We start from the raw sequence: 49,480 nt of genomic DNA, 5'->3' as shown, positions 1-49,480 counted from the left end.
ACGCCAAGGCCTTGAGGTGTCGCAGATCCCGACGATGGCTATATTGACGCAGCAAGGACAGCACTTGATCATAGAGACAGGTGGTGGCTGGCATGGCAAAGACCCTGAGATATGCAATTCCAGCGTCTCATGTCACCTCACCTTTTCCCCCTCGCAGCACGAGGTTTCAAGCCTTTCACCCACTTCTGTCAGGCAGTCAGGTGCCTATGTTTGAACCCCCAGCGGCCTCTGATGCGGACGTAAACAGCCTGAGTCTACCATCCCATCCCCTTGTCCTACACCAAGGTTCTACCCTCGCCCAGGGGGAACCTGCGCACCTTATCCCCTCAGATATTACGGTAGACTATCGTCCGGTTGACAATCACCGTGCTCTATTAAACCGTTGGCAATGTCTGCATCCTGCCCAGCAACTCATGATCGGCGGGGCGATTGGGTTGGCCCTAGGCGTCGGTGTCATGGATTGGATCACAACCCCTAGGCAGGTAGTTCCCTTCGCACCTTTATGGAGCAACCCTGGGCAAACCCCCAGGTTCGCGCAGTCAAGCCTCAATACGCTCTATCATCGACTGGGAGAGGTTTTTCCTCGATCCGAAGGTCTCAGCTCTGCTACCCCAGTCTCGGAGGTTCGGCCCTTCCTACGTCCCGTCATGGTGGATCGGTTTTACCTGGCCAATGCCGCCACAGTGGGGTCGGCAGAACCCGAAGCCTTCTCCCTGATGGTAGACCGTTTTTACTTTGACCCAGGTGCTTTGGCATCTCAGGATGTCCCTGGTGCTCAGGGAGGCAGCGGTCAAGGAGAGGTGACCCAGGGGATGCCGTTAATGTTGCCTTTACCCCCACCGCCCCCTAGCGCCCAAATCCTTCCCATCGCCCAGAGAGTCGCCGCCTCAACCTTCGTTACTAGCGCTGCGCCAGAGGCCACGTTACCTACTCCTAGGGCGTTGCCACCCCTTGAGCCAGTGCCCAAAGTCAATCGCCTGATTGGGGTGGTGCAAACGGGCCAATTTTCGGCAGCCTTGGTGCAAACCAACCAAAACGCCTATGCCGTGAAACTGGGGGATCGGATTAGCCAAAGTGCGTGGCAGTTAGTCGAAGTGCAGCATGATGCCGTGGTTTTGAGCAACGGTCACGAACGGCTAAATGTTTATGTCGGAGACGCGTTTTGATCCCCTACTCGGTAGCAATGGTGACGACGGGAATTGCGGCTAAAGTAGGGAAGGAAGATCCAGCAGGGAATTGGCTTGACCAGTTCTGGTAAAAGTCTTCTCGACTGTCAAAGACCTCAAAAAAATCGAACATCCCACTGAGATGAAGCAACTGATTGACCTGCACAGGCAAGGTACAAAGAGCCATGCGTATGCCCATGGAATTGGTCAGTTTGTGGAGCCGCACTAAAACCGCTAATCCGGCACTGTCCACAAACCCAAGCTGGCCCAAATCTAACAGCAGATTGCCTGTCTGAGCCTTAATCGATTGCTTGATCTGGCTGAGAGACTGTTCTGTTTTGACTAGGGTTAGGGTTCCTTTTAGTTCTACGATGACAAGATTCTGATACATTATTTCCGACATTCATGTGAGTACAACCATCACTGCTGTTTCCACAGCAAACCCTGAAACCTAATTTTCAGGTTTTTTGACGAGGGATCGGTTGGTAGATGACGATTCAGGGCTAGGCACATATTACCGCTTTGGGGCTAGGTTGGGGCTAGGCCACATCGGCAACTCCGACGGTTTGGGGGCTTATCCAGGAGACGATGCCTAGCTCCCCTTAGCAGCTACTACGTACACAGATCTCGTTACCACTAGCCAAGGGCTGGGAGATCCCCCTAAATCCCCCTTGAAAAGGGGACTTTGACTCCGGTTCCTCCCTTTTCAAGGGGGGCTAGGGGAAATCAATCCCTAGCAAGGTCAGCCTTGATGACTTGGGTGTACTTAGTAGCCCTTTAGCGGGGGTCGTCCCGATCTTCCCCAGCCGCCCGTACCTGGGATAAGCGTATACTCAGAACGAGAAGAGCAAGACTCATGCGTCAAGGGGTAAGTCCTGCGCCTTGCTCAGTTCCTATCGTCGTTAATCGAGCATTGTGATTGGTAGAGACTTATGTATAAGCGGTAGCCCATGTTGTTGGGAGAGGGCTTTAGAGTGAAGACTATAGGAACGCTGTAATGAGCTGAGCTTTACCCCCCAGCTTCCCTATCCCCTCCTGGAGAAACCATCATGGTGAACCGAGATCGCCCCAGCCGCCGAGAACAACGCCGAGAAGAACGGGACGTATTTGGTCGGCGCGGCAGTGCCACTCAGTACCGAATGCGGGAGCGGTTGTTTTCCATTGGCGATGATTTCTGGATTGAAGACAGCCAAGGGCAGCGCGTGTTTAAGGTGGATGGCAAGCTGCTGCGGGTGCGGAACACCCTGTTTTTTGAGGATCTTCAGGGCAACCAGGTCTGCAAGCTTCAGGAGCGGCTGCTCACCATCAAAGACACCATGGTGATTGAAACCCCCGACGATGGCCGCTTGGCGACGGTGAAAAAGGCGCTGATCTCGCCCCTGCGCGACCGCTGGACAGTGCAGGTGGGGGATGGCCCCGATCTGGCCGTGCGCGGCAACGTGCTGGACTACGAATACACGATTGGCGAAGAGGGGCGCAAAATTGCCCAGGTCTCGAAGCGCTGGTTTCGTATTGCCGATACCTACGGTGTCCAGATCGAACCGTCCCAGAACGACCTGCTGATTTTGGCCATCACCGTGGCCCTAGACCGCATGGCCCACCCCTAGCCCCAGGAGATTCCCATGGCCCAGACCGCTCCAGCCCCCCGTGATCCATCAATTCTCGATGCGGTTCTTCCCCTGATCACGCTGATTGCCCTGATTGGCAGCTCCGTCATGCTGTTTGGCCTCGGTGCCATTGATGGCCCGGTGCAGGTGGCGCTGCTGCTGAGTGCCATGGTGGCGGCGCTGATTGCCATCAAAAATGGGCACCCTTGGTCGGCGGTGAGTGGGGCGGGGGGGCAGGCCGTGGCCTCGGTCGCCAGTGCCATTTTTATTCTGCTGGCGGTGGGGGCGCTGATTGGCACCTGGAATATGTCGGGCACCATTCCCACCCTGGTGTACTACGGCATCCAAATTTTGCAGCCGAGCTGGTTCTACGTGGCCTCGGCGATGATCTGTGCGGTGGTGTCGGTGGCCATTGGGAGTTCCTGGACAACGGCGGGCACCCTGGGCGTGGGGTTGGTGGGCATTGCCGTGGCCCTGGGGGTGTCTCCCGCTGTCACCGCTGGGGCGGTCATCTCTGGGGCCTACTTTGGCGACAAAACCTCCCCCCTCTCCGAAACCACGGTGCTCAGCGCCCAAATGGTGGGTACCGACCTCTATACCCACATCAAGGCCCAGCTTTGGACATCGGGGGCCGCCTTCCTCCTGGCGCTGCTGGTGTTTGCCATCATTGGTAGCCAAACCCAGGTCGCCGATAGCCTGACCACCGTCACCGACCTTAACAAACTCGGCGAACTGTTCTGGATTACGCCGCTGACCCTGATTCCCTTGTTTTTGCTGGGGTTTCTGTCCTACCGCAAAACGCCGCCCTCCCTGGCCATTATGCTGGCGGCCCTGGCGGGGGGGCTAACGGCGGTGGTACTCCAGCCCGAAGCGGTGCTGCGCTTTGTGAATGAGCCGGATACCGCCGCCCCCATCGCCTTTATCAAGGGCGTATGGCTAGCCATGGCCAACGGCTACCGCGAAACCTCCGGCGTCGCCGATGTGGATCGCCTGCTCTCTCGCGGCGGCATGGACAGTATGCTGATTACCCTCTGGATCATCATTGGGGCCGTCACCTTTGGCTCCATCATGGAGGAGTTTGGTCTGCTCACCAAGCTGATTCACCCCGTGCTGCGGCGGGCCAACTCCACCGGAAAACTCTTTGCCACCACCGCTGTCACCGCCATCGGCCTTAATATCTTCGCCGGAGACCAATACATCGCCCTGGTGCTGCCCGCCCGCACGTTTCGGCTAGAGTTTCAAAAACGCGGCCTGCAACCCCAAAACCTCTCCCGCCTCGCCGCCGACGCCGGAACCGTCACCTCCGCCCTGGTGCCCTGGAATTCCTGCGGAGCCTTCATGGCCGCTACCCTGGGCGTATCTACATTTTTATATTTTCCCTTTGCCATCTTCAACCTGGCCAGCCCCATCCTCTCCCTCCTCTACGGCATCACGGGCTTCAAAATCGAGAAGCTGCCTGCGGCAGTTCAAGCCTCTGGGGAGACTACGGAAGGGTGAGCCAGATCAGATGAATTGGCGTACCCGTGTAAGCTCGAACGGTCAGTCATTAGGGCACCTCGATATCATTGCCTGATTGCGAATTCGTGGATCTCAAAACCGTTGAAATCTCGTTTGAGAGCAAGCCATGCTGACCAGCTTAATTGTGGTGATCCTGGGTGGATTTTTCGCTGGACAGTTGACCGCTCGCCTGCGGATTCCGGCCTTGGTGGGGATGATTGTCATTGGCACGGCCCTGGGGCCGCAGGGGCAAAACTGGATTCATCCCGACTTTTTGGCCCTTGCCGACCCCTGGCGCACCCTAGCGGTGATGGTGATTTTGATGAAGGCGGGGCTGGGGCTGGATGCTGAGAAACTGGCCCAGCAAGGGACGGTGGCCCTGCGGTTGGGGTTTCTGCCCGCCGCCTGTGAAGCGGTGGTGGTCGCCTTTGCGGCTATGGGCCTGCTGGGGTTCGATTTTGCCCACGGGTTGCTGCTGGGCTGCATCATCGGGGCTGAATCTCCGGCAGTGATTGTGCCTGCCATGCTGCGACTCAAGAGCCTGGGCTGGGGCGTGGCCAAGGGTATCCCGGATGCCATTTTGATGGGGAGTGCCCTATCCGATGTGCTGCTGCTGCTGGTGTTTAGCCTGTTGGTGACATTTCTTTCCCAGGGAGCGGCCACAGGTTTTCGCTGGGGAATCATCACCCTTAGTCCGGTGCAGGCACTGCCCTTTCAAATGCTGACTCAGATTAGTTTGGGCATTCTGATTGGCTGGGCCTGGGCACAGATGTTGGTGCTGCTGCTGGCGCGACAAAACTGGGCGCAAAGTGCCGTTCAAGAAGCCCTGGTAGCGGCTGGCTTGGCCCTGCTGCTGGTGGTGCTGGCGGAAACCCTGCCGATTTTCTCCGGCTATCTGGCGGTGATGGCCACAGGATTTTTTTTGATTGCCCTGGATGCCCCCCTAGCCCGACGGCTGCGCCATAGCTTTGATGGCCTGTGGGCGGTGGCGCAAATTGGGCTATTCGTGTTGCTGGGGGCCAGCCTGCGGTTGGATGTACTGGGCAACATGGCGGCGGTGGGGCTGCTGATTTTGGCGGTGGGAACCCTGGTGGGGCGGGGGCTGGGCTGGTTCCTCTCCACCCTGGGCAGTAATTGGACGTGGAAAGAACGGCTGTTTTTGCTGCCGGGAAATTCTGCCAAGGCCACGGTGCAGGCTGCCATCGGGGCTGTGCCTCTGTCCCTAGGGTTGGCCGGAGGAGAAACCATGCTGGCCCTTGCCGCCCTGTCGATCCTCATCACCGCACCCCTAGGAGCCTGGGCTATCCCGACCTTTGCCCCCCGCCTACTGGATCGGGGCGAGGTGGATCCCACGAAGGTCTCCGTAGCTCAAAAGGTGTTGATTTTGGCGGCGGTAGATACCTCCCCGCTGGCCCCCATTGTGTTAGCCAAGGCCGCAGAACTGGCCCGTCGCAGCGAACGCGAGGTGATTGTCCTCCACGTCCGACAAGTGGAGGATCCTCAGGGAGAGGCCCAAATCTACGCCCAAGCCCAGCAGTATCTTGCAGACATTCGCCACCAAGTGCTGATTCAGCCCGGTGTGGTGGCCGAAACCATCCTGAACATCGCCCAAACCTACAGCGCTACCGAAATTCTGATCGGCAAACGAGGTCACCGTCCCCTAGCGGAGGTGATTTTGGGTTCCGTCTCGCAAACCGTACTAGAAACCAGTCCAATTCCGGTGCTGGTGCTGGAGGCCAAGGACGCCATCGCCGCTAGCCCCCAGGAAATCGGCTGATCCTGTCGAATCGTCGTCATCAGGAATGGTTATGGACGTGAGCGGGTCTTTCTAACCCTCTCCCCTTGCCGATGGGTGACCTCCAAACGCACAATGAAAAGCGTTCTGATCACGCGCACTATGCCTACCATCGTCGATATCGCTGTCAACACTGAGGGGTTCTCTACCCTCGTAGCCGCCGTCCAGGCCGCTGGATTGGTGGAGGCCCTCCAAAGCCCTGGCCCCTTTACCGTCTTTGCCCCCAACGATGCCGCCTTTGCCAAGCTGCCCCCCGGCACCGTGCAAACCCTGGTGCAGAATCCGCCCCAGCTAGGCCGCATCCTCAAGTTCCATGTGGTGGCGGGCAAGTATACCCAGGCTGAGTTGATTCAGCTAGGCCAGGTGGAATCTCTAGAAGGGGCTCCCATCCCCATTGACGGCACCGAAGGCTTTGAGGTGAAGAATGCCACCGTCCTCGCTGCCGACATCGAAGCGGATAACGGCATCATCCACGTCCTAGACACCGTCATCCTGATGGGGTGATCCAGGCCAAGCTATTCCCCCCGTGGGTCTTGTCCCATCTGCCGCTGGAGTTGGGCTAGGGCTGCCCAGCGATGATCTACGAGGGGGCTGTCCTGGATCTCTGGCACGGTGTTGGGCACCTCAATACCGGGGCAGTCGGCCTCGCACAACTGGCGCTGGGGTAAGGCGAGGCAAATCTGTTCGTAAATCCAGTTGGCGGGATGAAAATACCCGTTGGGAGGTAGGGTTTCCATGAGATCCTCAATGCCCACCTCCTGCTCCAGGGGCAGGGTGGCTGGGTCAGGATCATCCTGGAGCCAAATTAATTCCTCTGGGGCGATGGCCACCCGGTGGTTGTAGTTCTTGAGGCAGCGGTGGCAGGTGAGGGTGACAATGGTTTCCGCCCAGCCCTTTACCGTCAGGAAGGTGGCCTGGTGGGTCACCTGGATTTCAGCCCGTACCGGGGTGAGGGTCTCTAGGTCGGCAAGATGCGCGTCAATCTCAAGGGTGAGGGTCTTCTCTGGCTGATGAAGCAGTTGGGGGATATATACCCTGTCGGTGTCCATGGTCTACCTTAGGCGTCGTCCTGAACCTCAGACTCTAGGCACACCACTAACCGCCGATCCGGCTCTTTGCCACGGCTGAAGGTGGATAGCCCTTCCTGGGCCTTGAGGAAGTGGTGTAGTTGTCGGCGTTCGGCGGAGGAGAGGCCCTTGAGTTCATAGGATTGGCCGCTGGCGAGCACCTGTTCCGCCGCTGCCAGGGCCATGGTCTTCAGTTCTTCGAGGCGCTTGGCGCGGTAGCCAGCCAGTTCCAGGGTAAACGCCTGCTGCTGGTCGGCCTCTTTGCCTAGGTTCAGGGTGGTATTCGCGAGGTACTGGATCGAATCCAGCACCGATCCCCTTTCCCCAATCAGGGTTTGCACCTGCTCCGGGGTCAGCCCTTCCTCAGAGATGGTGAGCCAACAGCTATGGCCGGTTTCGTCCTCCACTAGGTTAGCCGTCACGGTGGCCTCTAGTCCCTGCATGGCCAACAGGGCGGTCAACCATTCAATTCCAGCCCGGTATACCGCGTCCTCCATGGTGCCTACGCCTTTTTCTTCTTAGCCCGACCCGGTTCAAAGGGGAGGGTTTTGCGATCATCAACATCCGCCTTGCGGGTTTCGGCATCCACAATCTTTTGCAGGTTCTCCGGCAGCGGTTCGCGGGACAGGATGAAGGTCTGCAAGGTTTGGAAGATGTTGGCAATGACCATGTACATCAACACCCCAGCGGGCAGAGGGAAGAACAGGAACATCCCCGAAAAGATCACAGGCGTGAACTTGTTGACCGCGTTTTGCTGGGGGTTGTCAGACGTTGAACCCTGGCCAGAGAGCACCTGGTTGAGGTAGAGGCTGGCCCCAAAGGCCAGAATCATCGCCAAGATATCCCAGTGAATCGCCCCATCATCTCCGGTTACCCCAACCCGACCTAGAGCCTCGATGAATAGGAAGCCCTTATTGGTCGCCAATCCAGGCACATAGACCTTAATGGAGGCTTCCCCAGGGGCCACAGCGGTAATGTGACCGTCCTGATCCACCTCAATCACACCGTCGCCTTTGGTAATTTCCCAGCGAGGTTGAACCTCGTCGGCATTCTCCTGGTTGTACTCGGTTACCAGGTCACCAATGGGTTGGCCCTCAGGGGTTTGCAGGCGCACGTCGGTTTTTTCGCCCACCACCAGCTTGTTGCCACCGGGAACCACCGCCGCAATGGGGAAGTGAGACCCGTCGGACACATAGATGGCTTTGGGGGAGGTGCTGAAGATTTGGGGCTGAATTTGCTCGATTTTCTCCTCGGGGAAGACCTGAAAATTCACGTCGTAGGCAATGTCGGAGAACGGCGACCCCCGCAGGGTGGCAAATAGAGCAAATAGGACAGGCATCTGTACCAGCACCGGGAAGCAGCCCGCTAGGGGGTTGCCAAACTCCTTGTAGACCTTACCCATTTCCTCTTGGAGCTTGGCGGGATCGTCTTTGTGGCGATCTTGGATTTCTTTCACCCGCTTTTGCATCAGCGGCTGCGCCACCCGCATCCGGCGCATGTTGCGAATAGACCCAGCATTGAGGGGGTAGAGGGCAAAGCGAATGACCAGGGTGAGGGCCACAATCGCGAGGCCGTAGCTAGGCACAATCCCGTAGAAAAAGTCCAGGATCGGCAACATGATGTTGTTCGAGAGAAATCCAATACCAAAATCCATGGGCACCTAATCCCGCTAGGGGAATTACGACGTCAACTTGCTCAGTTACTTAATCTACCCTACTTGATTCTCCCTGACCCCACCCAAACAGTGCGGGGTACCGTAGAACGGGGGCAGAACCCACGACCTATGAGTTGCTGCCCACGGATCCACTGACGGCTTGGGCCTGGGGGGAAATTTTCTCGTTGATATACTCGTAGACTTCGCGGAAGCGGGGCATGGCGCGCAGTTCCAGCCGACTACCATCCTTAAGGGTGATCACCATGTCTCCCCAGAGGCCAATACCACGGGGCACCGTGACGATTTTGCGAATTTCAGAGTAAATAATATCGGTGCGGTCTTGGCCCTTCCAGCCCCCGGTGACCGAAATGCGGCGGTTGGTGATGCGGTAACGCAGCCACAGGGCACGGGTAATGGCTCCCACCGTTAGAGGAATACAGATAATGGTGAAGGCTAGCAGCCCGTTGATGATCAGATCACCGATATGGGGGCCACCCTCGTAGAACACGTCTTCACGAATGCCCATGGAAAACCTCTAACTGGGTAAAGAGCTGTTTTAATTCTTGCAAAAAATCGCCATATTCGCACTGCTCCGCCCCAGGTCGTAGGTTAATCACCACCCAGAGATGGGGCCGCAACTGGGGGAGGATCTGCGCCATGATGGCGCGTACCTGACGTTTGAGGCGATTGCGCACCACCGCCCGCTTGCTCACCTTTTGGCTGACCACAATACCCACCCGACCAAGGCCAGCACTGGGGGAAGGCAGTAAGGCATCGGCTGGGGCGATGGTCTGATCTGCGATGCCCGTCGTCTCTAGCACCTTCACCACCAGATGGGCAGACACTGCCTTACTCCCCAGGCGATAGACCTTGGAAAAATCACGGGAACGTCTCAGTCGCTGGGATTTGGGCAGCACGATAATCAATACAACAATAGAGAACGGATAGCTACACCAAAGCCTACCCCTATCCTGAGGACAGAGGTAGGCCGACGACCATAACCATGGGAACTGGCCTAAACCGCCAGCTTAGCCCGACCCTTGCGACGCCGAGCCTTGATCACGTTTTGGCCAGTGTGGGAGCGCATCCGAGCCCGGAAGCCGGAGGTTCTCTTCTGTTTGCGATTCGTCCCTTCTAGGGTGCGCTTGCTCATCGGGCTACCTCAGTAAGCTGATCTCAATGCTTTAAAAGTCACAGGTTTTTCATCATAGCATCCTTTGCCCAGCCATCCGCCTAGTTTTCCTAGGAGCAGTGGGCCAATCCTAAGAACGCTAGACCTAGATTTGGTAAGATCAGTGATCCAATAATTCTTGCCTGAATTCATCGGAATTTCCTTGCCTTGGCTGTTAAGTCTCCACCATCCCTCCTAAAGACCCTGCTACCGGGGCTCGTGCGTCTACGCCACTACCCCTCCCCCTGGTTTCGATCTGATCTCCTAGCCGGAATCACCGTTGCGGCCTACCTGATCCCCCAATGTATGGCCTATGGCGAGCTAGCGGGGGTGAACCCGGTACAGGGATTATGGGCCATGCTGCCCGCGATTGTGCTCTATGCGCTGACCGGATCCTCGCCCCAGCTCTCGGTGGGGCCAGAGTCACCCACGGCGATGATGACGGCGGCGGCGGTGGCTCCCCTGGTATTGGCCTACGGTACTAGCCACGCTACCCTGGCGGCGGTGCTGGGCATTTTGGTGGGCGTCGTCTGTTTGGTGGGCTATGTGGCCCGGTTGGGGTTTTTGGCCAATCTGCTATCCAAGCCCATTTTGATCGGCTACATGGCTGGGGTGGCGGTGATTATGATCATGGGCCAGCTCAGTAAGGTGAGCGGCGTTCCCATCGAGGCCCACAGTATTGCCGGACAGGTGGCCGACTTTTTGGGGCATCTAGACCAAATCCACTGGCCCACCTTTGCCCTGGCGGGGTTTGTGCTGGTGCTGCTGTTTGGGGTGCAGGCCCGCTTCCCTAGGGCACCGGGGCCGCTGCTGGCGGTGCTGGTAGCCACAGCCTTGGTCAGCCTCTTTCACCTCGACCAGTATGGGGTGGCGGTGGTGGGGACAATTCCCGCTGGTCTGCCCAGTTTCCAGGTGCCCATGGTGTCTCAGCAGGAGGCCGTTACCTTGCTTTCCGCAGCGGTGGGGATTGCCATTGTCGGCTATTCCGATAACGTGCTCACCGCCCGTGCCTTCGCCGCCCGCAACCACTATCCCCAGCTCATTGACGCCAACCAAGAGCTGCTGGCCCTGGGCATTGTGAACCTGGGAACCGGGTTATTTCAAGGTTTCCCGGTGAGCAGCAGCGGCAGTCGGGCCGCCATTGGCAACGCCATGGGGAGCAAAAGCCAGGTCTTTTCCCTGGTGGCCTTTGGGGTGGTGGTGCTAGTCTTGCTGTTTTTGCGGCCTCTGCTGGTGATGTTTCCCACAGCAGCCCTGGGGGCATTGGTGATCTATGCCGCCACTCGCCTGGTGGATCTTCCAGAATTTAGCCGATTACAGCGCTTCCGCCGGGGAGACTATGCCCTAGCGGTGTTTACCACTCTGGGGGTATTGGCGACGGATTTGCTGGTGGGGGTGGCCATTGCCGTGGGGCTCTCGGTGATTGAGCTGTTTGCTCGCATTGCCCGCCCCTACGATGCCGTGATGGGTAAAGTCCCCGGCATGGCAGGGCTCCACGATATTTCCGATTGGCCTGGGGCGACCACCATTCCCGGCTTGGTGATCTACCGCTACGATGCCCCGATTTTCTTCGCCAATGTGAATAACTTCAAGCGTCGCGCCCTCGCCGCCATTGAAGCCGAAACAGAACCCGTAGAATGGTTTGTGCTAAATGCCGAAGCCATCGCCGAAATCGACATCACCGCTGCCGATATGCTGAACGAACTCTACGACGAACTGGAGTCCAGGGGAATTACCTTTGCCATGGCTAGGGTCAAGCAGGATCTCTATGCCCAACTGAAGTTGTCCGGCTTATTAGATCGCATCGGCGTCAATCACATTTACTTCACGCTGCCCACCGCCATCGATGGCTTCCATCAACGGCTTCAGGAAACAGGAGACCACGAGAATCGCTGAATCGTCCCTGCGGTGACTTCCTGAGAGGGATCGCCCTCCGGTAAAATCTGGGGATGACTGAATCACGCCCTGTTTCCCAACCTCCCCAAATCCCCGTCCAGTCCTGGCAATGGCCCCTTGGCCAAGGCTGGGATCAGCATTACATCGTGCGCTACGCCAGCAATTTAGACGATGGCCCCTGGCATGGGGCACCGCTGGGGGGCTTTGGGGCTGGGTGTATTGGCCGCTCGCCCAGGGGAGACTTTAACCTCTGGCACATCGACGGTGGTGAACACGTTTTCCAGAATTTCCCCGGCTGTCAGTTCAGCGTGTTTGAATCGGGCGGTGGACAAACCCAAGCCTACGCCTTGAGTACGGAAGCGCCCCAAGACGGGACGCTTTCGACCTGGAATTGGTATCCCGCTTCGACGGCGGAACGTTCCACCGGGACGTACCACGCCCTCTACCCCCGCAGTTGGTACCGCTACGAGAACGTCTTTAAGGCGGAAATCACCTGCGAACAGTTTTCGCCCATCTGGGCCAACAACTACCAAGAAACCAGCTACCCCGTGGCGGTGTTTGAGTGGACGGCCCACAACCCCACGGAACAGCCCCTTACCCTCTGCGTGATGGTGAGCTGGCAGAACATGGTGGGCTGGTTTACGAATACGCAAAAATCCCCCGAAGTGCAGCAGCGGGACGACGGCAGCCCCTACTACGACTACGTCCCGGCCATTGGCCAGAGCCAGGGCAACTACACCCAACTGATTTCCACCGATGGCCTGAAGGGCTGCCTGATGAGCGGCGACTGGCAGCGCCTGCGAGAACCCCAGGAAGGCGATGGACAATGGTGCATCGCTACGCTGGATAACCCGGATATCGAGATTTCCTACGACCTACGCTGGAACCCGGCTGGCGACGGCGGCGACCTGTGGAACGCCTGGGCTAAGCTGGGCCGCTTGATGAACCTGCTGGATACGACGGCGGCGGGCGAAGGGGAGCAAGTCGGCTGTGCTCTGGCCCTGCGGTTTACTCTGCAACCGGGGGAAACGCGGCAGTTTCCCATCGTCCTGGCCTGGGATTTACCCGTGACGGAGTTTGCCGAGGGCATCAATGCCTACCGTCGCTATACCGATTTCTTTGGGCGAGACGGGCGCAATGCGCGGACGATCGCTCACCAAGCATTGACGAATTATCAGGACTGGCAGCGGCAGATCACCACCTGGCAGCAGCCGATTTTAGACAGGCCCGACCTGCCAGACTGGTTCAAAATGGCGCTGTTTAATGAACTCTACGACCTGACCAGCGGCGGTACCCTGTGGAGTGCGGCGACGGAGGCCGACCCCGTGGGCCAGTTTGCGGTGCTAGAGTGCATCGACTATCGCTGGTACGAAAGCCTAGATGTGCGGCTCTACGGCGGCTTTGCCACCCTGCTGCTGTGGCCAGAGTTAGAAAAATCTATCCTCCGCGCCTTTGCCCAGGCCATCCCCACCCAGGATGACCGACGGCGGATCATCGGCTACTACCTGACCATGGGCGTAGAAAGTCCCCTAGCCCAGCGCAAAACCAAGGGAGCCACCCCCCACGACCTCGGTGCCCCCAACGAGCAGCCCTGGGTGCAAACCAACTACACCAGCTACCAAGACTGCAACCTCTGGAAAGACCTCGGCAGCGACTTTGTGCTTCAGGTCTATCGCGCCTTTGTGTTCACGGGCGGGACGGATTTGGATTTTCTGCAAACCTGTTGGCCTGCAGTGGTGGAAACCCTGCAATACCTCAAACATTTCGACCGCGATAGCGACGGCATTCCCGAAAACGAGGGTGCCCCCGACCAAACCTTCGACGACTGGCGGCTTAAGGGTCTCAGCGCCTACTGCGGTGGGCTGTGGCTGGCGGCGCTAGAGGCGGCGTTGGCCATGGGCAAGATCCTGTCCGAAAACAACCTCGCCCCCGGCACCACCCCAATTTTGCTGACCCAGTACCAGCGCTGGCTAGAGAGCGGCTTCAACGCCTATCACCCCAAACTGTGGAATGGCCGCTACTACCGCCTCGATATGGGCAGCGGCTCCGATGTGGTGATGGCCGACCAACTCTGTGGCCAGTTCATGGCGCGGCTGCTGAACCTGCCGGATTTGGTCGAAGAAGCCTGCATTCAGTCCTCCCTAGAGGCCATCTATGAGGCTTGCTTTGTTCACTTTAACCAGGTGGCCCAAACCCAGGAACGCCCCCAGGCACAAAAGTTTGAGGGTGCCCAGGTGGGAAATTTCAGTGCCGCTACTCTAAAGCAACCCATTGGAGCCGCCAACGGCGTTTTGCCCGACGGTACCCCCGAAGACCCCGACAGCACCCACCAGCAGGAAGTGTGGACGGGCATTAACTTCGGTCTTGCAGCTTTCTACGCCCAAATGGGCCACACCGATAAAGCCCTAGCCATGACCGAAGCCGTCGTCCGCCAAATCTACGACTACGGCCTGCAATTTCGCACCCCGGAGGCCATCACTGCCCTGGGCACCTACCGCGCCTGCCACTACATGCGGCCCCTGGCGATTTGGGGTCTGTATGCGCTGCTACCGCCGAACTAATACTGGCCCTGTGAGATGTCCTGATTCAGCGGCGTCCAGCGTAGTGATAGGTGTTGAGGTAGCCGCGCCCCTTCACCAACACGCGCCCCACGGGCTCGAAGTGGTAGAGGTGTTTGACCCGCCGATAGGTTTCTTCGGTCACCTGAATTTTGCCGGGATGGCCCTGGGCTTCCATGCGGCTGGCAATGTTGACCGCATCGCCCCAGAGATCGTAGCTAAATTTTTTGATGCCAATCACCCCCGCCACCACGGCCCCGGTGTTGATACCAATGCGAAGCTGAAAATCTTGGCCATCGCTGCGGGCAATGCGCTCGGCAGCGGTTTGCATGGCGAGGGCCATTTCCATCACCGATTCGGCATGGTCGGGGCTGGGCAGGGGCAGGCCACCCACCACCATGTAGGCATCGCCAATGGTTTTGATTTTCTCAAGGTGGTAGCGATCCGCCAGTCGGTCAAACTCCGAAAAGATTTGATTCAGCCAGTTGACGAGGTCGAGGGGGCTAATTTGGGCGGCGAGGGGGGTGAAATTAACAATATCGGCAAACAAAATCGTCACATTATCAAAGCGTTCTGCCAGGGAACCCTGGAGTTGTTTGAGCTTGTCTACAATGGCTTTGGGCAAAATATTCAGCAAGAGTTGCTCCGACTTTTGCTGTTCTAAGCGCAGGGCTTGCTGGGCCTGTTCCCGCTCTTGCATTTCCCGGTGCAGTTGGTCATTTTGAGCCTGGAGTTGTTCTGCCTGCCGCCGCAAGGCCCGCTGCAAGTCGGTGAGCAGTTGATTCGCTCCACCGGAGGACACCGCCCGCTGGGCCTGTTTTTGCAGTCGCCGATGAATCGCGTAGGCATTAATATGAACGCGCAGGCGGGCCACCATTTCCTCAACCCATAGGGTGGAGCTGAGGTAGTCGGCCACGCCGCTTTTAAAGGCCGAGAGGCGAGCGGTAGGGGAGGAGTCGGCCCCCAACACCACAATGGGAATGAAGCGGGTATCCATGCCCTGCTTCAGGGTTTGGCAAAGCTGTTGTTCGGCCTCGGTAAAGCTAGGAGTAGCAATCACCACCACGTCGGGCATCTGAGCCTGAACCTGGGCGATGACGGGCACTGCCTCCAGACCATGGCACAGGCTAAACCCCTCGGTAACCAGAGCCTGAAGCAGCGTCGAGGGAGGGGTCAGGCCGCATTCAGCGATTAGGATCGTGCCGGAGATATCCCCAGAAAAGGAATCGGTCATGGAAATTTCGTGCTCGCCATGGAGGCCAGTAGTGCCTATGTTTTTTAGCTTACTGAGGCTGGCGGCGTCATCCGGGCAGAGTTGTGCCGTTTCATGTTAGAAGAAATTAGCGTTTTCGATGGATAAAGCATGAATCGCCAATCTATTGTAATCATCGGTAACGCCAGAACTGGAAGCAGCACCACGTCTGGGGGGGGGAGTCATACTAAATCCGGCTTGTTTGACCCCGGTATCAGTGGGCGAGGAGACCTCGCCCCTAGCATTTGTTGGGCCGGGAATCGGGGGGGGGCAAGTCGGATTTGGTGTCAGGCCAGCATCGGCATAGATAACGGCCACTACCGGGACGAGGGCTGGGGTCTAGATCCGTCGAGGGAGGCCACCGCGCCGAGTGATGGATCGTTTTAACCAATCCTCCCCCAATCCTTTTCGTGCTCTCAAGGCTCGCTGGGTACTGGCAGGGTTTGTGGTCATTTCCGCCATCCTCGGCTTGGGGCTGATTCTCCTAGGATCTTTACACCTCCTGCCCCTTGAGGTGGGGGATCCCATCTTAGCCCCAACGCTCTATATTCTGGTGTTCACTGGGCTGTGCTTGATGATTGTCGTCCAGGGGCGATCCCCCGCCCTAGATCTGCGGGATTTGCTTGGCCCCCTGCCTCGACGGTTGGCATGGCTGCAACTGCTGTGGCTGGTGGTGGGGCTGTTTTTGTTTTCCCTAGGAGCCTTTCAGGTGTCCTACCTGGGGCTGTCGTGGGTGGCCCCTCATCTGGTGGAATCCACCCTGCAACAGTCGCTCTTGCTGTCGGCAGACAACGCCGCTGCCCCCCGTCTCTACAATAGCCTGATGCTCTTTGCGGTGGTGGTGGTGGCCCCCGTGGCCGAGGAATTTATCTTTCGAGGCATTCTGCTCCACCGTTGGGGGCTCAAGTGGGGCGTGCGCACCGCCATGGTCATGACTTCCGTCCTCTTTGGCCTGCTACACTCCAACCTGATCGGTCTCTTTATGTTTGGGGTGGTGATGACCCTGCTCTATCTCACCACCCGATCCCTGTTGGTGCCCATGGTGGCCCACGCCCTCAACAACGCCCTCGCCTCCGGTCTGGAATACGCTACCCAAATCCGAGCCCTTACCCCCATCCATACCCTGGCCGACTTTCGCGCAAGCTGGTGGTTGGGCGTTGTATGCCTGCTCGTTTCGGCCCCCTGGGTGCTGCGCTACGTGGTCTACCATTGGCCCACCCAGACCACCCCTCTACCCTATTTTGTCAACCAAAGCCAGCGCCTCGATCTCGGATCACGCCCCTAGGGCCGTGGCAGCCCATCGGTACATTGATAGCTCGCCAGGGTTTGGCGCAGGCTCATCTCCCAGCTTGACTCAACACGGGGAGGTTGTTGGGAGGCATAAAGCTCCAGACGATCCCCCTCCACCGTGGCCAAAAATTCGATGGGATAGGCCACGTAGGCCGAGGCTGGGGTGATCTGGATCCAATCCTCGGCAGACTGCACATCGGCACTGCGGAGTTGTCCATCGATCACCAGGGCCACAGATACCGTTAGCGGCGTGGTGATCACCTCAAAGGGCACCGTTTCGGTCTCCTGCTGCCGATAGCGCACCAAGCAAACCTGCCCCGGCACCCGCGATGGCAACACCGTCAAATAGACGTGGGGCATCATATTCCAGTCGCGCACCCACTTCCCTAAAAAAGGGGCAATGGCCGGATCCACCGCCGCCCATTCCTGCCGAAAATCCTCCAACTCCGCCGCCAGGGGCCATCCCACCTGGCCCAGTTTCCCTAGCCCAATCAAGTCCATGTCTGACTGAATCCACAGGGCCATGTCCGCCCGATGCTGGGCTTGTTCAGCGGGGCTTAGGGGCGGTAGTAGCGAGGCTGGGTCAACGGGGCTCGGCTCGGCGGGAACAGGATCCGCTGGGGCAGGATCCACAGGCATGGGATCCACAGAAGTCCCCCCTGAATCGATTGACGGATCCGCTAGCTCCACCGGAACCATACAGCCCGCTAAAGTCCCCAGACAGAACCCCAGGGTCGCCATCCGCCAGACCAAACTCAGCCCAGATAGACCGGACGGGGACAACCGTGGCGACGATAGGCCGGACAGGGCCAAACCTTGGGGTCGCCAACGAACTTGGAGCAAACAGGACTGGCAAAATTTCACCATCACAACACCATGAAAAGGGGGCAATCACTCAAGATAGACCGCCCCCCAGGGTTTAGAAATAGAGACAAGCCAGTTGTGATATAGGCCCATGTGATATAGGCCCACACCTGATCAAGGACTAGCGAGAGAGCAGCGGAGCCTCCGGAGCCTCCGCTGCCTCGGCCTCATCGGCGGGGGTGGCAGCGGCCAATAGTGCCTCGCTCACCAGTACCGCTTCCGGTTGGACGGTGAAGTCTACTAGGTCAGCCTCAGGTTCCACCGCCGCCAAACCATCAGCAGGCCGTTGCCGACGGTAGAGCAGCGTCCCCCCAGTAATCAACGTCGCCACAATGCCAACGCCACCCAGAGCCTTAGCCATGGCTTGGGCATCGGGGGTGCTGTTCAGTCCGGCGGTGGGGTTGCCCTCGGTGGGGGTAGTCAGGGTAGTGAAGCCAGCGAGAGCCTTGCTAGCCGCGCAGCCCGTGGTGGCCTTGGCCTCGGTGGTGGTGAACAGGGCAAGGGCTACGGTAGCCACAGCGAGACTCGATACAGTAGTGATTTTCATCGCAGTAGAGGAGGAACGTCACAAACCAAAGTTACAAACCATGAACTTTTTAAATCATGACTCGCCCTAGAAACAGCATAGGAGATTACAAAACTGACTTTTTAGATCCGATTAGATCCGAGTTTGGATTAGAACCCCCCGGTTTCCATCCGACAAACCGTAGGGGCGAGGTTTCCGCTTGGGAACTCAGGTGGGTGAGCGCTGAATGAGTAGTTATCTCAGGTTTTGTGTGGTTATGTGAATCTTGCCCCTTACTCCCCAAGGGCAAAGGTCACAATGCTGGTGAGGGCATTCTAAACTGGGTGCTCTGCGGTCATAGTCCCAGTCTCGCTACCCGCAGGTTACTGACCATGGTGCCGTTCTTTAAAGTCGCTCCAGAAACCGACACCGAAACGAAGATTTTGAAGGCGGCGCTGAAGCTCTTTGCCCAGCGGGGCTACAGCGGCACTACCACCCGCGATTTGGCCCAGGCGGCAGGGGTGGCCGAGGGTACCCTGTTTCGGCATTTTGAAAACAAAAAGGCGATCTTAGTGGCCGTGGCCAGCCAGGGCTGGGTGGAGATTTTAACCGACCTACTCACCGAACTAAGCGAAATGGCCAGCTACAAAGCCATTGGCCAAGTCATGCAGCGGCGAATGCTGAACCTCCAGCGCAATTCGGCCCTGATGCGGGTGTGCTTTATGGAGGCCCAGTTTCACCCCGAACTGCGGGAACAAATTCAGACCGAAGTGATCGGCAAAATGATCGACGTGGCCGAAGCCTTTTTCCAAACAGCGATGGATCGAGGCGTCTATCGGCCCATGAATGCCCGCATGGTGGCCCGCGTGTTTTTGGGCATGTTCACCGTGGCCGGGTTCAGCCAAGAAACCCTGGGCGATACCCCTGGATCGGCCCAATCCATGAAGGAATTGGCCGAATGTTTGACCGATATTTTCCTCAATGGCGTGCTGGCCTAGGTGGGCTAGCGCTGAGGCAACATAACCTAGGTCTAAGGCAATATAGTAGGAAAATCGGTTGTTATAGGGAAAAAATACTTATGGTGCTGGGGAGCCTGAAACAAGGAATAACGCCCGGTCAACGCGGTTTACCAACCGGGCGACGGTGGCTAGGATCTTGGCTGCTGATCACCCTCATGGCCGTCCTAGTTCTAGGTGGATCCCGTCCGGCCTGGGCCGTGGCTCCCACCCAGCAACCCGCCGAAGCCGTTACCATCCACCTGGGCACGGCGGCGGGAGGGCTGCACTTCGATCCCGATCAGCTCACCTTCACCGCTGGCCAACGCTACACCCTCATGCTGGATAACCCCAGTCCCGAAAAGCACTACTTCACCGCCAAGGACTTTGCGGATGCCCTGTGGACGCAAAATGTCAAGGCGGGCAACGTTGAAATCAAAGGAGCCATCCACGAGCTAGAACTGAAGCCCGGAGCCGTGGCCGCCTGGACGTTTATTCCCCAAAAGCCCGGTACCTACGAACTCCACTGCTCTATCCCAGGCCACGCCGAAGCTGGCATGGTGGGCCAGATCGTCATTCAAGCCCCCGCCTAGTCGGCAGTCTGCACCATCCACGAAATATGCAGTTCATGGTTGCCCCATTTTCCCGAATCAAGCCGGGGAAGATGGGGTATTTTGTCCAGCATCCGATATGGGCCGTGGGTGCTTTTGTCGGGGGATGCTTTTACAATAGGAAACAAACCCGGTTAAGAATCGTGAAGGAGTTGGGTGATCATCCATGGCAGATCAATTAATTCGTGCCACCGCTGCCGGAGGGGGCATCCGGGTGGTCGGGGTCATCACCACCAAACTCACGGAAGTGGCTCGCCAGCGACACCAACTGTCCTACGTGGCCACAGCAGCCCTAGGGCGCACCATGGCGGCAGGGCTGCTGTTGGCCTCCAGCATGAAGCGGCCCCAGTCCCGCGTGAATATCCGAGTCAAAGGCGACGGCCCCCTGGGCGGCATTCTTGTGGATGCGGGCCTCGATGGCACCGTGCGCGGCTATGTGGATAACCCCGCCGTGGAATTGCCCCCCAATGCCATGGGCAAACTGGATGTGGGCACCGCTGTGGGGCGTCAGGGCTACGTGTACGTCGTGCGCGACATCGGCTATGGCTACCCCTACTCCAGCACCGTAGAACTGGTTTCTGGGGAAATTGGCGAAGATATCACCCATTACCTGGCCACCTCCGAGCAAACCGCCTCGGCCTTGACCCTAGGGGTCTACGTGGGCAGCAACGGCGTGGAAGCGGCTGGGGGGCTACTGCTGCAAATTTTGCCCCGCGCCGCCGAAGATTTGGGCATGGTCACCACCCTAGAACAGCGCCTCTCCAGCCTGACGGGCTTTACCCCCCTGCTGCGGGCCAACAAAACTCTGCCCCAAATCTTTGAGGATCTGGTCGGCGATATGGATCTCACCATCCTGCCCGAAAGCCAACTGGTGCGGTTCCACTGCCCCTGCTCCTTTGATCGAATGCTGAGTGCCCTGAAAATGCTGGGGGAAGACGAACTCCAAGACATGATCGAAAAGGACAACGGGGCCGAAGCCACCTGCCACTTCTGCAACGAGATCTACCACACCAACAGCGATCATCTCGCCCAACTGATCGCCGACCTCCAACAGGATCGCCAGAAGGCCAACCGCTAGAACGCTCTAGCCTGAAAGCTCTGGCCAACGTCTAAGAGTTCAAAAACGTCGTCCTGAATGTGGGCAACGTAGATCCCCTCCTGCAACGCCTGTTCCCGCAGGGTATCCGACATATCAACCGCCGCTAAAATGCCAAAGACCTGCTTGTCCCGGTGTTCAGGGAAGAAATCCCGAAATCGCTGGAGCTGGGTTTTCAGTTGCGCCAGGGATGCTTCGCGGGCATGGCTTTTCACCTCTACGATGTAGGCCTGATTGATCGCCCCATTGGCATAGGCCAGGACATCCAGTTCCATGTGCTGCCCCGCCTTACTCACCCGCACGCTGGGGCTAATCACCTCCATGCCAAACCGCTGCCGCAAAATGGTTTCCATGGAAGGCAAGGCCAAACCCTCCGTAAAACTGCCAAATTTAGCCCCCAGTCCGCCAATTTGCTTGCCCAATTCCTTCAGCATCCGATCCGTTTCCTGGGCACGAAGTCGGGCCTCTTGGGAATACTCCTTCAGCAGCCGATCCGTCTCCTTTAGACGCAGATCCGTGTCCTGCATCTGGAGGTCGGTTTCCTGAAACTTACGGTCGGTTTCCTGAAACTTACGGTCGGTTGCTTGGAACTTGCGGTCAGTTTCCTGAAACTTGCGGTCAGTTTCTTTGAACTTGCGGTCGGTCTCTTGGAAGAGCCGCAGGATATCGTCGTAGGTGGGTTGAGGAGTGGCCATAACCAAGACCCTTGGCGTTCAAACAGGGCGATAGTTTAAGTGTATTAAATTTTTGGGGAATAGTGTAGCCGTGGCCTGGAGATTAAAACGGCTCAGATCGACGGTTGGGGATCCATCCCTGGAGATAGCCCTCGGCTAGGGCAATCAGAATTAGCGTACCCCCTAAGCTGAGCCATGCCCCCAGTGCCCCTAGGGTGGCCAACGCTAGGGCGATGATCCCCGTCAGCCCCATGTAGGCCAGGGTAATGGCGATGGCGGGAAGCCCCCGTTGATGTAGGCGTTGGTAAAGGTGGGTGCGGTGGGCCTTAAACAAATTCTCCCCACGGAACAGTCGCCGGAATAGGGTGTAGATGGCATCGCCCGTAATTGGCAGGGTGAGGGCTAGCAGCGTCCATTGTTGGCTAGGTGCCATGATCAAAGCCAAAGCCATGGCCCCACCTAGGGTAGTGCTGCCCACGTCACCCATAAAAATTTTGGCTGGTGGCCAGTTCCACCACAGAAAGCCTGCCAAAGCCGCTGCCAACAGGCTCCACATGGGCTGGGGCAAATACCAAGCCAGGAAGGCAAGCTGCACTAGACTCACGCCCCCCACCAGGCCATCTAACCCGTCCATAAAGTTGGTTAGGTTGACGATGGCTGTGAACCCTATGAGGGTCAACCCAAGGGTCAAGATGCCCCCCATCCACCCTAGAGAAGAAAACCAAGGTTGGGGGAAGGGGCCAAAACAATAGACTGCTAGCCCCGCGCTGAGCAATTGCACCCCGTAGCGTGTTCGGGCTGGAAGGGACTGGAGGTCGTCCAAGTAGCCAATCAGAGCCAAGGGGAAAAGGACCCCTACCACCTGAGCCAGGGTCATTGGCTGGGTGTCAGGCCGTAGCCACAGCAGAAAGGGCAGGGCTACCCCAAAGGCGAGGAGAAAACCTAACCCGCCACCCCTGGGGGTAGGAACCGTGTGGGAGCTACGGTGGTTCGGGACATCCAGCAATTGCGCCCTCAGTCGCTGGCGGATGAGGTTCACCAGGAGAGCACTCAGCAGAGTAACGATGGCGAGGAGAAAGGGCATGGGTGTGACCGTAGCGTCTACGGGAAGGGGTGGGTGGCCCGTGGTGAATGTCCCACCTATCATAAACGCCCATAGTATGCCCGACCAATTAATTCCCGCCAAGCCAGTTCAGTCCGTTGAAAGGCATCGGCGTTAGGCAGAACATCCAGAATCGATAGGGGCCGGGAGAGATTGACGTAGAAATCGACGGGGTAGGGAATAACCGTGCAGCCCACCCGCTCAAATAGCCCCTGGGCACGGGGCATGTGGAAGGCGGAGGTGACGAGGAGAATCGTTGGCTGGTTGCCCAGTAGGGCATGGACAGCCTCGGCCTCGGCGGCGGTATTGGAGACCGGATCGGTCACGGTCATGGCCGTAGGGGCAATTCCCTGGGCTAGGGCAATATCTTGTAAATACTCTCCCTCAGGCCGCTGATCCGGACGCCAGGGAAGCCAGCCCCCCGTAAAAATCAGCCGAGGAGCCTTGCCTGTCTGGTAGAGTTCGAGACCACCCCAAAACCGATCACTGGCCTCGCCCCATTCCGGGATAGCCGCAGGGCCGGGGGCAATTTTGAGCATCCCACTCAGCACCACAATGGCCTCAGCCTGGGGCATGGTGTTAGGGTCAAGGCGTTGACCATGACCTTCGACAGCGGCCATAAATCGATCACTCAGCAGCGGGGTGCTACACAGCCAGAACAGCATCAACCCCGCCCATATCGGCGATTTCCGTCGGGTTGTTAACCCCCACAGCAGCAGCCCCAGGATTAGCCCCGTTGGCAGAAACAGGATGGGAAGAATCTTATGGAGATAGATCACAGGCGTCAGGCACAGGCATCAGGCACAGGCATCAGGTCATCAAGGCCGCAAATTCTAGAACGTCCTGGATTGGGCTGGGGGATGGTTGAGACTCCCCCAAGCGACCCGTGCTCAGGCTAAGACATCGTGGTAACCACCGCTTCCACGGTTGCCAGACCAGCAGCTTCGCTCACTTGGGTGATGGCCCAGCGCAGTGGTTCTCCCCGTTGACGCAACGCCGTTTCCACGGTGGTCACCGGGTCGGACTTGAGGTCGGACAGGGGCAGGGAAAGGGTGAGAAAATGGGTATTCAGGGCCATAGTGGGGGGAGTGAGGCTTAGCCCTGACCAAACTGCTTTTGGTAAACAATGTCTTCTTTTTCGGTTTCAATCTTCAGGTTAGACCGAGGATAGGCGACACAGAGCAGCGCATACCCCTGGGCCTGGAGATCTGGGCTCACCCCCATGCCATCGGTTTGATCGACGGTGCCCTCTAGCACGAGAGCCGCGCAGGTGGTGCAAACCCCAGCACCACAGGATGTCGGCAGATTCAGCCCCGCCTTATGGGCCGCATCCAAAACGGTCTGATCCTCAGGCACCGAGAGGGTGGTCGTGGTGCCCTGGTGCAGAATTTCGACGGTGTAGCTAGTGGCCATGGTGGGTGCTGTTCGGGGTGAGGTATCAACAACGTTTGAGGACGGATTGGTTTTTAATCCGCAACTATTCAAACTATCATCCCGCCGGGAATGTGCGGTCAAATTCTTCTAGCAAATCGTCCATTTCCTCGAGTGCCTGGTTGACATCAATGCGCAGGGTGCCCAGGTCAGGCTGTTCTAGCAGCCGAATCAGCGCCTCCCGCTTGGCCTTGATCGTCTCCACCTTGTCCCGAATGGTTTGCACATCCATGGCGTCGCCTCCAACGGTTCGCATCGTCCTCAGACAGCATAAACAACTTTCTGGGTGACTGCATCTTTTCTCGCCCTCAACGGGGCATGATGAAGGGAGTGATTGGAACGTGGGACTGCTATGTTGGGCCGAATTAATTTAAGTCTGGTGCTGATGGCGATTGGGGGAGGGCTGACCATCGTTGGGTTTGTGGCCTATTTCCAAGCCAATGCAACCCTCAACCTGGCGGGCTTTTTCTATGGCATTCCCATTTTGTTGGGCGGGTTGGCGTTGCGGGCGGCGGAGTTGGAGCCGGTGCCCTATAGCCAGCCCACGTCGCCAGCGGTGATCCAACTGCGGGAAGCCCAGGCCACCCCCACTCAAAACCAGGTGCGGCAGGATGTGACCCGTTATCGCTATGGTCAAGAAGCCCATTTGGATGTGGCGTTGCAAAAGCTGGGCCTCAGCCCTTCCGGGGAGGAATGCCCCGAACTCAGCGGCATTCGCGAGGTAGAGATGGACGGCAACTATGCCCTAGTGCTGGAGTTTGACTCGCCCACGGTGCCCTTTTCGACCTGGGTGGAGAAGCAGGGCAAAATTGAAGCCTTCTTTGGGCCTGGGGTGCGGGCCGAACTGAATGCCCCCGCCGAGGACAGGGTGACCCTGGCTCTGGTGACGGTGCTAACGGCAGCAGACGCCTAGACGGTTCGCATCTCTATCACCTGCTACTTCACCTGAGTGACTCGCCAACTGAGTTTGAGGTTGAGCCAGAAGTTCCAAATCGTCACCAGGCCGATGGCGATCAGGTTCGCGAGGTAGGCCCAGCGCTGGCCAAAGATCAGGTTGTAGATCAGGTTCAGCACCAGCACGTTGAGCACTAGTCCGCCTAGGCAGATCAGGTTGAACTTGAGGAAGCGCTTGAACCGGGCTGACCAACCCCGCTGGCGGAGGCTGACATCGGCGAAGGTCCAGGCATCGTTCCAGATGAAATTGTTGAGGATGGCGATTTCTGCCGCCACAATTTTGCTGCGGGTGAGGGGAAAGCCTAGGGTGCTGTGCAGCAGGTAGAGAATGACCATATCCACCACCACGCCACTGAGCCCCACGAGGCCAAAGCGCAGAAACCGCCGCCAGGGGAAGCGTTGATGCAGGTGAGACAGCCTGCCCCCGGCTCGCAGCCGCAGTAAGTGGTGGATGTAGTCGAGGTATTGCCGCCAGGTGACTTTGCTGCTGCCCTCTTGGCGTTCCTGGAAAACATAGCCAACTTCGGTGATGGTATCGATGGTGCCTCGGCCCAGCACCTCTAGGAGAATTTTGTAGCCCTTGGGGTTGAGGATTGGCCCTGCGATGGTCTGTCGCCGCACCATAAAAAAGCCGCTCATCGGGTCGCTAACTCGGCCCACCACGCCCGGTAGAATCAGCAGCCCTAGCGTCTGAGCTCCCCTGGATAGCACCCGACGGGCTAGGCTCCATTCGCTGACTCCGCCCCCTTCCACATGGCGGCTGGCCACCGCTAAATCGGCCCCGGCCTGGATGGCGGCGAGGAGTTCTTGCAGCACCTCCGGCGGATGTTGGAGATCGGCATCAATGACACCCAACACCCGCCCCTGGGCCACCTGCCAGCCGCGAATCACCGCCGAAGAGAGCCCCCGTTCCCCCTGGCGACGCATCACCCGCAGTTGGGGCACCCGATCCCCTAGGGCCAACCCCTGCCGCCAGGTGAGGTCGGGGCTGTCGTCATCGACCACAATCAACTCATAGTCGTTGGGAAGCAAGGGTTCGAGAATGTCCACCAAGGCTGTGATCAACGGGACTAGATTCTGCCCCTCGTTGTAGGTCGGGATAATTAGGGATAGGGTGAGCGATGGCGTGGTTAGGGCATTTGCCGGGGGCAAGGCCACCACCTGAAGCGGGCCAGCGGGGCAGGGCACAAGCCGTTGAAGCTGGGAAACCATAGGGCACCGACTTTAAAGAAACACTATCTGCCCTAGGGGTGGTGCGTTCTAACGACAGGCCACCGACCCTCAACCCGGACAACACCGCCTTGTTTACAGGCAACGAGGTTGCAGGCAACGAATTGACAAGGGAATGAGCGATAGGCACCCATCCTACCGCAGCCCCCCAGGGGTTCAAAATCCGCCCCGGAGAATAATCTCTAGAATGTTCTCGCCCAGGAGGCGGGATAGGGGCTGCAACAGGGTATCGATGCGGGCTAAAACAGATTCCACCTGCTCCACCTCTAGCACCACGGTTTCGGTGGGATAGGTTTGCAGCACTTCCAGCAAGGTGAGTTCGCCATCGTCGCTGGCTGACAGCACCAGAGCCGACCGGAGCGCCTGCCGACTGGCCTCACCACTCACCGGACGAATCGTCTGCCCCAGTTGGTCGAGCAGCCATTCCCCTGGCAGGCTGTTCAGAGCCTTATCCAAGACCACGCCATCGGTGATGACGCGGTGGTTCAGCACCGTTTGTAGCGTTTCTGGGCTTTGGCCCACCTGATCTAAAAGACCTGTGAGCCCAGCGGGGGCTTCCCCAGTTTCCGCTAGGGTCGCCAGGTCGGCGATGGCTACAGTGCGGCTAAAGCTTCGATACCGCAGCACCACTTCCTCTGCCGCTAGGGCCGATGGAGCAGCGCCAAGCACCGCTATGCCCGCCAAGGCTAGGGAAAACAGGGACAATTGCTTCATCGGTGACGTTCCTTGCAAAAACTCGCATCTCAACTATTCTGCCCAAAGACTATTCTGCCCAAAGACCATTCTGCCTAGACCCTACAGTGTCTAGAACCCATAGTGTTCCATGCTTAGGACTATATAAGACGGAATGGGGCCAAATAAAGTTGCCGACCGAGTAAAGTTGCCAACTGGGTAGACGATTCGGATGGGAATCCTCTGGGCCATGGATGCGGCCTCTCAAGATCGGTTCCTATGATGATGGAGATGAGTGATGGCGGGTTGCTGGACTAATGACGATGATGGTAGGGATTGAGTCTCAGCCCAACGCCCCCGACCGGGAGGCGATCCTCCAGGAGATCTATGCCAGCCTGCGCCAGGGGCAGCGGGAACTGGCGGATTGGGCCGGAGGCAGTTTGGCGGTGTCGGCGGTGCCCGGTTCCGGCAAATCGACGGGGATGGCGGCGGCGGCGGCGATCACCCTTGCCCGGCATCAACTACATTTGAACTGCCAGTTGGTGTTGGTGACCTTTACCCGTTCCGCAGCGGCGAACCTCAAGGCCAAGGTGCGCGGCCATTTGAAGCGGCTGAAGTTGCCCCAGACCAGCTTTACGGTCTCTACCCTGCACGGGCTGGCCCTCACCATTGCCACCCGCAACCCGGAACTGTCTAACCTCAGTTTAGATAGCCTGACTTTGGTGTCTCCGGCCCAGAATAATAGGCTGATTCGCAATGCCGTAGAGCAGTGGATTGTGGCGAATCCGGCCCTGTACCAACGGTTGCTGGAGGGGGCGCAGTTGGATGGGGAGGAAACCGAGATTCTGCGGCGGCAGTCGGTGCTGCGGACGGAGGTGCTGCCCAGTTTGGCGGATACGGTGATTCGGGAAGCCAAAAGTTCCGGCCTATTGCCCGCTCAGGTGATGGAATTGGCCCAATCCCTCGACCACCGCTACACCGAGGGCCAGGTAGATTACGACATCCTTGCCATTGCCGCTGGGCTCTACGAGCGCTACCAAGCCCTGATGCAGGAGCGCAGCTTCATCGACTACGACGACATGATCCTCGCCGCCCTGCGTACCTTGGCGGATCCGGCTACCCTGGGCTTTTGGCAGTCTCGCGTCTTTGCCGTATTTGAGGACGAGGCCCAGGATTCTTCGCCCCTGCAAACTCGGTTGCTGACCCTGCTGGCGGGCAATCCCGACGATCCCGATGCCGAACCTAACCTAGTGCGGGTGGGCGACCCCAACCAGGCGATCAACTCCACCTTCACCCCCGCCGACCCGGTTTTCTTTAACCAGTTTTGCGAAGTTTGCCGCCGCCAGGATCACCTCGTCACCATGGATCAGGCGGGACGCAGCACCGCCCTGATTATGGAAGCCGCCAACCGTTTGCTGAACTGGGCCAACCGCACCCAGGTGGTGGGGGATGTGATTCCATTTCGGGAGCAGGCCATCCACCCCGTGCCCCTCGACGACCCCCAGCCCAACGCCAACCCAGAGGCCCTCGGTGCGGGGCTAGAAGTTCACACGCCGCCCACCATCCAGGATTCCGTGCGCCTGATCGCTCAGCGGGTGCAGGAGGCGTTTACCGAGAATCCTGACCTCAGTTTTGCCATTTTGGTGCGGGAGGGACGCCAGGGGCAGTACATCGCCCAACGGCTGCGGGATGCGGAGGAGGTGGGGGTAGATTTGGCCGCCCTAGGACTGCCGATTTACGACGTGGGCGACCAGGATCGGCAAACCCAGGTGCCCGAAGACATGCTGGCCCTGATGCGGTTCATTGATCGGCCCCACTCCCCCGATGCCCTCAAGGAAGCCCTGCGGGTGTTGGTGGATCGCCAGCGGGTGCCCACCCAAGATCTGAACCTGTTGGCCCAGGCCCCAGAACAATTCCTCTACCCCGGCCCCCTAGATACGCCCCCCGACACCGAGGCCGCCCGCACCGCCCGCCGCTACTGCACCGGACTCCTCCGCGCCCGGTTGGAACTGTCGCCCTACAGCCTGTTTCCCTTTTTGGGGCTAACCCTGGGCTATAACCAAAGCGAACTAGCCACCGCCGACAAACTCGCGGCCCGCGTCAGCCAGCAAATTCGCCAAAACAACACCCTCACCGCCGCCATCGAAGTCCTGCAAGAGATTGTCGGTTCTGAACGCTTCACGGCGGTGGAAACCGAGGACACCGACTCGATCTACACCCGCCCCCGCCAAATCACCATCATTACCATGCACAAGGCCAAGGGGCTAGATTGGGACGTGGTGTTTTTGCCCTTTCTGCACGAAAAAACTATCCCCGGCGAACTGTGGGTGCCGCCCCAAACCAAGTTCCTCGGCGACTTTTCCCTTTCCGAGGTGGCCCGCGCCCAAATTCGCGCCCACGCCCACCAGGTTCCTATCGATTCTGCCCACGGAAGTCGAACCCCCACGAATCAGGGGATCACGAATCAATTCAGCGCAACTCAACCCAACCCAAATCCCGACTTTACGACTTACGCCAACACCCCCATTCCCGATACCCTCACCGCCTGGGAACAGGCCAAAGCCCTCAAAACCGCCGAAGAATACCGCCTCCTCTACGTCGCCATGACCCGCGCCAAGCGACTACTGTGGCTCTCCGCCGCCCAACAAGCCCCCTTCACCTGGAGCAAACCCGATAACCTGCAAGCCGCCCGCCCCTGCCCGGTCATTCCTCGCCTAACCACCTGGCTAGATCAGCGCGATGCCTGACCCTCAATAGTCAGTCCCCACCGAAGTCTTGAGTCTGACTCAGCAGGCTTTATGCAATTGCCCCCTTACCTTGGCGGCTACAGCGGCCCTGAGTTTCTGCGCTATCGTGGGTTAGGCGACTGGCATCATTCGCTACACCCTCGCCCCTTCTCATCCCCAATCTGATACCCATTATCCATGCCGCTGGCGTGGCACCCTCAAGGATGAAAATCCATGTTTAGAGCAAGTCCGAATTGGACCATCCCGATTCCTATACCAGCAAACCGTAGGGGCGAGGTTTCCTTGCCCGCTGATACCGGGGGTAGGCAACCAGGATTTAGGATCACGTATTCTCTAAAGGGCTTGCAGCCATTGGGTGAAAATCCACATATTGCCCTGGATTTCCGTCCAATTCCCGGTTACTCGCCCTGTGGTGGTGACGATAGCCCCATTGCGATAGCGGGTGACTTCGGCATACTCTGGCCCTGGCCCCGCGTGGGCCACAGCATAGTCTTGGTCGCCCGCATTAACGCGCATTTGGCGAATGCCTGAGGGCGGTTGAGGCGCTGTGGCGTTGTACAGGGCTTGCCAGGTGGCAGCATCCATCCGTCCGGTTTCCTGGAGGCCATTGACCCGCTGAAAGGTACGGATCGCCGCCTGGGTTTCGGCATCGTAGGTACCGCTGAGCGGGAAGTTCGGGGGCAGGTAACCGATCTGCTTCAGTCGCCGCTGGGCGTCCTGGATGACAGGGTCAACGATGGGAGTGGGAGGCTGGGGCGGTGGGGTGGGTGGGCCTTGGCCAGGGGAAAACGTCAGGAAGTTGCTGTCTACCCAGGTGCCATCCACGAGTTCTGTCCAGCCGTTTTGGAACCGTCCGGTGAAGGGTAGGCGACTGCCATGGACATACTGGCCCACTAGGGCGTACTGAGTACCGGGGCCACGCCGAATATTGAGGGCATAGCCTGCCGGGGTGTTCACAATGGCCACGGTCTGGGCGGTGGGCGTGCTGATGCAGGCGATGCGCTCCCTAGGAGCACTGGTCACCCAGTTGCTCGCCACCCAGGTGCCATTGGTCAACTGCAACCACCCCCGGCGACTAATCCCAGACAGTTCTAGGGGACAGCCCCGGCGGGTTTTCGTATAAATGCCAAACTCCGTTCCTGGCCCCCAGCGGTTGTTGAGCGCATAGCCCGGAGGGGTGTTGACGTAGACCACAGCGCCCCAACGGCCATTGGCCCCCACTGCTGTCCCATGCCCTAGGCCGATCAACAGGCTCCCCGTCAGGGCCACAGCACCCCAGCGGCTCCGGCGTAGAAGCCGCCGTCGTCTAGCGGTAGACCGAAGGAAGGGGAGGGTGGGCAACCATGTCCATGAGGGGCGCACGGGACGCTTCATCGCCATGTCAAATCGCCAGGTCAATCGTGCAGGATGATGCCCCAATCATAGCGGCTTCTAGGCTGGCAGGGCTCGACGATGGGCTAGCCGTTATCATGGGAAGGCTAAAACGTCTCCGTTTTGCAGCCTTTAACCAAAATCTTGTCGGCTAGCGTCGTCTGATGGCTAGGGGGAGCTTCCCACCGTTCGGTATACCTTGGGTCAGACGACTCAATCAAAGGGCTGTAACACTGGGCTTCTAGAATTGCGGCTATCCCCTCTCGGCATCGCCCCTAGAATTGAGCATCACCCAATTATGGTGTAAAGTACTATAAAGCGTTGATCGGATTTTGAATCGACATTTGTATCGACTTTTGTATCGACCGCCCCCGTCATTCCGTTGCCTAGCCCTCTCGGTGAGCTTAGCCTATGACCCGCATTGCGCTTTTTGGCACCAGTGCCGATCCACCCCATCGGGGCCATGCCGCCGTGCTAACCGGGCTGGCGGATCAGTTTGACCATGTGGCCGTATGGACGGCCAATAATCCCTTTAAGGCTCAGCAGACCGAGCTCAGCCATCGTTTTTGCATGTTAGATCTGCTGGTGAGCGACTTGGCCGTTCCCCCTGGGCGGGTGCAGGTTCATCCCGAACTGAGCCACCTGCGATCTATTGTCAGCATTGAGCGGGCGAAGCAGCACTGGCCGGACGCCCATTTTTCCCTGGTGATTGGGTCAGATTTGATCAATCAACTGCCCACCTGGCACCGGGCCGAGGATATTTTTGCGGCGGTGGATCTGCTGGTTGTGCCCCGTCCCGGTCATCCCCTAGATGAGGCAGGGCTTCAGTTCCTTCGCCAGAAAACCGGGGTTACCATCGCCCACCTCCCCGACCCAGTGGATACCGCCTCCTCCGACTATCGCCAAACCTGCGACGACTTGGCCCTCACCCCCGCCGTGCAAGCCTACATCGACCAACATCACCTCTACCCATGCCCGGAAAACTCCAGAAAACCGCTGATCACGACCTAGCCAAGCCGCCCCTGGCCGACTTTAAGGTGGGGGTAGACAACGTGATTTTTTCCGTCGATACCCACCAAAATCGGCTGCTGGTGCTGGTCGTGATGCGCCACCAAGACCCCTACCTAGGCTACTGGAGTTTGCCAGGAACCCTAGTGCGCCAGGGGGAATCCCTGGAGAGTGCAGCCTACCGAGTCTTAGCCGAAAAGATCCGGGTCAACACCCTCTACCTGGAACAGCTCTATACCTTTGGTGGCCCCCATCGCGACCCCCGCGAAGCCCCCACCGCCTACGATGTGCGCTATCTCTCGGTCAGCCACTTTGCCCTAGTGCGCTTCGAGGATGCCGAACTGATTGCCGATGGTGTCAGCGGTATTGCCTGGTATCCCTTGGCTCAAGTGCCCCAACTCGCCTTCGACCACAACGAAATTTTGGCCTACGGCTATCAACGGCTGCGTAACAAGCTGGAATACAGCCCCATCGCCTTCGACGTGCTACCAGAATTGTTCACCCTGGGGGATCTCTACCAGCTCTATGTGACGGTGCTGGGGGAAGGGTTTTCGGATTATTCCAACTTTCGCACTCGCCTACTAAAGCTTGGCTTTTTGCAGGATACAGGTCAAAAAACCTCACGCGGAGCAGGTCGCCCCGCCAGCCTCTATCGCTTTGATGCCGCTGCCTTTGAACCCTGCAAGGACAGACCCATGGTGTTCATTTGAAGGTGTTCATGATGATCGGGAAAACGGAGGCGAGGTCGTACCCCGGCACTCCGTTAAGATAGAGCTAAGGGATAGAGTGACGTGTTTCACGGTCTGGCGAGAGGCAACGGCCATGGCAACCACATCTGAAGAGGTCTGGCGAATTTTGGGCGAATTGGCGGAGGCCCAAAAGGAAACGGCCCGACAGGCTCAGGAGAATGCCCGACAGGCTCAAGAATCCGAGCGGCGACTGGAGCGGCGGTTTCTGGAGACCGATCAGCGCCTTCTGGAAACGGATCAGCGTATAGAGCAACGCTTCCGGGAAACGGAACGCCTGCTGCGCCGCCAAAATCAGCAGCTTAACGAGCAGTTGGGTAAACTGGGCAACCGCCTAGGCGAGTTTGTGGAATGGCAGGTGCGTCCGGTCGTGGTACGTTTGTTTCAAGAGCGGGGCATCGCCGTCCATGAGTTTTACCCTGGAGCCTCGGCACGGCGGGGGAATGAGGGGATAGAAATCGACTTGCTGGTTGTGAACTCCACCGAGGCGATTTTGGTTGAAGTGAAGAGCAAGCTCACCCAGGCCGACGTAGATGACCATCTGGAGCGACTGAGTAAATTTAAGCGGTTGATGCCCCGCTATGGCAACGTGCGCACTATGGGGGCCGTGGCCGGAATGGTCGTGCCCGACGAGGTGGCTCGCTATGCCTATCGCCAAGGGCTATTTGTGATGGCGCAATCGGGGGATAACGTCGTCATCCTCAACGATGCCACCTTTCAGCCGCGCCATTGGTAAAATCGGCCCGCTTTTCCTTGCGCGATAGGTTTTCCGCTGCCATGATCGCGGGTGGGGCATGATTCGACCAGCGTTACTCGACCAACCTTGAGCGATCTTCCGGTTATTTTCCATCCCGACTATGTGGCACCGCTTCCAGTGGGCCATCGGTTTCCCATGCCGAAATTTGCCCTGCTGAAGGATCGGCTGCTGAAGGATGGGGTGATCACCGCCGACCAACTCTACCAACCCGGAGCCCCTAGCCCAGAGTGGCTGGAGTTGGTGCATCGGCCCGACTACGTGCAGGCGTACCAGCAGGGCACCCTAGACCCGAAACTGCAACGGCGCATTGGCCTGCCCTGGAGTGCGGCCCTGGTGAAGCGCACCTGTACGGCGGTGGGGGGCACGATTTTGACGGCTAAGCTGGCCCTCAGCCGGGGGCTGGCCTGCAACACCGCTGGGGGCACCCACCACGCCTTCCCTGACTATGGGGCGGGGTTCTGCATTTTTAATGACCTCGCCATTGCCACCCGTGTGCTTCAGCAGCAGGGACGGGTAAAACGGGTGCTGATTCTGGATTTGGACGTACACCAGGGGGACGGCACCGCCTGGATTTTTCGCGACGACCCCAGCGTGTTTACCTTTTCCATGCACTGCGACGCCAACTTTCCGGCCCGCAAGCAAACCAGCGACCTGGATGTGCCCCTGCCCGTGGGCCTGGAGGACGATGCCTATCTCCGCACCCTAGCCCAGTATGTGCCGGATCTCTTGACCCAGGTGAAACCCGACCTAGTGCTCTACGATGCCGGAGCCGACCCCCACCGGGAGGATCGCCTCGGTAAACTGGCCCTCAGCAACACCGGACTGTACGAGCGAGACCATTGGGTGCTGGAGACCTGTGTGGCCGCTGGCTATCCCGTAGCCTGTGTGATCGGCGGCGGCTATGGCGACTCCATGGATGATCTGATTTACCGCCATTCCCTACTGCACCGGGCAGCGGTGGAGGTCTTCCGTCGCCATCGGCTCTAGATAAGATCCCAGAGGTCTGTCCTCAGTTGCTACGTAATAGGATCAACCTGTCCGAGCCCCCTGGGATCTGGTGGGTCAGGGAGCCTAGACCGTGGGCAGGGGCGCAAAAATAGTCAGGCCGTCGGGGATGCACTCGAACTCGACGGGGTTGGCTTCCACCATTTCGCCATCGATCACCAGTTTTTGCGGTGGGTCGGTGGTGATTTTGAGCTTGGGGGTGCGGAAACCGAGGATGTCTTCCCGCTGGTTGGGATTGCCCCGCGTGGCCGAGGCCGCCAGAGAAACTAGGGCCGAGAGGTTTTGAAACCGGGTTTGCCCAGTGGCGATGGTGACTTCTAGCAGGCCGTCATCGGGAATCACCCGCCCCAGCCCCTGGGCCAACACTGAGGTGGCCGGGGCCACGTTGGCGATGGTGATGGCGGTGGTGGTGAACTGGGTGACTTGATCTTCAAATTCCACAGTGGCGGTGAAGGGTTGGGCAGTGGCCAGTTGCTTCACCCCCGCCAGCAGGTAGGCCAGGTTGCCCAGTTCGTTCTTCAGTTCGCGGCTGGCCTTGTCCACCATGCCCGCCTCAAAGCCCAGCCCCGCCAGTAAAATCATCGGGGTATCGTTGCAGCGGGCGGCATCCACCACATGGGTATTGCCCGCTAAAATGGTGGCACAGGCGGCGCGGAGGTTGGTGGGAATCCCTAAGCCTACGGAAAAGGCATTGGCGGTGCCGCGAGGGATGATGCCCAGGGGAATGCCCGTGCCAATGGTGGCCCCCGCCACGGCGGAAACGGTGCCATCGCCCCCCGACGCAATAATTAGGCTCTGGCCAATGTCGTTTTCCTGCTTCGACTGGATAGTGGCGATAATCTCCCGCGCTTGATCCGCCGGATCCACATTGGGCTGGGTCATGATCACATTGACCAGGATTTGCGGCTCCAGGATTTCGCGAATGGTGGCCAAATCAATGTTTGGGTTCCCTTGTCCGGCCACCGGGTTGAAGATCATATAGGCCACCGATCCCTGGGCCAACCCGCGCAGCATCAACCTGGCCGAAGCCTCGGTGCAGGCGATGGGAATATCGTGAATTTGGCAGGCCCGCAGCACCAGGGGAAAATTGGGGGAGACCGTCGCCATGACTTGGGGATCGGCCAAGAAAAACACCCCCGCCACCTCCCCCGCCAGAATCTGGTGGGCCAGGACAATATCCCCCCCGGCCTCAATGCTGGGCAACTTGGCCCAGCGAGGTTTGGTATTGCCCCACCGCTGCTCTAGGGTGGCGATCAGTTCCGGTGTGGTCAGCAAATCAAAATGGTAGAGCACCTGGGGATTGTGCAACAGCCAATCCACTAAGGAATCTACGCGAGCAGGATGGGCAAGGAGAGCCAACGTGCTTGGCATGACAAATACCTAACGAATGTCTAGTGAGACGATAAGCCCCCAAAATCACCGAACTATAGCCGCAAATCGTGGACGGTCGCAAATCGTTACGATGCGGCCCTTTTCCCCCTGGCATTGGGGTGATTTAGGCGGAGAAGAGGCTATCCTCGCTATGATATTAGTGCTAAGGCTACGGGTACGACTGGCACTGGATAATCTTAGTACTCGGGATGGATGCACCATGGCGGTTCCAACTCCCCTCCATTATTGGCTCGTTCGGCTTCGTGCTCTCAACCGCCCCCGGCTGTGGGGGGCTGGGCTGGGTTTACTCCTGCTGGGGCTGGTCGGCTATCAGTATTTGGGCCATCCCGAATGGCTCAGGAAATTTGCTCTAGACGAAACCGATTCGGCCCGTCCTACCCCAGAGGACAACCTCGCGAATCTCTCCCAGGCAGAACTGGCGGACATGGCCGAGATTGACAATCTAACCCTGTTGCTCAACCAGCTTCAACCCCTCACGGCGGATACCTTGACCGAGGCCCCCACCTCCGGATCAGCCGCCCCCACCGTCCTAGAAAGGCTTAGCCCCACCAATTCCGAGGGTCAGGCGGAGCCTGCCAGTCCCTTTGCCCTCTACCTAGAGAGAACCCGGTTTCGGATTGGCAACACCGTGGAGAGTCCTAGTCCGGCGCTTGAGGCCAGATCTTCCCTGCCATCCCAGGTAGGGCGTGGCCGATCTGCCGCTGACCCCGGTGCCGCATCCCCAACCCCCAGCCCCCTCCAGCAACTTCTCAATCCCCCACCGAACGCTACGACCAACCCCCTAGCCCCGACCGCTGCCGAGGCCACGGCCTCCGAACCCGGCGCTACTGCCACCCCCGAACGCCTATCTTCCACGGAGCCCACCGGATTAACACCTCCGCCCTGGGCGGTAGAGGGGCAGATCCCAGGGGTAAATCAGCGCTTCATTCGCACCACCCCAGAGATGTCGCCCCCTCCCGGTACCACGGGCTACCGTCCGCCACCGAGTTTGGCCCCTGCCCCCAGTGCGCTGCCCAACTCTCCCCCGCTACCGGGACTCGCTCCCGCAGCGGCTTCTTCGCTGAACCTCAGTCCGGGGCCAGCCTTGCCGGGGGCAGTGACGGCTCCTAGCGCTGGAAATACCCTGCCGCCCGCTGGCACCAGCACCTACACCCCACCTCCAGTGGTAGAAGCACCTCCCTTTTCAGCCCCTCGTCCACCGGGTTCCCACACCGGGGGCGGCTATATCTACACCTTCTCAGACCCCAGCGGCCCTGGAAATTAGGGGATTGTGGCCCAGTAATAGGAAGAGGCGCTCATCGCACCAGCGTTCTAGTCGGCGTTGGGCTCTGGGGAGGGATCGCTAATTTGTTCGGCTTCGGGACAATCTTCGGCGATGGCCAAATCGACATTGCCTCGCGGGACGCTGGCCAACCGCTGGGCCACGGTGCCAATGCTCTCTAGGCGAATAATTTCTTCCCAGGAGCAAATTTCGTCTTCATCCTCCTGTTCGTAGCGCAGGGTAACGAGATCGCCTTCAATGTCCAAAATCTTCGCCCGCTCGATCCAACGCTGTTGATCCCGCAGAAAAATCCACACTTCTCGACCATCACAACAGAGTTGATAGATCTTGCGATGTAGCATGTTGCGTCTCCTAGATAGGTAACACCAACGCTTTTGTGGCCCAGGTTACGGCCCGTAGTGGTTCATTTGAGGTTCATTCTAGCGAACCTTGGCCCTGTACCTTAGTATTTAATGTTGCTCTGCGCCCCCTGACCTATGTTGCTCCAGCTTTGCACCTGGCCCGAAGTTGAATCCTACCTGGCGCGTTCCCAGGGGTTGATTTTACCCATTGGTTCCACCGAACAGCATGGCCCCAACGGCCTGATTGGCACCGATGCTCTCTGTGCCGAGGCGGTGGCGAAGGGCGTTGGAGACGCGACCCAAGCCCTAGTTGGCCCCACCATTAACGTGGGCATGGCCCTTCACCACACGGGGTTCCCTGGCAGCATGAGCCTGCGGCCCAGTACCCTGATCGCCCTAGTGCAGGACTACCTCAAACCCTTGGTGAGCTACGGCTTTACCCGGTTCTTTTTTATCAATGGCCATGGGGGAAACGTGGCCACCCTCAAAGCCGCCTTTGCCGAAACCTATGCCGCCCTGGCCGAAGCCCAGGTTCCCCAGGCAGGGGCGGTGCGCTGTGCCGTGGCCAATTGGTATATGTGTCGTTCCGTCTATACCCTGGCCAAGGAATTCTATGGCGACCAAGAGGGTTCCCACGCTACCCCCAGCGAAGTAGCCCTGACCCAATACCTCTACCCCGACCATATTAAGACCGTGGATCTCGATCCCCCCGTTGCTCCCTCCGGCTTCCCGATCTACAGCGCCACCGACTTTCGCCAGCACTACCCCGATGGCCGCATGGGGTCGAACCCAGCCTTGGCCACCCCAGATCATGGGCAGAGACTCTACGAAGCGGCGGTAAAAGACTTGACCAGCGACTACCTCCGTTTTGTCAGCGCTGACAATCAAGATAATCGCTAAATCCCCCTTAAAAAGGGGGACTTTGAGCCCAGAAAAAGGCAGACCTTGAGTCCAGTTTCCCCCTTGACAAGGGGGGGCGGGGGATCAACACTAGGAGCCCAGCCAAATAGAGACCTATGGATGAGCGATAGCCCCATGGGAGAGGGACTTAGGGTGAAGGCCAGCGACAGGGCTGGAAGTAGATCGCTTCACCCGTGCAGTCTTTGGCTTAACCCGAACTCAGGGTATCTTCCTGAAATCCGTGATCTATCCTAGGTGTCGTCCTAGGCTCCGTCGGACGACACCTAGTCCTCGGCCCGCAACAACTTGCGGTAAAAGGCCTTGGAGAAATCTGGGGCACGCTTGTGGCGTAGAGCCACGATCACGTCAAACAGAAAGTCTACAAACTCAAAGGTGGCCATGACAATTTCGTAGCTGAGGTCGGCATCACCATCAAATTGCAGGCGGCAGCGAGTGAGGTCAGCGGGTAACATCGAGACGTTCCAAGTGGCGATAAAGGAGATACTTTCTCCACCCTCGATGTGTCGTTCGCCCTCTAGGTTGCCCTGCTTATAAAGGGAAATCGCGTAGGGCAGGGCAGCGCGTTTATTGCCCTGGTAGTAGGGCATGTACACGCCAACATCTTGCTTACCAGCCGGTTGAATATCCTCAAATGTCAAGCGCATGGGTGTGGCCTTAAAGTGTGGCTAATCTAGAGGTCAGGGTACCGCGAACTCGCCAAGACGAATCATAGCGTTTTGGGAATGGTGACATCGGGATGGCCCATCCACAGCATCCCATCGGGATAGCCTTAGCGTCCTCCCTCTAGGATTCCCCCTTTCGGCGAATTGGTATCACACTCTTTTTTCTTCAACATCCGGGATGATAAAGCAGGATAATAGGTAAACCTTAGTAACGTTACGTAACGAACGTTTGGCGTCCCCTAGCCTTGCCCTGTGCTGCGTCCCCTCGTCCATGATTGACTCCCCAAAAGCTGTGTTCCAACCCCTCGCCGATCTCGACATTGAAGACTTTCCCGGCTATGCGGGGCGTCGCCGCAAGGCTGCGCTCACCCTCTCCCTGCTCTGGGGCAGCACCGTAGCGCTCCATCTGTTGTCCTGGGGCAGTTGGGTGATCCTGGGGCTGATGGCGGTGCTGTCTACCCATGCCCTACGGGTGATGCTGGCCCGTCCCCGGTTGGGGCCAACGCCTCTACCATCCCAATCCGGAGGGGACAACCTAGCTGTTGCCCCTAGCCCCAGCCTCGACGATTGGCCCTACGTTTCGCTGCTGGTGGCCGCCAAAAACGAAGAGGCCGTCATTCAGCGCCTCGTCACCGCCCTCTGTAGCTTGGACTACCCCACCCACCGCTACGAGGTGTGGATTATTGACGATAACAGCAACGATGGCACCGCCCAGCGGCTACAGGATCTCCGCCAGCGCTATCCCCAACTGCGGGTGCTCCACCGATCCGCCAACGCCACCGGGGGCAAATCGGGAGCCCTCAACCAGGTCTGGCCCGACACCCAGGGCGACATCATCGGCGTGTTCGATGCCGATGCCCAGGTACCTAAGGATTTGCTGCGCCACCTTGTGCCCATGTTTTCAGAGGAACAGGTGGGGGCCGTGCAGATGCAAAAGGCGGTGGTGAACCGGGCCAAAAACTGGCTGACCCGTGGCCAACAGGCCGAGATGGCCCTGGATAGCTACTTTCAGCAGCAGCGCATTGCCCTAGGCGGGATTGGCGAACTGCGGGGCAACGGCCAATTTGTGCGGCGCAGTGCCCTAGTTCAGTGCGGCGGCTGGAACGAAGAAACCATCACCGACGATCTCGACCTCACCCTGCGGCTGCACTTTAGCGGCTGGGAGGTTGAATTTCTGCTCCATCCCGCCGTCAACGAAGAGGGGGTGGAACGGCCCCTAGCCCTGTGGCACCAGCGCAACCGTTGGGCCGAAGGGGGCTATCAGCGCTACCTCGACTACTGGCGCTTCATTGCCAATAGTCGCCTTACCCCCGGCAAAACCCTAGATATGGCGGCCTTCTGGCTGATTCAATACGGCCTGCCCACCGTGGCCCTGCCCGACTTTGCCATGGCCCTACTGCGCCACCGATTGCCTGTATTCTTGCCCGTTTCTGGCCTTGCCCTCACCCTTTCTATGGTAGGGATGTACTGCGGCCTGCGGCGCACCCAACGCCAACCCCACTGGGCCAGCGCTCTGCTCACCCTTTGGGGCAACCTCTACATGCTGCACTGGCTGCTGGTGATTGCTACCATGGCCCTACGGCTATCGGTGCGGCCCAAACGCCTACGCTGGGTGAAAACCACCCACCAAGGGGTCGAAGACGAGCTTCAGGTGGATGGGTCGGTGTAGTCCCTTGGCTAGATCAAGGAGGCCCAGTAGATCGAAAAAATCAGGGGAGGGGAGACATCTGGCTAGCTACGGAGGCAGTCAATCGGGCTGATCTACCTTAAGTTGGTAATCTTCTGGGCCAATGGGGGGGAGTTGATCGGTTACTGGTTCTAGAAGGCCCCTAGGGCCAATGGGGGCGGTCGCGTTCATAGAAACTGAGGCGGGCAAAGCCCATAAAGGTGGGCCGCACGGTTTCCCCTACCGGAAAAGCCCTGGCCCCAAACAGGTAGACTCCGGCAAAGCGGGGGTTGCGGACGGGGCGCAGGGCAAGGGTCACGGTGCCGCCGGGGGGCAGGGGCGGGTCAAAGCCAATGGTGAGGGCTTGGGTATCGCGATCTTGGCTGAGGTCGCCCAGGGACACCAGCCGTTTCTCCTCGCCCACCGTCTGCCAGACCTGAATCGCCTCGAGTTGATAGCGAAAAATCGGATCATGGCCCTCGTCAAGGCTGATGACGATGCGATCCATGGGTTCCTCGGCGGCGGCGGGGAAGTCAATCGTGAGGTAGTAGGTGACACCGCCATCGCTGACCAGGTTGCGGGTGGCGTAGCTATCCACCAGCCGGGGCGGGGCCGAAAACTCCACGGTGCCATCGTGATACTGAATGGCCTCGGCGGCGGGCATGGCTTGGGGAAGCAGGATGGGAACCCCTGCCGTTGTGCCAGTCAGCAGGGCCAGGGCCAGCCAGCGGCATCGGGCAGACAGGGCAGGATAAACCATAGCAAAGACCAGCGGAAACGGCGATGGGGACAGGGGTAGGCACAGATCCAGCATAGCCCTAGCCAGCCTAACAAACGGCACAGGAAAAGCCCCTTTCCCTGGTAGTAGAGGGTTAAAATTGAGTCGCCAGAGAGAATACAGAATCCGGGCGATCCAGGCTGGGCGGATTGGGAGACAAGCCGAAGTCCTTCGCTTTCTCAGGTGTTTGGGCCATGCTGGATTGCCGATTATGCTTGGTTTATCCCCCTTGAGGACATGCTATGGCCACCCTAACCCCCTCCCCCTATACCCAGGAGCAAATTAAAGTTTGGATGCGGGGATTACTCACCCTAGCCTGGGCCGATGGACATTTTGACGACGAGGAAAAAGATCTGATCACCGCTATCACCCAGGAGGAACTGGCCCCCTGTACTGACTTCGACCATTTTGACCCCGTGACCCCCGAAGAACTGGCCACCACCCTCGGCCACGATGCCCCCGCCGCCGAGAATTTTTTGCGCATGGCGGTGATGGTTGCCCTCGCGGATGGGGTGTATTCCGTTGAGGAAGATCAGAAACTTCAGCAGTTTTGTGAGGCGCTGCGATTAGAAGACAAGGTGCTCGCTTCGGTACGGTCTACCCTGTATTCTGCTGAGGCCGAGGCCCACAGCGACGCTTTGCCCGCTGGCCTACATCCCCCCGCCGAGGGCAAAATCGACCCCCTCAAACCCGCCCGCGAATGGCTCGACCAGCTTGAGGTTCACGATCCTCGCTTGGCCCGATTTGTCTGCAAACTGATTCCCTCCCAATGCCCCTTCGAGCGAGATGTGGTGCTGTTTAAGAAAAAGCTGGTACATATTCCGGCCATGTGCAAGCTCAACCCCCTCTACGACCAACTGGTGGGGCTGCGGTTCCGGGCCTTGTCCTACCTGGCGGACGAATGCGGCGAGGACGTGACGCCCCTACTGTAGGGCCTTGGTAGACAGGTCAGTGTCTCCAATCCATCCCTTCCATCCCTTCCATGCCAGGGGATCGTCCATTTTGGGAGTCGCCTTTGGAAGTCGCCTAGGATAGCCCTAACGTAGGAGATAGAGAACAACGGGTGAAGCAAATCGTGGTAGTGACGGGGCCAACCCGGTCGGGCAAAAGCGAATGGGCAGAAACCCTAGCCCAACAATCCCAGCAGGAGGTTGTCTATGTGGCCACCTCAGCGGTGGATCCTAACGACCAAGAGTGGCAGGCACGGCTAGAACAACATCGGCAGCGGCGTCCAGCAGATTGGCGGCTGTGGGAGGTGCCCGTGGGGCTATCGGCGGCGATCTTGGCAGGCAAGGCGACGGATTGTTTGCTGGTGGATTCCCTCGGTACCTGGTTGGCCAATGAGCTAGGCCAGGACGAGGCCCAGTGGCAAGAAACCGTGGCGAGCGTGATCGCCAGTGTGCAGCAAACAGCGGCGACCGTGATTTTCGTGGCCGAAGAAACGGGCTGGGGCGTGGTACCCGCCTATCCAGCGGGGCGACAATTTCGGGATCGACTGGGCCAGCTTACCCGACAACTGGGTGCGGTGGCCGATGCCCTGTACTTGGTGGTGGCGGGCTATGCGGTCGATCTGCGCCAGGTGGGCAGGGCTGTGGATACCCACCCTTCCGTAGTTTCCCCCATTTCCCAGGGATCTCGCTCAGCCTAGGGCAGGGGCAGGGCAAGGCTTCTATCCCAGGGTAGTATCCTAAATCCGGTGGCCTAGCCTGAAACCTTCGCTATCCTTAAGCATAGACCTCCTCCCTGCAACGGCATGAGTGTATCGTCCATCCCCGTTCAAAACCGTCAAAGGCTGCGGGAACGCTTCCTCAACCTCATCAACCTACGTCCAGATGAGCAGGGGCGCACCCTGTTAATGTTCGCCTTCTACACCGCCACCTCCATGGGGATTTTGTGGCTAGAGGTGAGTTCGGCGGAGTTATTTCTGGGTAAATATGGGGCGGCTCGACTACCCTGGATTTATATCTTCAGTGCCGGGGTAGGGCTGGGGATGAGCGTGCTGTATTCCTGGCTGCAACGGGTGTTTCCCCTGCGCTGGGTAATTGTCTTAATTTCCCTGTTGATGGCCCTACCAATTCTGGTTTTTTTCTGGGGGCTATCAATAGAGAAATTCACCTTTTTGACGGTCTTTTTGCTGCGTCTTTGGATCGAAGCGATTTATAACCTCAACGATCTGAATCTGTCGGTTACAGCCAACCAAATTTTCAATATTCGAGAGATCAAGCGAGCCTTTCCAATTATTAGCAGTGGTAATCTGCTGGCCGACGTTTTGAGTGGCTTTTCTGTGGCTATTTTGATGCGGTTTGTAGGGCTCAAAAATGTGATGTTGTTGTCCTTTGCCGTCATGCTGTTTGGCACTGGGATGCTGTATTACCTCAGTGTGAACTATGCCCACGCTTTTCCAGATTCCCCCAAACGGCAAGCCCAGGACGTAGAAAGTCACCAGTCTAAGCAACGACTTAAAGGGGCCATGCGGCAGTACGTGGTGCTGCTATTTTCGTTCTTTGTATTGGCCCAAATGCTACTGTTCTCCATCGAGTTTCAGTTTTTTCAGCAGCTAGAACTTACTCTAGAAGTGGAAGCCATTGCCGCATTCCTAGGGATTTTTAGCGGCTTACTAGGGCTGATTGAACTGTTCACCCAGTGGTTTACCTCTAGCCGTTTGATTGAGCGGGAGGGGGTGTTTGCGGTGGCCCTAGTACTGCCTTCGGTCATTGTGGTTGTGGGCCTCGTCACCCTGACCCTTAGTTTTCCAATTTTTGGGGGTGCTTCCGCCCTCTTTTTTGGCCTCGTCATCCTCAAATTTTTTGATGAGTGGTTGCGCTATACCCTGGTGGCCACCACCCGCCCAGTGCTGTTCCAGCCCATTTCCGACCGGGTACGCAGTACGGTGCAGTCGTGGGTGGGGGGGATTGCCGAACCCCTGTCCATGGGCGGTACGGGGGTGGTAATTTTGGTCACCATTGCGATGGCCAACCGTTTAGGCTTGGATAACCCCGTGCTTCAGTCCCAGATCTTTCTGGCGGGCACCGTGGTGGCAGGGTTGGTGTGGTTTGGTCTGATGGCCCTGCTGCGCACCCGCTACCTCAATCTCCTGGTGCAGGGGGCAGAACGGGGGCTGACCACCTTCTCCGATGGGGATCGGCGGGGGATGAAGAAAAACCTGGTGGAGGGGCTGGAAAAAAATAAGTCCGAGGCGGACAAGCATTCCTACATCGACGTTCTCAGCCAGATTGCCCCCAAGGACTTGGGCGAGGTGCTGACCCCCCATCTGCCCGTGTTTTCCTCCAGCCTTCAGCAGCACAGCCTCCAGGTGATGTTGGAACATCCCGATCCTCGGTATCACCAGGTAGTGCGAACCCTGTTGACCCAATCCCAAACCAGCCCGGAGGTACAGGCTCTAGCCCTGCGCTACGTCTGGCTGGCCCAGGAAACCTACAATATCGACGAACTGCGGCCCTACCTTTCCCCCGATGTGGATGCGGTGGTGCGGGGTACGGCGGCGTCCCTGATGCTGCGGCGGGGCAACATCAACGACCGAGCCGAGGCCACCGCCACCCTGCGAAAAATGCTAGTGAACGAGCGGGAACGGGAGCGGGTGATGGGTTGCCAAGCCCTAGGGGAGGCCGATTATATGGAATCCCTCAGCATTTATATTGACGACCTACTTCAGGATCCTTCCCTGCGGGTGCGGCGGGCCATCCTGGAGGCCATCGCCGCCACCCAGTATAAGAAGTACTACCCCTCCCTGCTGAAGGCGTTGCAGTACAAATCCACTCGCACCGCCGCCAGCGAAGCCCTCACCCGCCTGGGCGATGAAGCCCTGCCCATGCTGGAAACCCTAGCCACCGACGAGTACCAACCAGAGGGACTGAGAAACCAGGCGTGGCAGGTGATCGGGGCAATTGGCAGCTCACGGGCCTTGGAGGCGCTGATTCAAAACCTGATGAGCTCCTGGGGCCAAACCCGTCGCCAAATTCTACGCATTCTGCTGAAGCTCTACCAAGAAACCGGGGTGAAGCGATCCAACCTGATCGACAACGCCCTCGATCAACTGTTGGGCCGCAGTGGCTTTGAGGAATTGATCGATACCGAACTGGCCTTTGTGGGCCAAATCCTGGCCGCCAAGATCGACTTTGATGGCACCGCGACCACGATGGAGGAACGGCTGCTGCTGTCGGCCTTGGAGGGGTTGGAGCATGACGCCATTGAGCGCTTGTTTATGCTATTGCGGTTTATCTCCCCCGCCAATGCCGTCCAAGCCGCCCAGGCCAGCCTCAGCGGGTCGGTGTCGAGCTGGGCCAAGGGGCTAGAAATCCTCGATAACTGCCTCGACATCTCCAGCAAGCGCACAATCTTAATCTTGCTGGATCGTCAGCCCGATGCCGACAAACTCAAGCGCCTCAGCCTCTCCACCCCCCTGATTGCCTATACGCCCCTGTCGCCCCGCGACCGCCTGCGCCAACTGCTCGACCTGCGCCACCTGCTGTCCGACTGGGCCTTGGCCTGTTGCTTCCACCTCGCCAAGGCCAAACACTGGAACGTGACCGCCCCCCATACCTTGGCCCTGCTGCAACACCCCACGGGCTTTGTGCGAGAGGCCGTGCTAGGGTACCTGGCGGTGGCCTCCCCCCGTGCCCTGCGAGACATCCTGCCAATGATGCAGCAGGATCCTAATGAATTGGTGGCCCGCCAGGTTAACCACCTAATGAGCACCTATAATTTGGAACCAGATTTGTAACGCTTGGCCTACCGCCGTGTGCCCTGTTCCCTTGGCCTCGTTGATCCTATGCCAGATACAACCCTCAACAGCCTAGATCGCCTTCTGTTTATCCGTCGGGTGCCCATCTTTGAGGAACTGCGGGATGATTTTTTAATGCGCCTTGCCCCTGTCATGGACGAAGTTCACTTCGATGCGGGCTACACCATCATCACCGAAGGCCAGGAAGGACGGGCCATGTACATCATCGTCTCCGGTCAGGTCAGCGTTCACCTCAGTGGGCAGCAGGTGGCCCAGTTCCACGCCGGAGACTGCTTTGGCGAAATGTCGGTGTTTGATGCTGAGCCGCGTTCCGCCTCCGTCACCACCCTAGAGCCCTGCGATTGCCTGGTGCTCACCCAACAGCAACTCTACGACGCCATCGACGAAACCCCCGGCATCGCCGTCAACATCATTCGCCTACTGTCCCGCCGCATTCGCGAACTCAATCAAGATCTCAACCTGGTGAAGGGTCGCCTAAAGGTAGCCAAGGCAAAGCGCACCCCCCCCACCCCTACCTTACCTCTCCCCGCTGAGCCCTACCCACGCGAAGGCTACCCCGTCCCCGCTTGGGATCACCCCATCCTCTACTAACCCCCAATCCCCCAAGAACTCCTCCCCCCAAGAACTAATCACCAATAACCAACCACTAAGCCTCCCCACTCGACCAAATAGCTAATAACCCAACCCCCCAATCAACAACCCGCCCATGAAACCCTTTTTCACCGACCATGCCGACCTCACCCAAGGGCTGAATCAGGCATTGGAGAACCTCTGGGCCACCTTTCCGGCCCTGGCTCCCCACCAAATTGCGGTGACTTGGGTGGTCTACGATCCGCCGTACATCACCAACACAGGCGGTGCCCTCAGTGCCCACGATTTCTGGCAGCACCAGCCCAGGGGGGCCAGCTATCGAGGGGTGGAGCTGATCTATCCGGCCAGCGTGGTGAAGCTGTTTTACTTAGTCGCCGCCCAGGAATGGTTGGAGCAGGGCATGGTTCCCTCCTCGGTGGAGCTAGACCGCGCCCTGCGGGACATGATTGTGGACTCTAGCAATGACGCCACCAGCCTGGTGATGGACGTGTTGACGGGCACCACCAGCGGCCCCGAACTGCCCCCCGGCCCCTTTGAAACCTGGCAGCACCAGCGTAACCTTGTGAATCGGTTCTTCCAGTCCTTGCAGTGGCCGGAGGTGGCGACGGTCAACATGAACCAAAAGACCTGGTGCGATGGCCCCTATGGCCGGGAGCGGGCCTTTGTGGGCGAGCACTACGAAAACCGGAATAAATTGACTACTCATGCCGTGGCGCGGTTAATCCACAGCCTTGCGGGCGGGGTGGCGGTGTCGGCGGCGCGTTCCCAGGCCATGCTGGCGTTGATGCAGCGGGATCTCACCCTAGATCGCCCCCCTAGCGAAGAGGAAGATCAAGTCAGCGGGTTCATTGGATCGGGACTGCCCCCCAACGCCACCCTCTACTCCAAGGCCGGATTTACCAGCCAGGTACGCCACGATGCCGCCTACATCGAAATTCCGGGCCACCATCCCTTTACCCTGGTGATCTTCACCGAGGGGCAAGAGCACAGCAAAAACCGCGAGATTATCCCCTACCTGACCCAGCAATTAGCCGACCAAACCCGCCTTGAGGCTTAGGCGGCGGATCTCCCTGGCGATGGGCTAAATCGGAGAGTAGATAGGCGGTCGCCGCGATGTGGAGAGGATTGAAATGGGGTTTCTGACATCGGAGAATGTGGCACCAAGGCCACTGCCTTTGGAAAGAGGTGGTACAATTTTCGGCAATTCCTGTGTGGTGTGTATAGACCTTCAAGATCACTGGCAAATGGTCATCTGCAATTTTGAGGAGTGAAATTTAAATCTATGGTTCATCTAAAATCCCTGTCGGCTCTAGCGAGTGTGGCGGCGGCGGCTACTCTGGTCAGCGCCCTACCCGCCCAAGCAAATGTAGAGACCCTGCCCACCGCAACCCTAACCGAGGTCGTTACCCCAGACCTGACAGAACCCCTAGCAGCGGAAACCACCGATCTGGGCGAAACCCTGGTTGAGGTTATCCCCACTGAATCTGTGGCCGAAGTTCCCCTGGCTGAAGTTCCCATGGCCGAAGTTCCCCTGGCTGAAATCCCCACCGAGGGGGCTAGCGAATGGGTGGAAGCCATCCCCGCTAATGCGGCCACCACCGCCGGACTGCTGACGGAATCTGCCATTCCCGTGGCCTTTCAAATTAGCGACGAAGCCCTAATCAGCTTTGACAATGCAGGGCTTCAGGCCGCCCTCAACGAGTCGATTACCGAATCGGCCCCCACCCTCGACGAAGGCGTCGAACTGGCCCAATCTAGCCGCCGGGGCTATGCCTCCGTTTCCCCTGCCTACCTGGGCGTAGCGGGTAATGTGGGCTTTGGCGACCCCGACAGCGCCATCGGCGATTTTGGTGTCAACGTGATCAGCAAGATCTCCCTCGGCCCCCGGTTCTCCCTGCGGCCCGGTTTCTTCATCTCCGAGCGGTTTACCAACTTTGCTATCCCCCTCACCTACAACTTCAACGTTCTGTCGGCCCGTGGCGTGCGCTTCCAGCCCTACGTGGGGGCTGGGGTGGATGTGCCCTTCAACGGCAACACGGCCCTGATGCTGAACGCCGGAGCCGATGTGCCCATTTCCCGTGCCTTCACCCTCAACGCCGCCACTAACGTGCGCGTGACCAGCGGTTTTGGCCTGGGCTTTTCCCTCGGTGTAGGCTACAACCTACCCTTTGTCTTCCAGTAGATTCCCCAAAGGCCCGACCCTAATCTGACCATTGAATCGGGTGTTTTAATCTGACGATTTTCTTTTTAATCTGAGGGGCACCTCGATTAATTGAGTATCCAGGGAATTGCCGTCTCAAAAAAGAACACAGTGAGACAGAAATAACCTTTCTATCGCACTGTGTCAGTCGTGATTAAAATGAA

49 protein-coding genes are annotated in these 49,480 nt (G+C 58.5%); 26 read left to right on the top strand and 23 right to left on the bottom strand.

Annotated elements, in window-relative coordinates; translation table 11 throughout:
- Nucleotides 1-647 precede the first annotated feature (647 nt).
- Nucleotides 648-1,166, top strand: a complete 519-nt coding sequence (locus tag H6G62_RS13800) for a hypothetical protein (protein WP_190496060.1) — start codon at nt 648-650, stop codon at nt 1,164-1,166.
- A 4-nt stretch (nt 1,167-1,170) separates the two neighbouring features.
- Here H6G62_RS13800 and H6G62_RS13795 read toward each other — a convergent pair whose 3' ends face one another.
- Entirely contained in the window at nt 1,171-1,557 is a 387-nt protein-coding gene (locus H6G62_RS13795; RefSeq protein ID WP_190496058.1) for an STAS domain-containing protein, read from the bottom strand.
- Between the two features lie 658 nt (nt 1,558-2,215).
- Between H6G62_RS13795 and H6G62_RS13790 the strand changes: the two genes are divergently transcribed.
- The 4 genes from H6G62_RS13790 to H6G62_RS13775 all read left to right on the top strand — a co-directional run bounded on the left by H6G62_RS13790 (nt 2,216) and on the right by H6G62_RS13775 (nt 6,569).
- Nucleotides 2,216-2,773: an LURP-one-related family protein gene (locus H6G62_RS13790; RefSeq protein ID WP_190496056.1), complete on the top strand. Its 558-nt coding sequence runs from the start codon at nt 2,216-2,218 to the stop codon at nt 2,771-2,773.
- Nucleotides 2,774-2,788: 15 nt separating this feature from the next.
- Complete coding sequence (gene nhaC, locus H6G62_RS13785) at nt 2,789-4,270, top strand: Na+/H+ antiporter NhaC (RefSeq protein WP_190496054.1); 1,482 nt, start codon at nt 2,789-2,791, stop codon at nt 4,268-4,270.
- A 127-nt stretch (nt 4,271-4,397) separates the two neighbouring features.
- The gene (locus H6G62_RS13780) at nt 4,398-6,047 is read left to right on the top strand and encodes a cation:proton antiporter (protein WP_190496052.1); all 1,650 of its coding nucleotides are present in this window, start codon (nt 4,398-4,400) and stop codon (nt 6,045-6,047) included.
- A gap of 120 nt (nt 6,048-6,167) precedes the next feature.
- Complete coding sequence (locus H6G62_RS13775) at nt 6,168-6,569, top strand: fasciclin domain-containing protein (RefSeq protein WP_190496050.1); 402 nt, start codon at nt 6,168-6,170, stop codon at nt 6,567-6,569.
- Nucleotides 6,570-6,580: 11 nt separating this feature from the next.
- Here the strand turns inward: H6G62_RS13775 and H6G62_RS13770 are convergent, their stop codons facing one another.
- The 6 genes from H6G62_RS13770 to rpmH all read right to left on the bottom strand — a co-directional run bounded on the left by H6G62_RS13770 (nt 6,581) and on the right by rpmH (nt 9,939).
- Nucleotides 6,581-7,114 carry a YceD family protein gene (locus H6G62_RS13770; RefSeq protein ID WP_190496048.1) on the bottom strand — a complete coding sequence of 178 codons (534 nt, stop codon included), beginning with the start codon at nt 7,112-7,114 and terminating at the stop codon, nt 6,581-6,583.
- Nucleotides 7,115-7,122: 8 nt separating this feature from the next.
- The gene (locus tag H6G62_RS13765) at nt 7,123-7,629 is read right to left on the bottom strand and encodes a R3H domain-containing nucleic acid-binding protein (protein WP_190496046.1); all 507 of its coding nucleotides are present in this window, start codon (nt 7,627-7,629) and stop codon (nt 7,123-7,125) included.
- Nucleotides 7,630-7,634: 5 nt separating this feature from the next.
- Nucleotides 7,635-8,786: a membrane protein insertase YidC gene (yidC, locus tag H6G62_RS13760; RefSeq protein ID WP_190496044.1), complete on the bottom strand. Its 1,152-nt coding sequence runs from the start codon at nt 8,784-8,786 to the stop codon at nt 7,635-7,637.
- A gap of 127 nt (nt 8,787-8,913) precedes the next feature.
- The gene (locus H6G62_RS13755) at nt 8,914-9,312 is read right to left on the bottom strand and encodes a PH domain-containing protein (protein WP_190496042.1); all 399 of its coding nucleotides are present in this window, start codon (nt 9,310-9,312) and stop codon (nt 8,914-8,916) included.
- On the bottom strand, nt 9,299-9,703 hold the full coding sequence (gene rnpA / locus H6G62_RS13750; protein WP_199324965.1) for a ribonuclease P protein component: 405 nt from the start codon (nt 9,701-9,703) through the stop codon (nt 9,299-9,301). Before rnpA ends, H6G62_RS13755 begins: the two co-directional genes overlap by 14 nt.
- Before the next feature lie 98 nt (nt 9,704-9,801).
- Complete coding sequence (gene rpmH, locus H6G62_RS13745; RefSeq protein ID WP_072015962.1) at nt 9,802-9,939, bottom strand: 50S ribosomal protein L34; 138 nt, start codon at nt 9,937-9,939, stop codon at nt 9,802-9,804.
- A 186-nt stretch (nt 9,940-10,125) separates the two neighbouring features.
- Here rpmH and sulP point away from each other — a divergent pair, with 186 nt between their 5' ends.
- Nucleotides 10,126-11,853, top strand: a complete 1,728-nt coding sequence (sulP, locus tag H6G62_RS13740; RefSeq protein WP_190496040.1) for a sulfate permease — start codon at nt 10,126-10,128, stop codon at nt 11,851-11,853.
- Between the two features lie 53 nt (nt 11,854-11,906).
- Nucleotides 11,907-14,414: a GH116 family glycosyl hydrolase gene (locus H6G62_RS13735; protein WP_190496038.1), complete on the top strand. Its 2,508-nt coding sequence runs from the start codon at nt 11,907-11,909 to the stop codon at nt 14,412-14,414.
- A 25-nt stretch (nt 14,415-14,439) separates the two neighbouring features.
- On the opposite strand, the gene H6G62_RS13730 is transcribed toward H6G62_RS13735, so the two are convergent.
- Nucleotides 14,440-15,645, bottom strand: a complete 1,206-nt coding sequence (locus H6G62_RS13730; protein WP_190496036.1) for an adenylate/guanylate cyclase domain-containing protein — start codon at nt 15,643-15,645, stop codon at nt 14,440-14,442.
- A gap of 391 nt (nt 15,646-16,036) precedes the next feature.
- Here H6G62_RS13730 and H6G62_RS13725 point away from each other — a divergent pair, with 391 nt between their 5' ends.
- Nucleotides 16,037-16,948, top strand: a complete 912-nt coding sequence (locus H6G62_RS13725) for a CPBP family intramembrane glutamic endopeptidase (protein WP_190496034.1) — start codon at nt 16,037-16,039, stop codon at nt 16,946-16,948.
- Here the strand turns inward: H6G62_RS13725 and H6G62_RS13720 are convergent.
- Both H6G62_RS13720 and H6G62_RS13715 read right to left on the bottom strand, forming a co-directional pair.
- Nucleotides 16,945-17,820: a hypothetical protein gene (locus H6G62_RS13720; RefSeq protein WP_190496032.1), complete on the bottom strand. Its 876-nt coding sequence runs from the start codon at nt 17,818-17,820 to the stop codon at nt 16,945-16,947. The genes H6G62_RS13725 and H6G62_RS13720 overlap by 4 nt on opposite strands.
- Before the next feature lie 118 nt (nt 17,821-17,938).
- Nucleotides 17,939-18,334, bottom strand: coding sequence for a hypothetical protein (locus H6G62_RS13715; protein ID WP_190496031.1), 396 nt, complete (start codon nt 18,332-18,334; stop codon nt 17,939-17,941).
- Nucleotides 18,335-18,714: 380 nt separating this feature from the next.
- On the opposite strand from H6G62_RS13715, the gene H6G62_RS13710 reads away from it, so the two are divergent.
- The 3 genes from H6G62_RS13710 (at nt 18,715) to hslO (ending at nt 21,006) form a co-directional block, all read left to right on the top strand.
- Complete coding sequence (locus tag H6G62_RS13710; protein WP_190496028.1) at nt 18,715-19,320, top strand: TetR/AcrR family transcriptional regulator; 606 nt, start codon at nt 18,715-18,717, stop codon at nt 19,318-19,320.
- A gap of 176 nt (nt 19,321-19,496) precedes the next feature.
- Nucleotides 19,497-19,910 (top strand): cupredoxin domain-containing protein, encoded by a 414-nt coding sequence (locus H6G62_RS13705; RefSeq protein WP_190496026.1) that lies wholly within the window; start codon nt 19,497-19,499, stop codon nt 19,908-19,910.
- Between the two features lie 184 nt (nt 19,911-20,094).
- On the top strand, nt 20,095-21,006 hold the full coding sequence (gene hslO, locus H6G62_RS13700) for an Hsp33 family molecular chaperone HslO (RefSeq protein WP_190496024.1): 912 nt from the start codon (nt 20,095-20,097) through the stop codon (nt 21,004-21,006).
- Here hslO and H6G62_RS13695 read toward each other — a convergent pair.
- The 6 genes from H6G62_RS13695 to H6G62_RS13670 form a co-directional block, all read right to left on the bottom strand.
- On the bottom strand, nt 21,003-21,719 hold the full coding sequence (locus H6G62_RS13695; RefSeq protein WP_199324963.1) for a hypothetical protein: 717 nt from the start codon (nt 21,717-21,719) through the stop codon (nt 21,003-21,005). The two genes, hslO and H6G62_RS13695, sit on opposite strands and share 4 nt — an antisense overlap.
- Nucleotides 21,720-21,801: 82 nt before the next feature.
- Entirely contained in the window at nt 21,802-22,782 is a 981-nt protein-coding gene (locus tag H6G62_RS13690) for a glycosyltransferase family 4 protein (RefSeq protein ID WP_190496022.1), read from the bottom strand.
- 59 nt (nt 22,783-22,841) lie between these two features.
- Nucleotides 22,842-23,579, bottom strand: a complete 738-nt coding sequence (locus H6G62_RS13685) for a YdcF family protein (RefSeq protein WP_190496020.1) — start codon at nt 23,577-23,579, stop codon at nt 22,842-22,844.
- A gap of 116 nt (nt 23,580-23,695) precedes the next feature.
- Complete coding sequence (locus H6G62_RS13680; RefSeq protein WP_190496019.1) at nt 23,696-23,878, bottom strand: hypothetical protein; 183 nt, start codon at nt 23,876-23,878, stop codon at nt 23,696-23,698.
- Between the two features lie 17 nt (nt 23,879-23,895).
- Nucleotides 23,896-24,213, bottom strand: coding sequence for a 2Fe-2S iron-sulfur cluster-binding protein (locus tag H6G62_RS13675; RefSeq protein ID WP_190496017.1), 318 nt, complete (start codon nt 24,211-24,213; stop codon nt 23,896-23,898).
- 76 nt (nt 24,214-24,289) lie between these two features.
- A complete protein-coding gene (locus H6G62_RS13670) occupies nt 24,290-24,487 on the bottom strand; it encodes a hypothetical protein (protein WP_190496068.1) in 198 nt (65 codons plus the stop codon).
- Nucleotides 24,488-24,583: 96 nt separating this feature from the next.
- On the opposite strand from H6G62_RS13670, the gene H6G62_RS13665 reads away from it, so the two are divergent.
- Complete coding sequence (locus tag H6G62_RS13665; protein ID WP_190496014.1) at nt 24,584-25,144, top strand: DUF2854 domain-containing protein; 561 nt, start codon at nt 24,584-24,586, stop codon at nt 25,142-25,144.
- Between the two features lie 23 nt (nt 25,145-25,167).
- Here H6G62_RS13665 and H6G62_RS13660 read toward each other — a convergent pair whose 3' ends face one another.
- Both H6G62_RS13660 and H6G62_RS13655 read right to left on the bottom strand, forming a co-directional pair.
- Entirely contained in the window at nt 25,168-26,397 is a 1,230-nt protein-coding gene (locus H6G62_RS13660; RefSeq protein ID WP_190496012.1) for a glycosyltransferase, read from the bottom strand.
- 174 nt (nt 26,398-26,571) lie between these two features.
- Nucleotides 26,572-27,129: an alpha/beta hydrolase gene (locus H6G62_RS13655; RefSeq protein ID WP_190496010.1), complete on the bottom strand. Its 558-nt coding sequence runs from the start codon at nt 27,127-27,129 to the stop codon at nt 26,572-26,574.
- A 281-nt stretch (nt 27,130-27,410) separates the two neighbouring features.
- Here H6G62_RS13655 and H6G62_RS13650 point away from each other — a divergent pair, with 281 nt between their 5' ends.
- Complete coding sequence (locus tag H6G62_RS13650; RefSeq protein WP_190496008.1) at nt 27,411-29,834, top strand: ATP-dependent helicase; 2,424 nt, start codon at nt 27,411-27,413, stop codon at nt 29,832-29,834.
- 333 nt (nt 29,835-30,167) lie between these two features.
- Here H6G62_RS13650 and H6G62_RS13645 read toward each other — a convergent pair whose 3' ends face one another.
- Nucleotides 30,168-31,214 carry a peptidoglycan-binding protein gene (locus tag H6G62_RS13645; RefSeq protein WP_190496006.1) on the bottom strand — a complete coding sequence of 349 codons (1,047 nt, stop codon included), beginning with the start codon at nt 31,212-31,214 and terminating at the stop codon, nt 30,168-30,170.
- Nucleotides 31,215-31,616: 402 nt separating this feature from the next.
- On the opposite strand from H6G62_RS13645, the gene H6G62_RS13640 reads away from it, so the two are divergent.
- From H6G62_RS13640 to H6G62_RS13625, 4 genes are all read left to right on the top strand, one after another.
- Nucleotides 31,617-32,216 carry a nicotinate-nucleotide adenylyltransferase gene (locus tag H6G62_RS13640; RefSeq protein WP_190496004.1) on the top strand — a complete coding sequence of 200 codons (600 nt, stop codon included), beginning with the start codon at nt 31,617-31,619 and terminating at the stop codon, nt 32,214-32,216.
- Nucleotides 32,177-32,923, top strand: coding sequence for an NUDIX domain-containing protein (locus H6G62_RS13635; protein ID WP_190496002.1), 747 nt, complete (start codon nt 32,177-32,179; stop codon nt 32,921-32,923). The genes H6G62_RS13640 and H6G62_RS13635 overlap by 40 nt, the downstream gene beginning before the upstream one ends.
- Before the next feature lie 112 nt (nt 32,924-33,035).
- A complete protein-coding gene (locus H6G62_RS13630; RefSeq protein WP_190496000.1) occupies nt 33,036-33,695 on the top strand; it encodes a DUF3782 domain-containing protein in 660 nt (219 codons plus the stop codon).
- Between the two features lie 87 nt (nt 33,696-33,782).
- Nucleotides 33,783-34,703 (top strand): histone deacetylase, encoded by a 921-nt coding sequence (locus tag H6G62_RS13625; RefSeq protein WP_190495999.1) that lies wholly within the window; start codon nt 33,783-33,785, stop codon nt 34,701-34,703.
- Between the two features lie 84 nt (nt 34,704-34,787).
- On the opposite strand, the gene H6G62_RS13620 is transcribed toward H6G62_RS13625, so the two are convergent.
- Complete coding sequence (locus H6G62_RS13620; RefSeq protein ID WP_190495997.1) at nt 34,788-36,092, bottom strand: YegS/Rv2252/BmrU family lipid kinase; 1,305 nt, start codon at nt 36,090-36,092, stop codon at nt 34,788-34,790.
- 220 nt (nt 36,093-36,312) lie between these two features.
- On the opposite strand from H6G62_RS13620, the gene H6G62_RS13615 reads away from it, so the two are divergent.
- Entirely contained in the window at nt 36,313-37,377 is a 1,065-nt protein-coding gene (locus H6G62_RS13615) for a hypothetical protein (RefSeq protein WP_190495995.1), read from the top strand.
- A gap of 47 nt (nt 37,378-37,424) precedes the next feature.
- On the opposite strand, the gene H6G62_RS13610 is transcribed toward H6G62_RS13615, so the two are convergent.
- Complete coding sequence (locus H6G62_RS13610) at nt 37,425-37,736, bottom strand: DUF6679 family protein (protein ID WP_190495993.1); 312 nt, start codon at nt 37,734-37,736, stop codon at nt 37,425-37,427.
- A 135-nt stretch (nt 37,737-37,871) separates the two neighbouring features.
- Here H6G62_RS13610 and H6G62_RS13605 point away from each other — a divergent pair, with 135 nt between their 5' ends.
- A complete protein-coding gene (locus H6G62_RS13605) occupies nt 37,872-38,636 on the top strand; it encodes a creatininase family protein (RefSeq protein ID WP_190495991.1) in 765 nt (254 codons plus the stop codon).
- Nucleotides 38,637-38,920: 284 nt separating this feature from the next.
- Here H6G62_RS13605 and ebsA read toward each other — a convergent pair whose 3' ends face one another.
- Nucleotides 38,921-39,295, bottom strand: coding sequence for a type IV pilus biogenesis protein EbsA (ebsA, locus tag H6G62_RS13600; protein ID WP_190496062.1), 375 nt, complete (start codon nt 39,293-39,295; stop codon nt 38,921-38,923).
- Between the two features lie 295 nt (nt 39,296-39,590).
- On the opposite strand from ebsA, the gene H6G62_RS13595 reads away from it, so the two are divergent.
- Nucleotides 39,591-40,988: a glycosyltransferase family 2 protein gene (locus H6G62_RS13595; protein ID WP_190495989.1), complete on the top strand. Its 1,398-nt coding sequence runs from the start codon at nt 39,591-39,593 to the stop codon at nt 40,986-40,988.
- Between the two features lie 160 nt (nt 40,989-41,148).
- Here the strand turns inward: H6G62_RS13595 and H6G62_RS13590 are convergent, their stop codons facing one another.
- Entirely contained in the window at nt 41,149-41,799 is a 651-nt protein-coding gene (locus H6G62_RS13590) for a DUF2808 domain-containing protein (protein WP_190495987.1), read from the bottom strand.
- Between the two features lie 206 nt (nt 41,800-42,005).
- On the opposite strand from H6G62_RS13590, the gene H6G62_RS13585 reads away from it, so the two are divergent.
- From H6G62_RS13585 to H6G62_RS13560, 6 genes are all read left to right on the top strand, one after another.
- The gene (locus tag H6G62_RS13585; RefSeq protein ID WP_190495985.1) at nt 42,006-42,695 is read left to right on the top strand and encodes a Mo-dependent nitrogenase C-terminal domain-containing protein; all 690 of its coding nucleotides are present in this window, start codon (nt 42,006-42,008) and stop codon (nt 42,693-42,695) included.
- Between the two features lie 131 nt (nt 42,696-42,826).
- Entirely contained in the window at nt 42,827-43,411 is a 585-nt protein-coding gene (gene cobU / locus H6G62_RS13580) for a bifunctional adenosylcobinamide kinase/adenosylcobinamide-phosphate guanylyltransferase (RefSeq protein WP_190495983.1), read from the top strand.
- A 105-nt stretch (nt 43,412-43,516) separates the two neighbouring features.
- Nucleotides 43,517-46,504 carry a HEAT repeat domain-containing protein gene (locus tag H6G62_RS13575; RefSeq protein ID WP_190495981.1) on the top strand — a complete coding sequence of 996 codons (2,988 nt, stop codon included), beginning with the start codon at nt 43,517-43,519 and terminating at the stop codon, nt 46,502-46,504.
- 48 nt (nt 46,505-46,552) lie between these two features.
- The gene (locus tag H6G62_RS13570; RefSeq protein ID WP_190495979.1) at nt 46,553-47,116 is read left to right on the top strand and encodes a cyclic nucleotide-binding domain-containing protein; all 564 of its coding nucleotides are present in this window, start codon (nt 46,553-46,555) and stop codon (nt 47,114-47,116) included.
- A 115-nt stretch (nt 47,117-47,231) separates the two neighbouring features.
- Nucleotides 47,232-48,173, top strand: a complete 942-nt coding sequence (locus H6G62_RS13565; RefSeq protein WP_190495978.1) for a serine hydrolase — start codon at nt 47,232-47,234, stop codon at nt 48,171-48,173.
- 225 nt (nt 48,174-48,398) lie between these two features.
- Complete coding sequence (locus tag H6G62_RS13560; RefSeq protein ID WP_190495976.1) at nt 48,399-49,298, top strand: hypothetical protein; 900 nt, start codon at nt 48,399-48,401, stop codon at nt 49,296-49,298.
- Nucleotides 49,299-49,480: the final 182 nt, after the last annotated feature.

The organism is Phormidium sp. FACHB-1136, assembly GCF_014697375.1.
Lineage (GTDB): Bacteria > Cyanobacteriota > Cyanobacteriia > Phormidesmidales > Phormidesmidaceae > Nodosilinea.
This window is presented reverse-complemented; position numbering and strand designations above follow the sequence as displayed.

Coding starts and splice junctions, on each gene's coding strand:
- H6G62_RS13800 (WP_190496060.1), top strand. CDS start 648: ATGGTGGATCGGTTTTACCTGGCCAATGCCGCCACAGTGGGGTCGGCA.
- H6G62_RS13795 (WP_190496058.1), bottom strand. CDS start 1,557: ATGTATCAGAATCTTGTCATCGTAGAACTAAAAGGAACCCTAACCCTA.
- H6G62_RS13790 (WP_190496056.1), top strand. CDS start 2,216: ATGGTGAACCGAGATCGCCCCAGCCGCCGAGAACAACGCCGAGAAGAA.
- nhaC (WP_190496054.1), top strand. CDS start 2,789: ATGGCCCAGACCGCTCCAGCCCCCCGTGATCCATCAATTCTCGATGCG.
- H6G62_RS13780 (WP_190496052.1), top strand. CDS start 4,398: ATGCTGACCAGCTTAATTGTGGTGATCCTGGGTGGATTTTTCGCTGGA.
- H6G62_RS13775 (WP_190496050.1), top strand. CDS start 6,168: ATGCCTACCATCGTCGATATCGCTGTCAACACTGAGGGGTTCTCTACC.
- H6G62_RS13770 (WP_190496048.1), bottom strand. CDS start 7,114: ATGGACACCGACAGGGTATATATCCCCCAACTGCTTCATCAGCCAGAG.
- H6G62_RS13765 (WP_190496046.1), bottom strand. CDS start 7,629: ATGGAGGACGCGGTATACCGGGCTGGAATTGAATGGTTGACCGCCCTG.
- yidC (WP_190496044.1), bottom strand. CDS start 8,786: ATGGATTTTGGTATTGGATTTCTCTCGAACAACATCATGTTGCCGATC.
- H6G62_RS13755 (WP_190496042.1), bottom strand. CDS start 9,312: ATGGGCATTCGTGAAGACGTGTTCTACGAGGGTGGCCCCCATATCGGT.
- rpmH (WP_072015962.1), bottom strand. CDS start 9,939: ATGAGCAAGCGCACCCTAGAAGGGACGAATCGCAAACAGAAGAGAACC.
- H6G62_RS13735 (WP_190496038.1), top strand. CDS start 11,907: ATGACTGAATCACGCCCTGTTTCCCAACCTCCCCAAATCCCCGTCCAG.
- H6G62_RS13730 (WP_190496036.1), bottom strand. CDS start 15,645: ATGACCGATTCCTTTTCTGGGGATATCTCCGGCACGATCCTAATCGCT.
- H6G62_RS13725 (WP_190496034.1), top strand. CDS start 16,037: ATGGATCGTTTTAACCAATCCTCCCCCAATCCTTTTCGTGCTCTCAAG.
- H6G62_RS13720 (WP_190496032.1), bottom strand. CDS start 17,820: ATGGTGAAATTTTGCCAGTCCTGTTTGCTCCAAGTTCGTTGGCGACCC.
- H6G62_RS13710 (WP_190496028.1), top strand. CDS start 18,715: ATGGTGCCGTTCTTTAAAGTCGCTCCAGAAACCGACACCGAAACGAAG.
- H6G62_RS13705 (WP_190496026.1), top strand. CDS start 19,497: ATGGCCGTCCTAGTTCTAGGTGGATCCCGTCCGGCCTGGGCCGTGGCT.
- hslO (WP_190496024.1), top strand. CDS start 20,095: ATGGCAGATCAATTAATTCGTGCCACCGCTGCCGGAGGGGGCATCCGG.
- H6G62_RS13695 (WP_199324963.1), bottom strand. CDS start 21,719: ATGGCCACTCCTCAACCCACCTACGACGATATCCTGCGGCTCTTCCAA.
- H6G62_RS13690 (WP_190496022.1), bottom strand. CDS start 22,782: ATGCCCTTTCTCCTCGCCATCGTTACTCTGCTGAGTGCTCTCCTGGTG.
- H6G62_RS13680 (WP_190496019.1), bottom strand. CDS start 23,878: ATGGCCCTGAATACCCATTTTCTCACCCTTTCCCTGCCCCTGTCCGAC.
- H6G62_RS13675 (WP_190496017.1), bottom strand. CDS start 24,213: ATGGCCACTAGCTACACCGTCGAAATTCTGCACCAGGGCACCACGACC.
- H6G62_RS13670 (WP_190496068.1), bottom strand. CDS start 24,487: ATGCGAACCGTTGGAGGCGACGCCATGGATGTGCAAACCATTCGGGAC.
- H6G62_RS13665 (WP_190496014.1), top strand. CDS start 24,584: ATGTTGGGCCGAATTAATTTAAGTCTGGTGCTGATGGCGATTGGGGGA.
- H6G62_RS13660 (WP_190496012.1), bottom strand. CDS start 26,397: ATGGTTTCCCAGCTTCAACGGCTTGTGCCCTGCCCCGCTGGCCCGCTT.
- H6G62_RS13655 (WP_190496010.1), bottom strand. CDS start 27,129: ATGAAGCAATTGTCCCTGTTTTCCCTAGCCTTGGCGGGCATAGCGGTG.
- H6G62_RS13650 (WP_190496008.1), top strand. CDS start 27,411: ATGATGGTAGGGATTGAGTCTCAGCCCAACGCCCCCGACCGGGAGGCG.
- H6G62_RS13645 (WP_190496006.1), bottom strand. CDS start 31,214: ATGGCGATGAAGCGTCCCGTGCGCCCCTCATGGACATGGTTGCCCACC.
- H6G62_RS13640 (WP_190496004.1), top strand. CDS start 31,617: ATGACCCGCATTGCGCTTTTTGGCACCAGTGCCGATCCACCCCATCGG.
- H6G62_RS13635 (WP_190496002.1), top strand. CDS start 32,177: ATGCCCGGAAAACTCCAGAAAACCGCTGATCACGACCTAGCCAAGCCG.
- H6G62_RS13630 (WP_190496000.1), top strand. CDS start 33,036: ATGGCAACCACATCTGAAGAGGTCTGGCGAATTTTGGGCGAATTGGCG.
- H6G62_RS13620 (WP_190495997.1), bottom strand. CDS start 36,092: ATGCCAAGCACGTTGGCTCTCCTTGCCCATCCTGCTCGCGTAGATTCC.
- H6G62_RS13615 (WP_190495995.1), top strand. CDS start 36,313: ATGGCGGTTCCAACTCCCCTCCATTATTGGCTCGTTCGGCTTCGTGCT.
- H6G62_RS13610 (WP_190495993.1), bottom strand. CDS start 37,736: ATGCTACATCGCAAGATCTATCAACTCTGTTGTGATGGTCGAGAAGTG.
- H6G62_RS13605 (WP_190495991.1), top strand. CDS start 37,872: ATGTTGCTCCAGCTTTGCACCTGGCCCGAAGTTGAATCCTACCTGGCG.
- H6G62_RS13595 (WP_190495989.1), top strand. CDS start 39,591: ATGATTGACTCCCCAAAAGCTGTGTTCCAACCCCTCGCCGATCTCGAC.
- H6G62_RS13590 (WP_190495987.1), bottom strand. CDS start 41,799: ATGCTGGATCTGTGCCTACCCCTGTCCCCATCGCCGTTTCCGCTGGTC.
- H6G62_RS13585 (WP_190495985.1), top strand. CDS start 42,006: ATGGCCACCCTAACCCCCTCCCCCTATACCCAGGAGCAAATTAAAGTT.
- H6G62_RS13575 (WP_190495981.1), top strand. CDS start 43,517: ATGAGTGTATCGTCCATCCCCGTTCAAAACCGTCAAAGGCTGCGGGAA.
- H6G62_RS13570 (WP_190495979.1), top strand. CDS start 46,553: ATGCCAGATACAACCCTCAACAGCCTAGATCGCCTTCTGTTTATCCGT.
- H6G62_RS13565 (WP_190495978.1), top strand. CDS start 47,232: ATGAAACCCTTTTTCACCGACCATGCCGACCTCACCCAAGGGCTGAAT.
- H6G62_RS13560 (WP_190495976.1), top strand. CDS start 48,399: ATGGTTCATCTAAAATCCCTGTCGGCTCTAGCGAGTGTGGCGGCGGCG.